The sequence below is a fragment of the Gillisella taibaishanensis genome, from assembly GCF_001938985.1.
In the GTDB taxonomy this organism is placed as follows: Bacteria; Pseudomonadota; Alphaproteobacteria; order Rhizobiales; family Rhizobiaceae; genus Allorhizobium; species Allorhizobium taibaishanense.
Window position 1 is genome coordinate 455,337 of sequence record NZ_MKIN01000027.1, and the last position, 55,173, is coordinate 510,509.

Consider the following 55,173-nt stretch of genomic DNA (forward strand, 5'->3'; position numbering starts at 1 on the left):
ACGCTGGCGACCGCCGAAGCCGATGCCGCCATCATCAAGGCCAAGGGTATTCTGGAAACCGGCCGCGCCCAGGCCGAAAGCGAAGCGCTGCTCAACGACGCCCGCAACAAGCTCAGCGCCGATATCATCGAGTTCGAAATCACCCGCGAACGCATCCGCATCATCCCAGCAGCGCTGGCCGAGGCGGTGAAGCCGATCGAAAAGATCTCCGACATCAAGATCTTCGACACCGGGAGCATGCTCGGCCGCGGCGGCAATGGCGGGGGCAACGGCTCAGCAGGCGGCATCGGCATGGGCGAAGGCCTCGCCGGCCAGCTGCTCGCCTACCAAGCCAACAAACCCATCCTCGACCGCATCCTGAAGGAAGCCGGCTTCGACGGCGACAACGCAGTGTCGGCGCTGCTGGCCGGGCTGGAGGGGAAGGACACGGTGGGGACGCCGCAGGGTGCGAGGCAGGAGGTCGCCAAGCCGATAGTGCCGCCAAAGCCGGATAGCGTGTGAGGAGAATCCCTCGTTGTCGCCAGCAGCGCTTTGACAGGCCGCCCGGGCGACATTGCTCGGGCGCCTTTATCTATAGATTTCAATGCTACTTAGCCGCATATTGCAGGCCAAACGCACGTTGCCGTTTTTCACCCAAAGTGGTTGCCCGATGCATTCGATATCGCCATTGGTCACAGCTAGACCGTCTCCGTCATTGCAAGCAATGATGGGTCTCAGGGTATGTTGGCTATAGCGGAGAAGAGCCGGAAGAAACGCGGCATCGGCATTCAGATGCGGAAAAAACTCGAATGGAACGAGATCAAGCGCGGTCTCGTTCATGCAGTTTTCCGGCGGCTTTCCTTGAAACAAGGCATCCGTGGCGATTGTCGGGGTCAGGATAATTGCACCTGCGCTTGTTCCGATCAGCACGCCGCCGTTTTCAGCCCACGTCCTAAGGCGTGACATTAATCCGCTTTGCTTGAGGCGGCCGAGAAATCCGCCAGTATGCCCACCGGACAAATGAATCGCGTCACAGCCAAACAGCGCAGCTTCGTCGGCTTCGGTGTGAGATTCATCCAGATCGTAAAAGATGGAAGTTCCAGCCCAAGGCGCGCGTAGTAAGCCACTCTCTCTTGAAAAAAGCGGCGGTCAGGCTCCTGCCCTGACGGAATGTAGCCAATCCTCCGTCCGAGCCGGTTTGAGGCCAAGACCGTCAACAACCTCTCATCAACGGCTGCGTTTTCCGGAATAACCTGATCGCTGTAGAATATGAGATTGATCATAACGCGCCTCCAACAGTCACTGCGCTGGTTTCCCACTAACCGAGTCTGCCCCCGGGCGGGCGCGTTCGGCTTCACGCCACTGCTGCCATTGCCGTCTCAGTTTTACCCGGGAGATGCCGATGGTTTCGTCGAGAACCTCAAGCGCGAGGATGCGTTCGGTGCGGAAATGGCGGAAGGCTTGCCGTGATTCACACCAGGCGATCAACAAGGCGCGGGCTTCCGCGTAACCGAGAAGCACGGGCCAGACGACGCGCCGGGTGACTTCGCCATTGCCGGCGCGATAGGCGAGCGTCAGCTTTCGCCCCTCCCGGATTGCCTGCCGCAGGGGGCGGGTGTCGATAGCCTGTCCCTCCCCGCCCTCGTCAGGTTTCAGGCCGACGGCGGGCTGAGCAATGAAGGGAAGGTACTCGCTCGGCATGATCGCGGTAATCTTTGCGACGACGTCTTTGGCGGCATGGTTAAGGGCGGCGTCACCGAGCTTGGCCACCATCTGGGCGCCGAGCAGAACCGCCTCGATCTCCTCGGGCGTCAACATCAGCGGCGGCATGTCATAGCTCGGGTCCAGCACATAGCCGAGCCCGGCTTCGCCGTCGATGGGCACGCGCTGGGCGATCAGATGGGCAATATCGCGGTAGACGGTGCGGCGGGCGACTTCGAGTTCATCGGCCAGCGCGGCCGAGGTCACCGGCCGGCTCGACCGCCGAAGGATCTGGATGATCTGAAAGAGCCGGTCGGCTTTCCGCATAACTGCTCATTCCTGCTGCCACAACGCTGTCAGCAGGACTGTGTCACAAAAGCCGTGAAAGCGAAGCCCAAGACCACAGGAGAACATGATGAAATTTGCATCCACCCGTCTCGTCGCCGCCGACATCGGCCGCATGGTAGCCTTCTACGAGCTGGTGACCGGCTACCAAGCCGAGTGGCTGGCTCCCGTCTTCGCCGAAATCGTCACGCCGGGCGCCACCCTGGCAATCGGCAGTGCCGAAACCGTGGCGCTGTTTCAGGAAGGCAGCGCCGAGCCAGGTGCCAACAGAAGTGCCATTCTCGAGTTCATGGTGGCGGATGTCGATGCCGACTTCACGCGGTTGAAAGACCAGGTCGAGGTGGTGCATGCGCCGAAGGACCTGCCCTGGGGCAATCGCACGGCGCAGTTCTGCGACCCCGAAGGCAGCAGCGTTGCGCTTTACACGCCCGTGACAGAGGCCGCGAAACAGCGGTTTAGCGAGCGGTGACGTCGGGGACGGGCACATCAGGCGGATCAGCATGGGCGGCGGCTTCGTCGGCGAGTTACTCGCCTACCAGGCCAACAAATCCATCCTCGACCGAATCCAGAAGAAAGCCGGCTTCGACGGCGACAACGCAGTTTCAGCACTCTTGGCTGGGCTTGGAGGGGAAGGCGAATGTGGTGGGAAAGACGGATGGAATGTGCGGCTGCAGCGCGACACGCCAATGGACATCGTGGCTCAATCGGCTTAACATCGTATTTTATAGGCGTAAAATGCAACACTGCTCAGCAATAATTGCAGAGTAGCAACAAATAAAATTGAGAACTGCCTCACTCAAATAGCGCTTTTATAAATCCGTTCACCGGAGCGATCTTCTCGTTGTTTTTGGTCGGCAACCAGTCGGATTTAGTTAAAGAAACTGCAAGACTTGATCCTGGGCTCAAGAAATTCCCCACAATCGACACATGAGCTTTTGATTTACCAGCACCTTTTCGAAAGGACTTCAAATATTTTTCGGTTATCGGAACTGTTTTATCGACCTCATATATTAGGGCTTTAACTGCGCTGTCTATCAAGGGAAATCGTTCCGCCGAAAACTCGCAAAGAAGTGTTTCAAGCGTACCAGCCCTTTGATTATCCGGAAGAATGAAAACTCCTACTCGAGGCGCGCCACCTCCAAATTTATCTAGGTCGGTAGGTACTACAAGAGGGAACCCTCTGACGCTTCTTGGATCGACAGATTCATTCATGGCATGCAACAAGTTCTTTACATAGTCGAATCTCGCATTTGAACCAATATCGTCAGCATCAGCAACGATAGCTATAGAATATATTTCAGAAACATTTAATATTTCTAAAGAAGCTTGAAGCTCTTCAATTAAAATCGACACATCGCCAGCAACTTTTATAGCTACGGTTTGCTCCCTTCCCACCGCATTAATGTATATATCCGGATAGCTTACAACGTGCTTTAGCTTACTGCCATCTGGGAAAATTTTAGGAATAAGATCCCGCCAAATATCAGGGACATCAACAATATTATCAATCGCTCGAAAACCATTAGCTATCAGAAGATGACCTAAAAAAGCGGCATCGTGAACGCCTTCAACTACCACTAGAGAGTGCTGCATGGTTTGGTTACCTGATATCAAAGCCGCGATCGCGTACCACTCTCCGCAACATTTCGGAGCCGTATCGCTTCACGTTGGCGTCGTCGGACAACGGACGATCAATGTGAAATGCTGCGACCGGAAGTTTCCGACTCAGCTCGACACTCGTGATTGCTTGAATAGCCTCTAAGCTATGTGTTGTTGCAAAGACCTGTACATTTAACTCCTGAGAAAGATCAATCATCCAGCGAAAAACTTTGTCCAAAACAGAGATATGGAAGGCGGTTTCGACTTCATCAATGAGTAACAACCCATTTCTCGCCGCAGACAAGGCAAGCGCAATTGATAAGGCGCGGCGGAAACCGTCTCCAAGAACACTAATCGGTAGTAGTCCAGCGTCTCTGTGGCGAACTACAACCGTGGGCCTGTCATATGGTGGACTGGTAATGATTTCGAGATTTAATATATTTTCATCAATACCACGCAATAATTCAACTATTTGCCATTTATCCCCTTCAGTGATTGAATTAGAAATAGCTCTCATCTGTAGGGGTTGGTTGCGGTGGGAATACGGCCCCAACATTACGGTTCGGAGCTTTGGATTATTTTTCCCTCTTTGCACAAACCCAGTGGAAGGCCATAAATCTACCGCATAACGATAGCTATTATCGTCATGATCAAAAAGCGATGACTGCTTTGGATGCTCCCAGAGATCTATGCCTACTTCAACGTGCCATCCTATTTCTTCTATATCGCTAGGAATTTTGTTCCTGCGGTCGTCCCGATAACGTGGTTCGGGCGGTATGCCTCTAAACATTGTGCAATAGGCATCCAAGTTCCTGGCAATCCATCCGCCCCGTCCTGAGAGTGCCAACGGCAATTCCTCTCCTGCAGGAAAAAGCCACCGCATTGCATCGACGGCTGTTAAACTGCTCTCACTTGAAATAACAGGACTACGAACTTCACGAAGGCGAGCTATGGTTGCCCACTCCGTGAGATCGAACGGCGACGCGAATACACCAAGAGCTTCCAATATAGAGGTTTTACCACTATTGTTGCCCCCCACGATCAAGTTTACCTGCTCGCAGTCGTACAATTCCACGCGCCGAAGCCCTCGAAACGCCTCGATTTGCAAATCCTTGATGTGCTGCCAATCGGCCATGATTGTCCCAATTCGTAAGCTTTTACGAGCAATTAACATATGGAAAGCGCGTTGGCCACTGGTAGGCAATTAAGCCGTGGCGCGTTGCCAGACTGCACCTACGTGATAATTCAACATGTCAAAGGTGGTAACTCCGGATGGAACCTTTGACGCTTAAATGCTCACGTGTTGAGCGCAGGCGCTTTTGTACCGTCGTAGCTTGTCCTTCTTAAACATGATCTGCTTCGCCCCCTCAATTCACCGGCTGTCCCTTCACCGGCTGCACCTGCGCGGCCTCATTCAGATGCACGAACACCACGCCTCTTGCCTTGAGCGCCTTCAATCCTGCCGCCACGCCTTCGCCGGCGGCGTGGGTGGGTTGGTTGATATGGGCGATCAGCACGTCGCCGTTCTTGGCGCGGGCAAATTGCTGTTCGGTTTCCTTGGCGCCAAGCAGTGAGCCGGAATCGCCGTTGACCGAGAAGCCGGCGACCTCGTAGCCCATAGCCTTGATCTCGGCGATCGCGCTTGGGGAATATTTGGCGGTGGCGTCGCGGTACCAGTGCGGCGGCGCGAAGCCGGCTGCGCGCATGGCGTCGGCGCCGCCGGTCACTTCCTTGGAAACCGCCTCCGGCGAGCCGGCGGCGGGGATGCCGTAGACCGTGGTCGGGTAATCGACAGCGGGAATGTGGTTTTCGCCGTGGTTTTCCACCTCGAACAGGTCAGGCCGCGATTTCAGCACCGCCACCGTTTGCGGATTGGTGCGGATCCAGCGGCCAGTGACGAAAATCGTCGCCTTGATGTTTTCATCGATCAGAGTGGAGAGGATGCGCGGGTCGGTTCGGCCCATGCAGGCATCGAGCGTCACCGCCACCTGCACTGTCCCTTTGGGTGCTGGCTGGATATGCAGTTTCGGCTCGATCAATTTCTGCTCGGCCACCTTCGGCTGGGGGATCGCGGTCTGCGCGGCGAGAACAGGTGCCGCGCTTGCCGTCAGCATCAGGGCCAGCCATGCCGCGCGCGACAGCGCATTTGCAGCAAACGTGTGCAGCGGTTTTGCGCCCGGAAATGCATGAAAACAAAAGGCCACAGCATCGTGGCGACCTCGATTGAGCGCAGGATGTTCCAGGCGCAAACCCGAGCCGATGTTCAAACCATTCCGCATGCGTGTGCCTCGCTATTGTCTACGGCGCGCACATTTTACCAAACGCGCAAACCACGCCGTAGCGCTGTCGATCTACCGCATAATCTTGTCCTTAAATCGGTTCCATCGGGAATTATACGGCAGCGCTCCGCAAAGACGCTTGCCGCATCTTTTCGTCAAGAAGATTTTGGGAGCCGCGTGGTCAAGAGGGCGTGTGTTGTCCCTGACCGCCCTGCCCTTGCCGCTTACGAGCGGCGCAGGTTGAAGGCCAGGGCCTGGGTGTTGGGGTCACGTGGCAGAACCGAGGGCTTGGCACCCGGCGGCACATAGAGGCTCCCTGCCAGTTCGTCATAGGAGACGTCCTGGATGTCGGCACGGCTGGTGGCGATCAGAGCGGCTGCGGCCCCGGCGGATTGGCCGGTTTGCATCAGCGTCATTTCCATGCGGATCGCGCCGAAGGCTTCGTGCGTGGCACTGAGCGCGAAGATCGACATCAGGTTGGTGCATTCGGCGCGACGCGGCACGATGGAGGACAGGGGAATGGCGAAGATCCGGTCGGCGCCGCCGGCCTCGGCTTCAAAATTGCCCTCGTTCCAAACGCTGGGCGCCGAAGAGCCGAGCATGTTGGTGACGTTGCGCACGATGCGCTGGGTGTGGTGGCTGTCGCGCCGATAGGAACCGGTCGAAATCGTGTTGTTGTCGCGCAGTTCCTGATCGTCTGCGGCCGTCACGTCATGGCCGCTCATCTGGTGGTCGGACACCATGCGGCGCGCCTCGCGCACATAGAGCTGATAAGGCCAGTTCGCCTCGTCATTTTCATGCGGATCGAGGTAATGCTGCCCGTCGAGGCCGTAGTCGAGGAAGACCTGGCGCAGGTCGTCAGGCACGCGCGGGTCCTTGTGATGCTGCATCGCGTAGAAGAAGCCGCGTGTCCACCGCTCGTGCGCCTTCCAGATCTTTTCGCGCATACCGTAATCGGCCTGCGGATAACCCCAGGAGCCGCCGATATAGTCGGTGGAAACCGCGCCTCGATTGTTGATGTCATAGACGCCATTGCCGAGATCGCTGTGGAGCAGGAACTGCATCTTCACGGCGTTTTCGGCATCGGCCAACTGGCCGCGATCGCGCAGCGCCCTCACCCAGCGGAACAGCAATTCATAGCGGGCGGGATCAAAGCCCGGCGGCGGGGTCGAAGGCAGCGCCACCCGGCGGGCGGGATCGCGCGTCATGGTCATGCGGAAATTATAGGCCTGCACTGCCCGGTCGCCGGCACCGATTTCCGGCGTTGGGTAATTGCGGATACCCGGCAGGAGGCCGCTGCCCGGCACGCCTTCGGTGACGAAAGGATCGATAGCGACCTGGCCGATCACCCGCTCGAAGCGACGATGCAGCTGGAAATTATGGTTGTCGCCCCAGGCATCGGTGCGGGTGCCGCGAAAGCCGTTCAGCACGTTGTCGCCGTCCTGCGGCTCGCGACCAACCGCCCAGGAGACGCCAGAGGCGGCCATCAGGTCGCCTTCATAGCTCGCATCGATGAAACAGCGACCGTTGAAGACCTGGCCGTCGATAGTCTCCATACCGTCGATGCGCGCACCGGTCTTGGCAACGCGCAAGACGCCACGGCTGCGGAAGACCGGAATATTGTATTCCTGAAGCAGCTTTTCGAACACGGTCTGGGCAAAGCGCGGCTCGAAGGAATAGGTGGTGTCGGCAACGCCGGCCTCGGCATTGATCCGGCTGATGACATAGCGGGCGAGACCGCCAAAAGCGCTACCGGCCTCGATATCGGTGCCGCCGAGACCACCGGCCATCATGCCGCCGGGATGTCGCTCGCGCCAGCCGCCGACAATAGCGACAGTGCGACCCATGGCCTTCGCCTGGATGGCCGCGGTGATCCCACCACTGGTCATGCCGTAAATAACAACGTCATAGGTCGTTTGCTGCGCAAAGCTTAAGCTCGGCACAAATAGACTGGTTGCTCCAGCAACAAACACTCGACGACCCAAATTGAAACGCATTGTTACCTGCTCTAAACGCTATATTTAGCTTCCTAATGTATTTGAATCCCCGCTGAAAAAAACGCATTTTCAGTTGCATTCATTCTTTTCTCTTTCAGTAGACGAGCCTATTTTTTTACACAGTTAAGCCGCTTTTTATTGGGTGCATCTATGTTTTTTTGGAGCAGCGCCGCCGTGCAGGCCGGTGCTTTATGCATCGGATAGTTACAAATTGCTCCGTATTCCACCGGCTGCATGGTTAATGCCGGGCCCTCATGCTAGCGCCCTGAAAAAATGGGGTATTTGGGACTGCGGGTTTATTAAGTTATTCTACAACCCAGGATTTAACCCGCCATGGCTGCGAAACCCTTTCGCTCAAACCTGCGCATGTCTCGTTTTGAGACATCCCTGTCTCGTGGCCGATCAGATGAAAGCGGCAAGGTCATGACCAAATAAAGGCGGAACCGGTGTGCGCTCTACGCGTTAGTACACGTTCGCTTGACAAGTTTTTGGTGACAAAGGACCCGCTGCTGCGCTGCAGAATCAGTCGCCAAGGCGCGGTCAAAATCATAAATTATGTAGTAAATATAACATCTTGCCTCATTTCTCCTCCCGCGGTTCATAGCCCGGCAGGCGGCCCGGCAGGAAAGGCACACATGATGGACGACACAGTAAAGCGCAGGATCCTGCAGCCCGGCGAAACGAGGCAAGACCGGCCGCGCAAGACGGCGCTGGAGCTTGGCCAGGCCTGGGCGGTGATCGGCCTGTTCCTGATCGTCGCGATTGCCGCGCTGCATTATGCCGGCACCATCCTGATGCCGCTGGCGCTGGCCGTCGTCGTCGGGCTGATCCTCGGGCTTGCGGCCGACCGGCTGGAAGCGCTAGGCGTGCCGCCTATGCTGAGCGCCATCGTGCTGACCACGGCGCTGGCCGCGCTTGTAACCATCATCGGCAATACGCTTGCTGGACCGCTGATGGAACTGGCGCAGGACATGCCGGCCATCGGCCAGACCATGGTCGACCGGTTCACGCCGTTCCTGCAGCGCTTTCACTGGCTGCACCTGGACGGGCTCTACAATGCCCGCGGCGTTACCATGGACAAGATGCTGGAAAACGGCGGCGGCATCCTGACGACCGTTGCCGGTCAGGTAACACCCGCCATCGTGCAGACGTTGATTTTCTTTGTCGGGCTGGTGCTGTTTCTGGCCGGGCGGGTGTCGATCCGCAAGACGCTGATCGTGTCTTTCCGCGACCGCGCCCGGCGGCTGGCCGCGATCCGCTGCATCAACGCCATCGAAACCGCGCTCGGCTTCTATTTTGCAACGGCATCGCTGATTTATGCAGGCGTTGGCTGCTGCGCCATGCTGATTGCCTGGGCCGGTGGCCTAACGCTGCCGGTGCTCTGGGGCTTTTTCGCCTTTCTCTCCAGCTTCGTGCCGTTTCTCGGCGTCACCGCCATCACGGTTTCGCTGGCGCTGGCCGGCATTCTCACCCATAGCGGCCTGTTGTTTTCACTGCTTCCGGCCATCGCCTTCTTCACTGTGCATACGCTGGTGGAAAATCTGGTGACACCAGCCGTGATGGGAAGGCGCATGGAAATCAATGCCTTCGCCGTCTTCGTCGCCATCATTTTCTGGACCTGGGTCTGGGGTGCTGCCGGCGCCATGCTGGCAGTGCCGCTGTCGCTGATTGGCAAGGCGATCTTTGCCGAACTCGCTCCGCATGCGGCGACGAAGCCGAAGCTGCCAGGCTAAAGCATTTCAGGGATAGCGGGACCCTGCTCTCGCCCGCGAATGCGTATCGCCAACGGCAGAAAGCACCGGCTCATGCAGCCGGATGATGCACGATCCAGGCCGTCAGCCGCACGACCAGCGGCCGCACCAGCAGCACGCATAAAAAGGCGGTTGGCATGGCAAAGGCATAGGCGCGCAGGGTGCGGGCCGGCAGATCGGCAGTCACGCCGCCGTTTACGGCGGCAATGGCGGTGCACATGATCAGAGCCATGATGCCCGCCATGAAGAAGGCGGAGACGACAGGCGCCGTGCGATGATGCAGCTTGTAGCGCCGCACGCGACGCTGCTGCGCAGTCTCCACGGTCTGATCGGCGTCTGTGATATCCATCTTGGCTATGGCCATATCGGCAACGGCGCAGCCGGCTATAGCGGCTTCAATCATCATTCCATTGTTTATCATCGTCGTGTCCCTCTGTTTGTCTGAGGGCACAATGGCGAATTTTCCGGCCGCCCGGTAGAACAGCAAGATCATCGTCAGTATAAAGGAAAACTTACGAGTGAGATAAAGGCTTCGAAAGCTAATGGACAGCCTGCGCGGCATCGACAGTTTCATCCGGGCCGTGGAAACCGGCAGCATTGCCGCCGCCGCCCGGCAGCTCGGGATAACGCCGGCAGCAGCCAGCCAGAACATTGCCCGGCTGGAGCAGGAGATCGGCACGCGCCTTCTGGTGCGCACCACGCGGCGGCTGGCGCTGACGGAAGCGGGCAAGATCTATTTCGAGCGGGTGCGCCGGGTGGTGAGCGACCTGGACGCGGCCCAGGCGGCGTTGTCGGTGCTGCACGAGCGGCCGCAGGGGCGGCTGCGGGTGGCGGTCTCGGCCGCCTTTGGCCGGCATGTTATCGCCCGGATGCTGCCATCCTTCTCGGCTGCCTGGCCTGACGTCTCGGTGGAACTGATCCTCAACGACGAACGGCTCGACCATATCCGCGACGAAATCGATATCAGCATCCGGTTTTTCCGTCCCACCGGCGCTGGCCTGGTGACACGTCGGCTGGGCTCGGTGCCGATCATCATCTGCGCCTCGCCGGATTATCTGGCCGAGCACGGCGTGCCGCGCGAGCCCGAGGAGCTGAAAAACCATTCCTGCCTGCTGTTTCGCACGCCTTACGATGGTCGCCTGCTGCCCTGGGGCTTCATCCGCAACGGCATCCGTTTCGAGCCGGAACTGCATGTGTCGATCATCTGCAACGATATCGATGCGCTGGCCACCATGACGATGGCCGGCGCCGGGATCTCCCGGCTCGGCGCATTCCTGGCCCGCGATCTCGTCGCCTCAGGCAAGGTCGTCTCGTTGTTTGCCACGGGATCGGCCAGCAGCGGCGCCGAAGCCGACCCGGAGCCGCTGGATTTTCACATCTGCCTGCAGGACCGGCAGGCCATGCTGCCGAAGGTGCGGCTGTTCATCGACCATATCATCGAGGAATGGCGCAAGAACCCGGTGCGCTGACGCTAAAGCGTGTCGCAGTGAGTAGGATTCCCGGCGACACGCTTTAGCTCTTCTTTTGTCGCATGTACGTTATCGTTTAATTGCGGGCAATTAAACGCGACATGCTTTAATGGGGCAAACCTCAATTGTAGAGGTAATATTTGCCCCAGCTTTGTTTGGGCACGGCATCGCCGATCTGGTAGCTGAAATTCTTGACGTCGAGATGCTGGTTGCCGGTCTCGCACTGGTATTTCAGCCGATACCACTGACCCTTGCTGCGAAAGACCGCGCCCGGCGCCTTCAGCCGATTGCCGTCGGCCTTAGTCTGGGCAAAGGTATAGGCGATCACCTTGTCGGGGGAATAGGTCTTGGCTTCCTTGCCGATCCGGTTCATCGCCTCCATGTCGCAGCGCTGCTCCAGCCGTTCGGCCGGCGACAGCGACTTCAGCTGGCGGGTGGCAGATGCATCGAGCGCAAAGGCAGATTGCGCAAAAACCATCGCCAAACCACCGGTCAAAATCATCAGTCGCATATATAATTTCCTACTAGACTCCGATTCGGCGGAATATATTGCCGCGATCCCGGTGAGGCCAGCATTTAAAACGTGCATCCCGGTTTTGTGATCGCGACACGGGCGGCGCAAAATGACCAGAGAGGAATTTGGCTTTCGCGCTCAGGTGCTTTACCCATTTCCGCTTGATCGCGGACCACCTGCCGCCTATCTCTGGAGCCTGGTCCATAACCAAGCGAGTATGCCCTTGTCCTCTTCTTCCAAGCCGCCCTTTGCCGATCTTCCGCCAGCACCCAAGGCTGCGATCAAGCCGTTCAGCGACACCAGGCACGGCGTGACCCGCACAGACGACTATGCCTGGCTGCGCGCCGACAACTGGCAGCAGATGTTCAAGGATACTTCGATCCTCGACCCCGAGATCCGCGCCCATCTGGAGGCTGAGAACGCCTATATGGATGCGGCCATGGCCGATACGGCAGCGCTGCAGAAACAGCTGTTTGCGGAAATGAAAGGCCGGATCAAGGAAGACGACAGTTCCGTGCCCATGAAGGACGGGCCGTTTGCCTATGGCTCGGCTTTCGTCACCGGCGGCGAGCAGCCGCGCTATTTCCGCATTCTCCGCGACGGCGATCCCAAGGACGAGAGCCTGCGCGTGGTGCTGCTCGACGGCGACAAGGAAGCTGCGGATAAGGACTATTTCCGGCTGGCCGGCCTCGACCACAGCAACGATCACAAGCTTGGTCTCTGGGGCTATGACGACAAGGGCTCGGAATATTACACGCTGCGCATCCGCGATCTCGAGAGCGGCCAGGATCTCGCAGACGTGCTCGACAATACCGCCGGCGGCGGGGTCTGGGCGCCTGACGGCAAGAGCTTCTTCTACACATTGCAGGACGAGAACCATCGCCCGTCCAAGGTGTTTCACCACATCCTCGGCACGCCGCAAGCACAAGACCGGCTGGTCTATGAGGAGCAGGACCCTGGCTTCTTCATGGGCGTTGGCGGTTCGCTGCTGGACGACTTCATTTATATCGACATCCACGATCACGAGACCTCGGAATATCGGCTGCTGTCGACCCGCGACCTTACGGCGGAGCCCGTGCTGGTGGCCGAGCGCGAAGAGGGCATCGAATATTCGATGACCGAGGGCGGCGATGTGTTCTTCATCCTGACTAATGCCGACGACGCCAAGGACTTCAAGATCGTCGAAGCACCGGTCACGGCGCCGGGCCGCGAACACTGGAAAGATGTCGTGCCGCATACGCCCGGCCGGCTGATCCTGTCGCATATGGCCTATGCCCGGCATCTCGTCTGGCTGGAGCGCCGCGAGGGCCTGCCAGTCATCATGATCCGCGACCGCGTGAGCGGCGAGGAACACGCCATCGACTTTGCCGAAGAGGCCTATTCGCTCGGCCTGCAGGGTGCTGCTGAATATGACACGGACACCATCCGCTTTTCCTATTCCTCGATGACGACGCCAAGCCAGCTCTATGATTACAACATGGCGACGCGCGAGCGGGTGCTCTTGAAGACCCAGGAAGTACCGTCAGGCCATAACGCCCAGGACTACATCACCCGCCGGGTCTTCGCCCGCTCCCATGACGGCGTTGAAGTGCCGGTGACGCTGCTCTATGGCAAGGATACCGTGCTCGACGGCTCGGCCCCCTGCCTGCTCTACGGCTACGGTGCCTATGGCGTGACCATCCCGGCCGGCTTCAACACCAGTTGCCTGTCGCTGGTCGATCGCGGCTTCGTTTACGCCATCGCCCATATCCGCGGCGGCAAGGACAAGGGCTTTTCCTGGTACGAAGACGGCAAGATGGAAAAGAAGGTCAATACCTTCAAGGACTTCATCGCTGCGGCCGACCATCTCGTCGCCGAGGGCTTTACCGCCTACGACAAGATCATCGCCGAAGGTGGCTCGGCCGGCGGCATGTTGATGGGCGCGGTCGCCAATATGGCACCGGAAAAATTCGCCGGCGTGATCGCCGCCGTGCCCTTCGTCGACGTGCTGAACACCATGCTCGACGACACCCTGCCGCTGACCCCGCCGGAATGGCCGGAATGGGGCAATCCGATCGAATCCGAAGAGGAATACCGCTGGATCGCCGCTTACAGCCCCTATGACAATGTCGGCAAAAAGCGCTATCCGCCGATCCTGGCGCTGTCAGGCCTCACCGACCCGCGTGTGACCTATTGGGAACCGACCAAGTGGATCGCCAAGCTGCGCGAAAAAGCCCCCGACGCCGGCCCCTATCTCCTGAAAACCAACATGGCAGCCGGCCATGGCGGCAAATCCGGGCGGTTCCAGCGGCTGGAAGAGGTGGCGTTTGAATATGCGTTTGCCGTGAAGATGGCGGGGAAGATGTAACGAGGGCCAGCCCCTCTTCCGGCCGCCGCCACCTTCTCCCCACAAGTGGGAGAAGGAAATATGCCGCACCGTTATACGCCGTCACTTACGTTAGTAAGCTGAAGCGCCAGCGTTTGTCTCTCTCCCCCTTGTGGGGAGAGAGGTGCCGAGCGCAGCGGAGGCGGAGTGAGGGGCAAGACGCTGAACCGAAGCCTCCAGCCCGCTTGATCGCCCCCGACACTCCGCTAAAACAAGATATTAAATCCACCTCCAACCACGAGAACCGCCCGTTCATGATCAAAAAGGTCAACCAGCCCGGCCAGATTTCGCGGCTCACCGTGGAGGGCTACAAATCCATCGCGCGCTGCGACATGGAGCTTGGCCGCATCAATATCCTGATCGGCGCCAATGGCGCGGGGAAATCCAATTTCATCGGGTTCTTTGGGTTTCTGCGGAGGATTTTGGACCGGCAACTGCAGATCACGGTCGGTCAGGCGGGCGGGCCGGATGCAATATTACATTTTGGACGGAAGGCGACGGAAGCGCTTTCCTTGAAAGTGGAAATCGGCAAAGACGAATATTATTTGAAAATCGTTCCGACCATGGACAATCGCCTCTTTATCGAAATGGAGAAGGTGAATTGGCCGAGTATTCCCTTCGCGATAGAGTGCAATGGCTCATATGAAAGCGCGTTAGAAACGCATCCAATTTTCCAAATTTCGCCTGAGGACACCGCCAGTTTAATGCGGAAATGGCGCATCTTTCATTTCCACGACACTAGCGCCACCGCGCACGTCAAACAAATTCAAAACCTCAACGACAACGCATTCCTGCGCGAAGACGCACGCAATCTCGCAGCCTTCCTGCTGCGCATCCGCGATCACCATCGCGAGCACTACCTACGGATCGTCAAGACCATCCGGCTGGTCGCGCCCTTCTTCGGCGACTTCTATCTTCGCCCGACAGTCGCCAATCCTGACAAAATCCAGCTGGAATGGGCCGAAGCAGGCCGGGACGAGCCGTTTCTCGCCAGCGCCTTGTCGGACGGCACGCTGCGTTTCATCTGCCTCGCAACGCTGCTTTTGCAGCCGGACGAGTTCATGCCGGCGACCATCCTTATCCACGAGCCGGAACTTGGCCTGCATCCCTATGCCATTAATGTCCTGGCCGGGCTGATGAAATCCTTGTCGGAGACGCACCAGTTGATTGTCTCCACACAATCGGTCGAACTGGTCGATTGTTTCGACGCGGAAGACCTTATCGTCGTTGACAAGCGCGACGGAGCATCGACCTTCAAACGGCCTCATCCGGCCGAACTCGAAACTTGGCTCGAAGATTACAGCCTCGGGGAACTCTGGAAGAAGAACCTGCTCGGCGGGAGACCCGGTCGATGACCCGCATTTATGTGCTTGTCGAAGGGCAGACGGAGGAGACATTCGTCAGCGAGATCTTGGCGCCGCACTATCGACAATCGGGGCGCTATTTAACGCCCATCGTCGTCACGACTAGCCCCGGACACAAGGGCGGTGTCACTCGCTATGGGAAGGTGAAACCGCAGATCGACAGGCTTTGCAAGCAGGATGCCGCCGCCTGGGTCACTACCATGTTCGACCTTTACGCCCTGCCCGCCGATTTCCCAGGAAAGACCGACCCCGCCTACAAACAGTTTTCCAATGGCGCGGACAAAGCCGACTATCTGGAGAACAGGCTTTCTGCCGATATCGGCCGTCCACGTTTTGTGGCCAATCTCATCGTCCATGAATTCGAGGCGCTTCTGTTCAGCGATATCGCACCCTTTGCAACGTGGACGGATGACGACACCGTGCTCAAGCCTCTGCGAGATCTCAGCGCATCGACCCCACCTGAAGAGATTAATGATAGCCCGTCGACAGCCCCGTCCAAGCGCATCCTTGCGGCGGTGCCTGGGTATCAGAAGACCTTTCACGGCCCGGTCATCGCCAGCGATATCGGCCTTCCCACCATCCGGCAAAAATGCCCGCATTTTTCTAGCTGGCTCGATAAGCTGGAAGGGCTGGCGTAGCAACCTACGCTCGTGCCAATCGGTCAAAGCATTCACGGTGAAAGGCGGCAGCAATTGCCGCCTTTTCTTTACCGAGCATTCACGCCCCGGCTTTTGACAGGCCAGCCCTCAAGGCTTGAAGAAGCTCATGCCGTCGCCGAGTTTGCAATTATAGGCGATCACCTCGCCCTTCTGCGTCATCTCGGGCATCGACAGCGTGGTCATGGTGAAACTGACCGTATCGTCGGGCTTCAGCGAATAGCGCAGGAACTGATAGATCGGCTTTTTATCCATCGTCGTGATGGTGAAATGCTCGTCCGAAAAGCTGATTGAATTGTCGGGACGAATAAGGAAGGCCGAGATACGGAGGCCGCCTTTCATCGTTCCCGGCTTTTTCTGATCGTCGGCCGAGGTGCATTTGGTCAAGTCGAGCACGACATTGACGGTTTCGCCCGATGTCAGGGCCGTCTGAACCGCGCCAGCGTTTGGCAGCGCCGTGGCGGCGTGACTGGCGAGCGGCATTAGAAACAAACCCAGCCCAATGGCTGGCGCAATGGAATAGTGCATATCGTATCCACCTGAAATAACATGAAAACCAGCCCACCCAATAGTGATCGCCAGGCCGGTCGCAATCAACGAACGTGGGCGGGAAATACGATGCTAAATCAACTGCCGACACCGGGCTTTTTCCTGCCGCCGCAAAACGGCGACGGGAGCGCTTCCGGCATCGTGCGGAAGCGGTTTCGCGTCTGGAAACGCGTTAAAACAGAGAGCCAGACTATGTAGGCGACGAAATCGTCGCTATTCCCCCTGCCCGCCCCGCGTCAAAATCGCGTGCGCATGGCCGGATTTGACGGCGGCGGTCAGAAGTTCGCGCAGGTCGGGATATTCGGCGGGCGAATAGACCGTCCGATTGCTGATGAAGCTGCGCGTGAGCGTTATCTGCTGGCCCTTCTCCGTCGTCGTGGAGGTCACTTCGCTGTCGAAGCGGCCGGCCTTGTTGGCGATATGGACCGGGGCTGGCAGGTGCTTGACGGTGATCCCCTGCGGCAAAGTCCAGGTGAAATGCCATTGATTGGAGAACGCATTGAACAGCATCGGGGCGACATGGACGTCGTTGCGGATGCGGTGGGCCAGCGCGGTCAGGCGGTTCGGGTCGAAGCCGCTTTCGAGCGGCAGGAAAATATCCTGCTCGGAGAGATCGACATAGTTCTGCGCCGTCCAGCGCGCCTTGAGCGTCAGCGGGTCGCGCCAGGTTTCCGGATCATGCAGGCTCAAGCTGCCGTCGCCCTCCTGATTGTTGTTGGCCAGAAACCGGTGGAGGAAATTATCCTTGCCCTGCTTTTTGATGGAGTTCTCGTAGTCTTCGGCATTTGCCGGCGAGGCCGAAACCTCCGCCTCGCCCGCGATCGACCCATCCGGCGACAGGGTGAGAGTGGACTCGTTGCGATCCCAGAAAGTTGCCGGCGTCGCGGGCGGCAACCGTACCGTCCGACTGTTCTTGGCGATCAGAACGGCCTGCTTGCCGCTCAGACCCTCGTCGATCGCTGCGAAGGGCGCCGTCTGGTCGGTCGGATTGTCGAACACCGCGAAATCCGGCAGGTAGATGATGACGTGGTTGAATTGCCAGGCAATCGGCAACACTGCGGGCGTAAATCGATCGCCCCAGTTGACCACGACGCGCTCGGCGCGGATGCCCCTGGCGGCCAGCAGCGCTCGCATCAGCGCCACCTGGTCCTTGCAATCACCATAGCCGTTGTCGATGATCTTGCCGACAGGATGCTCGACCCAGCCGTCATTGGGATTGAGGTAAACGGCGGCATAGGCGACGTTTTGCTGGATCCAGTCATGGATCGCCGCCGCAGCATCAAGGCCTTTCTTATCGCCGGCAATGCTGTCGGCTAGCGCCTTGACCCTTGCCGCATCCTGCGGCGTTGGTGTGGTCTCTGAAGCAGCGAAGATCCGGTTGCCGTAATCAGTGAGGCTTTGCAACGTTGTAGCCATAAAGCGCGGCCGAAACTCGCTATTGGCAACAGTGTTATAGCCGATATTCATCGTCGGAATGTCTTTGAAATGGGCGGTGATCTCGCGCGAACCGTCCTTGACGGTGTCGGTGGTGATGATGCCGGGATCGGCATGCCATTTGAGCGGCAGCGATGGCGGCAGGGTGATAGTGACGACGAGATCATCCACTCTGTCACGCCCCGGGCCTTCGAACAGGTTGATGCCGAACATTTCCGGTTGTTTGTGACGGAACGTCCACTGCAGATGTGTCTCGGCTCCCGGCCCCACCCGCGGGAAGACGACCGTGATCCGCTGTTTGGAATTGAAGCCCGGTTCGTTGGCTGCCTGCGGTGCCGAGCGGGTAAAAATGTCCTGCGGCCGTACCTCATGGCGGGTGCCGTCAGCATCGGTCACCCAGGCCTCTGTCACCTCAAGGCTTTCGGTATCGGGGGAGAACTCCTCGTAGCTGCTGGTATCGCCAAGAGTATGTCCAGCGTTCAGTGGCTTGCGGTCTACCGTGTAGACTTCATCATAGGTCAGATCAGCATGAATGATGTGCTCATGACGAGCACGATAGGCGTCCTCATCCTCCTCGTCATCGGCAAAGGCCTGGCCGGACCCGGCGACGGACACAAGCACCAGCATCAGTGCCAACCATTTGGCACGCCATGGCAGAAGACTCATCAAGTACCCCCGTTAACTTTATGGCATGATCCTGCCGCCCCGCATCGTATTCAACCAACCACCGTTTGAATGAAAATTTCGTTATGGACGTGGTTGACAGACTGTCGGCGCAACCTGCCTCCTCTGCCTCTTCCCCATCAATTCCGCTGATCGATCCATTCGCCAAGCTGCTGATTCAGTGGACGAAATGGACAAATTTGCCGCAGCTGGCCAGCAGAATAGGCTTTCGGTCCTGCTGCATAATTTTCTCCTTGACGTTGCGGAGGCGAGCTTGTCTGTTTGCGCGCAACACGCATTTCGGAGACTGATCATGGCCGTCGACACCACACCGCGCACCCCCACCTGGACTTATGTCGATGGCACTTGGCACGAAGGTAATCCGCCGCTGATCGGGCCGACCTCGCATGCGATGTGGCTGGGCTCGACGGTGTTCGATGGTGCCCGCTGGTTTGACGGCATTGCGCCCGATCTCGACCTGCATTGCCAGCGCATCAACCGCTCGGCAACCGCCATGCATCTGAAGCCGACCATGAGCGCCGAGGAGATCGAAAGTCTGGCGCGCGAGGGCATCACCAAATTCGACGGCAAGACCGCCATCTATATCAAGCCGATGTACTGGGCCGAACATGGTGCGCCCGGCTCGGTCGTGGCCCCGGATGCGGACTCGACCCGGTTTGCGCTCTGCCTGTTCGAGGCGGCGATGAATACGGCCAAGCCGCATAGCCTGACGGTCTCGCCCTATCGGCGCCCGACGCCGGAATGCGCGATGACCGATGCCAAGGCCGGCAGCCTTTATCCCAATTCCGGCCGGATGATTCTCGAGGCCCGCGCCCGCGGCTTCGACAATGCGCTAGCGCTCGACATGAACGGCAATGTCGCCGAAACCGCATCGTCGAACGTGTTCATGGTCAAGGACGGCGTGGTCTTAACACCGATCCCCAACCGCACCTTCCTTGCCGGCATCACCCGCTCCCGGGTGATCAACCTGCTGCGGCAGGCAGGCTTCGAAGTGCAGGAAGTCACCCTGAGCGTCGCAGATTTTCTGGCCGCCGACGAGGTCTTCACCAGCGGCAATTATTCGAAGATCGCCCCCGTCTCAAGGCTTGATGGCCGCGACTATCAGGAAGGTCCGGTCGCCCGCAAGGCACTCGACCTTTACATGGACTGGGCTCGCTCGAGCGGCGATCTGTAACAGATCATCCAGTACTCGCAGCCACGATCCGGCTGTCAGGTCTGCTTGCCCAGCACGGGCGACAGATCGACGAAATGCCGCGCTGGCTTTTGCGGATCGACCAGAACCTTCAGCTTGCGGCCCTCGAGCTGGGCCGTCGGGTCGACCCAGATTGGCTCGCTCTGGTAGCGCTGCAGCTGGCCGGTCTGCGGGTCGGGGCCTTGGGCGACCACTCTGAAGGGGTGCGCGCCGTTGATCTCTACGCTACGATCGAGATAGACATGCAGGAAATCCGCATCGACTGGCCGGCCAAAGCGTTGCAGCCAGATGCGCTTCCGGTTCCTGGTGATGATGATGACCAGGAACGTGCCGCCGATGATCGCGAACACGAAACCAAGACCTGAAAACAGGCCTGGCAGGAAATAGCGGCCCCAACCATCGTTGATGACAGCCGAGGACGGCGCTTGCGGATCATAGAGCACGTCAACCTTGTCGCCCTTGGAAAAGCGCGGCGGGTTGGCGCTGATCGAATCCGCCATTTCCTGGCTTTGGCCATTGGCATCGGTAAATTGCACGATGGCGGTGAAGGTGGTGCCATCATCATCGTGACCACGCTTGCGGGCGAGATCGGTCACGACGCCTGGCGCATGGATAGCGCGGGCGGCAAACTGGTGGTCGCTGTAAAACAGCCAGCCGCCGGTGACGAGAAAGGCAAGGCCAATCAATGTGAAGACATAGCCAATCCATGTCATGATCTTGCCCATGCTGAAAACTCTCCTGGAAATGACGCAGACTATCTCAGCGGAGATAGGGCGCTTCTCAAGCCAAGCCAGTTGTTTAGCCATGAAATTTCAGCGAATCAATCAACTGATCCCGGTCAGGCGGCCTGGGTTCTCGCGAAGGGAACAAGCATGCCACGGCCCAGGCTTTTGGCGCGGTAAAGCGCGATATCGGCAGCGCGGGTGAGCTGCGCGGTCTGCGTGCCATGGTCCGGAAACAGGCTATAGCCGAGGCTGAGCCCGACAAAAAGCCGTTTTCCCTCGAAGAGAACAGGCCTTTCGGTGCAGGCGATCAGACGCTGGGCAAGCCGCTCTGCGCTTAAGCCCGGCGCCTCGTCGTCGTTGCAGACGAACAGGAATTCGTCGCCGCCAAGCCGTGCGGCGAAGCCATTGTCGCCCAGGACGGCACGAAAGCGACCAGCCAGTTCTCGCAGCACCGCATCGCCAGCAGCATGGCCATGCGTATCGTTGATCTCCTTGAACAGGTCGAGATCGCCGATCAGCAAGGCAAAACGACCTTCGCCTGTCCGTGTCAAAGCAGGTCCACTACGCTCGGCGGCGCCACCGTCCTGCCCAGCACCCTCTTGCGTCTTTGCCGAAGCCTTCGCCGAAATTAGCTGGTCAAGCTGGATTTCGGCGCTGGCACGGTTGGCAAGCCCGGTCAGATTATCGTGGGTGGCGAGATAGGCCAGCTTTCGCGCGGCAGCGATCTGCTCGGTGATATCCTGCTGCACGGACAGGATCATCCGATCCTCGATCAATCGGTCTTCGACTGCGATGATGTGATCGTTGATGTCCAGCTGGAACCGGCAGACGCCACCGTTCTGACGCAAGCGTTCGACCAATGTGCGGAAATGTTCGACGGGATCGGTGTTCCAGGTGGAAAGGATATCGAGCCGGATGAGATCGTCAAAGCCGAGGGCCGCGGACCATTGTGCGGCAGGTCCGTGCAAGGCAAGGAACGGTCGGTTCAAAAACAGCGGCGTACCATCCAGACGCAGCAGCCCGACCGCCACGCCCATGTTTTCCATCGCCAACGCCATCGCCTCGTTATGCCCAATCTCGATGCGTTGCGAAGCGGTCTTCTCGTCCATCGCTTTCCCTCGTTTACGCCTTAAATTTACATCACAGTTGCTAACCTTTGGTTGTTTTTTTCACGCATATTGTTGCGAGTCACCGATCTGCTGCGGCCCGCAGTTATGGGCTCAAGCTCTCGACGAACTCTTGGGAATTCCCCTTGCCGCCCGGATAGGCTAATGATCATGGTCTGCGTCCCGCGCAAGGCGCGAAACGGCCGATGCCGCAGGAGAACAGATGCTGGAAACCTCGCCCCCCGAGATCTTCGACTGCCAGAGCTGCGGTGCCTGTTGCGCCTATCAGGCGGACTGGCCGCGCTTTTCACTGGAAAGCGACGAGCAGCTGGCGGCTATCCCCGAACAATTCGTAGCCGCCGACTTGAGCGGCATGAAATTCGACGTCGATGCTTCAGGCAAAGGGCGCTGCGCGGCGCTGACGGGAACGCTTGGCAAACATGTCGGCTGTGCGGTTTACGCCGTGCGCCCGCAGGTCTGTCGCGACTGCATGCCCGGCGATCCCGAATGTCACATGGCCCGCAAGGCGCTCGGTTTTGCGGTGGAGGATCTGCCGGATCCGGACGTGTATTACGGCTGACACAGGGTTGCTCTATGGCTGGAACATTATACCGTCCAAGGGATTAACCGGAGAAGGAAACTTCACAAGAGCGCGTGAATTTGCCATTCGGCAGGTTGCCTCTTGTCCGCCGCACTCCTATGGTCCGGTATCCTACGATTTCCATACTCGATGCCAAGAGGAGATTTTATCATGGCTTTCGAACTTCCCGCCCTTCCCTATGCCTACGATGCGCTCGGCCCGTTCATGTCAGCCGAAACGCTGGAATTCCACCACGACAAGCATCACCAGGCCTACGTCACCAACGGCAACAATCTGCTGAAGGATTCGGGCCTGGAAGGGCTGTCGCTGGAAGAAGTCGTCAAGCAGTCCTACGGCAAGAATGCCGGCCTGTTCAACAATGCCGGCCAGCACTACAACCACATCCACTTCTGGAACTGGATGAAGAAGGACGGTGGCGGTAAGAAGCTGCCCGGCAAGCTCGAAGCCGCAATCGCTTCCGACCTCGGCGGTTACGACAAGTTCAAGGCTGATTTCGTCGCCGCTGGCACCACCCAGTTCGGCTCCGGCTGGGCCTGGCTCTCCGTCAAGGACGGCAAGCTCGAGATCTCCAAGACCCCGAACGGCGAAAACCCGCTGGTTCATGGCGCTTCGCCGATCCTCGGCGTCGATGTATGGGAACATTCCTACTATATCGACTACCGCAATGCGCGCCCGAAATACCTGGAAGCCTTCGTCGACAGCCTGATCAACTGGGATTATGTGGCTGAAATGTACGAAGCCGCAACCAAGTAAATCGACGATTTATCGTCAGATCGAAGCCCGGCCGCATCGCGCGCCGGGCTTTTTCGTTTTAATGGATGATGTGATCGGAGCCTTAGACAGATGATTGATTTCGCAGCCATGTCCGAGGACGACTATCGCCGCTATCTGAATTATTTCGTTCCGGACTACGCCGCCGAAATCGTGTCGAACTTCGGTTGCAGCGAGCCGGATGCGGTTGAAAGGGCAAAGCACGAGATCTCTGACATGCTGCCGCATGGACCGCAAACGCCCGGCCAGACGCTGCGCTGCATCGTGGACACCACGCTAAATCAGTCGATAGGCTATCTCTGGTATCGGCCGGATGAGGCGGCACAACAGGTTTTCATTCTGGATTTTTATATCTTTCCTGCCCATCGCGGCAAAGGCCAAGGCAAACAAGCGCTTACGGCCCTGCAGGCCCAGCTTGCGACAGCAGGATATCGAGAGATCAGGCTCCGGGTCGCAGCAGATAACGACAGCGCCCGTCACGTCTACGAGACCAGCGGCTTTCGCGTTACGGGCTTCAACATGGCAAAGCAGATCGGTGGTTCGTGATCGCCTATTTTCTGGCCGTCTTGTCAAAGGTGTCGCGCGCGGAAGCAATGGAGGCATAATTGTCAAAGGCCCAGTTGCCGAGCGCCTCGATGGGCTGGCGCAGCGAATGGCCGAGATCGGTCAACTCGTAGTCCACTCTTGGCGGAATCGTCGGAAAGACGGTGCGCTTGACCAGCCCGTCGCGCTCCAGGCCACGCAGGGTCAGCGTGAGCATGCGCTGGGAAATGGTGCCCACCTGGCGCTTCAGCTCGTTGAAGCGCTGCGGGCCGTGGGCCAGCGTCATCACGATCAGCACGCTCCACTTGTCGCCGACGCGGGCGAGCACGCTGTTGACGGCTTCGCAGCTGCTACGCTTATGTCCGCCCGAAATCGCCACATCGGGGGCCGATGTGGGTTCTGATGCGGTTACATCGATGTGCCCGAGTTCCAACAGTGTGCCTCCTTGCGCCGAGATTCCAGTTACCATAAGTGTCTCGGTATCGAATTTATACCACAAGGAAAGGTCGATGACCATGAAACTTCTGCATCTCGATTCCAGCGTGCTCGGTCCCTATTCTGTCAGCCGTGATCTGTCGGCTTCGGTCGTTGCCAAGCTGACCGGCGACACCTCGGGCGTAGAGGTTAGCTACCGCGACCTCGCCGCAAACCCGATCCCGCACCTGTCCGGCCTGACGCTGGCTGCTGCCATGGGCAATTACGATGCCAGCAACGACGAAGCCACCAAGGCCGATCTGGCGCTGGGCGGCGAAGTGATCGAACAGTTCCTGGCTTCCGACATCGTCGTCATCGGCGCCGGCCTCTACAATTTCAGCATTCCGAGCCAGCTCAAGGCCTGGGTTGACCGCATCTGCGTTGCCGGCAAGACCTTCAAGTACGGCGCCAACGGTCCGGAAGGCCTGTGCGGCGGCAAGCGCGTCATCGTCGCGCTCGCACGCGGCGGCGTTTACAGCTCCGGCCCGGCCGCAGCTCTTGAACATGCTGAAACCTATCTGACGGGCCTGTTCAGCTTCCTCGGCGTCACCGACATCACCTTCGTCATTGCCGAAGGTGTCGCCATGGGCGACGAAGCCAAAGCGGCCGCCGTCAAGGGCGCCAAGGACTCGATTTCGGCTCTGAAGGCCGCCTGATCAACTCACGACGGGTTGAATGACATGAAGCGCAGCGGCATCCCGCTGCGCTTTTTTCGTTATGATGAAGCTTTACGGCGCCAGCTTTGCCCAGCGCTCATGATCCCGCCATTCACCGCCGATCTTCAGGTAGCGGCGGGAAAAGCCTTCCTTTTCGAAGCCGCAGCGCTCGACCAGCGCGATAGACCGTCGGTTGCCCGGCTGGATATTGGCCTCGATGCGGTTGAGGCCGATCTCGTTGAAGGCATAGACCGTGACCGCCTCCAGCGCGTCCCGCATCAGCCCGCGCCCGGCAAAGGCAGCCATTCCGTAATAGCCGAGATAGGCGCTTTTGAAGTTGCCGAGCGCGATCTGGCTGATGGTGAACACGCCGACCACGCCGCCGCTCTCCGCCTCGCGGGCCACCAGCCCGACTGTTGCACCCGTCACCGTCTGGGCAAAGTAGGCGTCGAAACCGTCGAGATCGATGAAGGGCGAGACCCAGGGCGCATGGTGGTCGCGGCTTGCCAGATTGGCGGCCACGAGGTCGGGGCCGTCGGCACGGCGGACGGGCAAAAGCGTAATTGATGACATAATGGCTTCCAGGTCGAGAGGTCTGGCTTTAACACTTTGAGAAGGATAACTATAATTTTGATTTACAAATCTTAATTGTCTCTACATCTACTTTACTACTAAGGCATGTTTGAAAAATTTCATCTCGATCATTTTTATCTTCGAGTGGGGCTGAGTAGCTTCTACAAGATCGTGAAACCTCGCGAAATTCTGAACATGCAAATTCCACATCTTCGCCATATGCTTTTCCCGACCGAGCCTCCGAGGTAAAAAGGTCAGAATGCGGGAAACTATGTTTTTGTTGCACATAGACCCCGTCTGCATCCCGCACATACTCTTTTCCGTTGTGCCAACCTCTCGTAGGAGGGGTCTCGGTACAATTTGATAAAGTAAAAGGAATAATCAGTAAGAATGTAGCTGCGAAAAAGCGCATTTCGACCGCCTTCAAGGCGCGAGAGATAAACATCTTTGCTTGACCGTCTCTAAATCTTCTTTTCTTCTGTCTACACCCCTTTTTAGGCACTCCTTAAGAGTTCCTTGAGTTGAGATGCTTGTCGCCGACTTTCGGTCAAATATTCCGGGACATGGGCGCAAGCCGACGGCACTCTCGAACGTGCATGTACTCAATTTCTCCAAAGAGTCGTTCCAATCGCCAGGAAGTAGAACGACCGCAGGTAAGCCAAATAAGAGCATGCGACAACACAGCACTAATCTCTTCAACAAAACATTCCCCCACGCTCGACAATGTCTTCGCCGACTATGCGCATATCTCCGCAGGCTGAGCGAATTCAACGGCTCGAATCCGAAGAGGATCATGTCACTCTTGGATCAGCTTTTCTCAACCCTGGATTTTATCCTTAGCCAAATCAATCGACGAATGATCTTTCAATTTCGTTACTTTGATAGATGGCGAAGGGGCTGGATCTGACGCTGTAGGAACCTGTGATTTGTGATATACAGCCTTCTGACAGATTGACTGGCTTTTATGCCTGGGGACGAGACTCGACAAGCGCCGGCCGTCATGCTGCTGTTACAGCACCGCCCTATCCCCTGCGAGACCGCAACAGCCCGCGATATCCGACCCATGCCCCAGCTTCGACTCGGCCTGATCGCCGATCCGCAATATGCCGATCTGCCGCCCAATCTGGCCGCCAATCGCTACTACGCGAAAAGCCTCGAGAAATTGCGGGCGGCCGTTGAGGTCTTCAATGGTGAGACGCTCGATGCGGTGCTGCTGCTGGGCGATCTGATCGATCGGGACTTCAAGAACTTTGCCCCGGCCCTGCGCGTGCTGGAAGACCTGCGTCATCCGCTGATCGCGCTGCCCGGCAATCACGATTTTGACGTTGCGGATGCGCAAAAATCTGTCGTGCGCGATGCGCTGGCCATGCCCGCACCTTATTATGACCTGGTGATCAACGGCATCAGGCTTGTGATATCAGATGGCTGTGAGGTCTCGACCTTCGCCCACGCCGCAGGCGATCCGGCGCGGGAGGTTGCGGTGCGTCAGCTCGGCGCGCTGAAGGCAGCCGGAGCCGCCAATGCTGAACATTGGAACGCTGGCATGAGCCGCGACCAGATCGACTGGCTGGCGAGCCGGCTGAAGCTGGCGCAGGCAGAGGGGCAAAGGGCCCTTGTGTTCGGCCATTATCCGCTGCATCCCATGACCGATCACGCGCTGTGGAATGCCGAGGACGTGGCGAAGGTGATTGCCGATGCCCCGGCCGCCGTGGCCTATATCAACGGCCATGACCATCGTGGCGGCTATGGCGTGCTTGATGGCACCCATTTTATTACCTTGAAGGGCATGGTCGATGGCGAGACCGATACCGCCTATTCGATCCTATCGCTTGAGGCCGACCGGCTGGCGCTGACGGGCTTTGGTCGCGAGGAAAACAGGCTTTTGCCGCTGGCGTCGGAGGCGGACAGAAGCCTTTCTGATATGACATTTATATCAAATAGATAACTGATAATGGGACTTGCGCTTGTTGCCCGCTTGTGACTTTATTTGAACTTCGACTTCGCTTCACGATGCGTTCATCGCGGCGACAGCATCTTATGGTGCATGATGCCCGAGTTTGTCAGGGAAAACTGCAATACGGTTTTCCTGAAGAAACAGACGACAATACTGGAATCGAGAGCCCTGTCTGGTTCATCAGACGCTGACAGGCGCAAGTTTTGGAAGCGCCGCAAGGTCGGCCGAAAGGGAGAATGATCATGAGATCTATGATTGGGATGAGGAAGCTCGCGACCGTGGCGGCCATCGGCCTCTGTCTTGGCGCCGGCCTCGGCAGCGCTGCCGGTGCCGCCGACGAGCCGCAGGTGGTGCGCGCCGGAATGATGAAGAAAATGGGCGGGGCCATGGGCCAGCTCGCCGCCATCGCAAAGGGCGACAAGCCCTATGACGCCGCCGTGGTCAAGACCTCGCTGACGACGATGGAAGAGGTGGCCAAGGCCTTCCCGGAACAGTTCCCGAAGGGCTCCGAGACCGGCTTCAACACCGAAGCCAGCCCGAAGATCTGGGAAGACATGGCCACGTTCAAGACCAAGGCCAAGGCGCTTGAAACCGCCGCCGCCACCCAGCTCGCCACCCTCCCCGCAGACCAGGCCGGCGTTGGCGCTGCAGTGAAAAGCATTGGCGGCCTCTGCGGCGATTGCCACCAGTCGTTCAGGCTGAAGAAATAATTTTATCCCACGACGATACCCGTCCGGGATGCCGGGCGGGTTTACCGACAAGGGGTTAAAAGCATGGCTCGACGGGCAAAATTCGGTATTGTGGCAGCGGTGATTGCAGGGGCGGCGCTGGTTGGCGCCTATGTCTTTGCGGTCGCTCCGCACCGCCAACCCGCTACGCTGTGGGCGCAGACCACGGCGCCGGACCTTGCCAATGGCAAGCGCATCTTCTTTGCCGGCGGCTGCGCCAGCTGCCATGCCGCACCCGGCGCCAGCGGCGATGCCCGGATGGTTCTGACTGGCGGCGTCGCACTGAAAACCCAGTTCGGCACGTTCCACGCACCCAATATTTCCCCTGATCCGGAGGCCGGCATCGGCAACTGGACGCTTGCCGAGTTTGGCGACGCGCTAACGCGCGGCATCGGCCGCAACGGCGAAAATCTCTATCCGGCCTTTCCCTACACATCCTATGCGCGGATGAAGCCGCAGGACGTGGCCGATCTCTATGGCTACCTGAAAACCCTGCCGGCCAGCGGCAATGTCGCGGCTGCGCACGAGTTGAGCTTTCCCTTCAACCAGCGCATCGCGCTGACGGGCTGGAAATTTCTGTTCTTCAGCGAAACGCCTCGGGTGACCCTGGCGTCGGACGATCCGCAGGTGCAGCGCGGTCAATATCTGGTGGAAGGCCCCGGCCATTGCGGCGAATGCCACACACCACGCAACGCGCTGGGCGGGCTGAAGACCGATCAATGGCTGGCTGGCGGCCCCAATCCCGAAGGTGAAGGCCGCATTCCCAACATCACCCCCGGCTCCGACAGCATCGGCAAATGGTCGGCCGAAGAGATCGCCACCTATCTGGAAACCGGCTTTACCCCCGATTTCGACAGTGTCGGCGGCTCGATGGTCGAGGTGCAGAAGAACATGGCAGAACTGCCGGCCGAAGACCGCGCCGCGATTGCCGCCTATCTGAAGGCCATTCCGGCGCGCTAGACCGCGCTGGATATGCCCCCAAAATTTCCGCCTGATGACGTGAACCAAACGGATTTTCGTTTGTTTGGTCGTTCGGAGGAATGCTGTCGGTCCATTGGAGGGCCCGGCTAAATCGAGGGGGAGACTAATGCAGATCAAAAGAGCGATCGAGACCATTCCGGGCGGCATGATGCTGGTGCCGCTATTTTTAGGCGCGCTCTGCCACACGTTTTCGCCGCAGGCCGGCGCCTATTTCGGCTCTTTCACCAATGGCCTGATCAGCGGCACCGTGCCGATCCTGGCCGTCTGGTTCTTCTGCATGGGCGCCTCGATCCGGCTCGATGCGGCGGCTCTGGTGCTGCGCAAATCAGGAACGCTGGTGCTGACCAAGATCGCCACTGCATGGGTGGTGGCTTTTGTTGCGGCGCAGTTCTTCCCGGACAATGCTGTTGGCACCGGCCTGCTATCGGGGCTGTCGGTGCTGGCCATCGTTGCCGCCATGGATATGACCAATGGCGGGCTCTACGCCTCGATCATGCAGCAATATGGCACCAGCGAAGAGGCCGGCGCTTTCGTGCTGATGTCGGTGGAATCAGGGCCGCTGGTGACGATGATCATCCTGGGAACCTCAGGCCTTGCCTCGTTCCAGCCGCAGGTGTTTGTCGGGGCCGTGCTGCCGATGCTGATCGGCTTTGTACTCGGCAATCTCGACAAGGAACTGCGGGTGTTCTTCACCAGGGCGATCCACACGCTCATTCCGTTTTTCGCTTTTGCGCTCGGCAATACGATCAATCTGGCGGTGATTGTAGATACTGGCTTCACCGGCCTGCTGCTCGGTGTCGGCGTCATCGTGGTGACAGGCCTGCCGCTGATCCTGGCCGACCGGCTGATCGGCGGCGGCGATGGCACGGCGGGCATTGCCGCCTCCTCCACCGCAGGTGCCGCTGTCGCAACGCCGGCGCTGATTGCCGAAATGGCACCGCAGTTTAAGGCCGCAGCCCCGGCGGCCACTGCGCTCGTGGCCGCATCCGTTATCGTCACTTCGGTGCTGGTGCCCGTGATTACTGCGCTTTATGCCCGGGCCATGCGCGGCGCACCCGAGGAGCAAGCGGATCTCGAAACAGACGAAGCGCTGGCAGAACCCGATATCAGTGCTGGATGACCGGATTGCGCGACCATTCCTGCAGCGTGGTCTTGATCAGCACCAGCGCTGCATGACGGGCGGAGTCCCGCTCCTGCGGATCGACAATGCCAGACAGCCGCGTTTCGAATGAGCCGACCGTTTCGCGCACCCAGCGATGCAGGGCGGGATCGGACTGCCGGTCGAGCAGTGCGCGGATGGCGCTTTCCATGCGCCGGTTTTCCGTGGCGATTGAGTGTATTGGGGCCAGTGAGGGGGCCGGATTACGTGCCGAAGCCATTGATGTCGTCGCTTTCACCTTCTTCAAGAAGGTCTAATATAAAAGTCGGGGCTTGCCTCAGGCATGCCCATGAATGGATGTGTGGTGGAGATCAGGAGCCATGCGTCCCGCCGGAGAGATGGAGGCAAAGGGATTTCAGCGAAACTCCGCCGCAAAGCCTTGCATTTCCATCTCGGCCTCTGATGTCCAAGCACCAATCGCCTTCAAGACCTCCACTGTGAAGGTAAAGGGCGAGGTGCCGGGCGCGGTGACAATGCCACCATCGAAGACCGCCTGGGGCTGATCCTTGTAGAGCGCTTCGCCGCTATAGCCGCCATAGGCCTTGTGCGAAGCAAGGTTGTTGCCGGTATGGGCAACCGTGTTGAGAATGCCGGTGCCGGCCAGTGCACTTGCGGCAGCGCAGATGCCGGCGACGGTCTTACCCTGCGCCCGAAAGCCGTGAACGACGCCGGTCAGGTCCGCCGCCCTGCCCTTTTCCCAGCTCATGCCGCCTGGCACAACCAGCGCATCGAAGTCTTCGCCGGCCAGATCGCCATAGGCACAGTCCGGGGTCACTCTCAGGCCGCCCATGGAGGTGACCGGTGCGCCATCCGGCGTGGCGGTTACGATCTCAAGCCCGAGAAAGCTGCGACCAACGGCGGTCAGCAGCGCGATTTCCCAATCGGCGAAGTCTTCGGCCAAGGCGATGGCGATGCGTGTCATGGTCCTCTCTCCCATCCGTCTCGTAACGTTCAGGCCAGCGGCTGCAAGAAGCGCATGCCCGTGACCGGGCGCGGAATGAAATCCAGCTGCTCGTAGAAGCGATGGGCGGCGAAATTGCCTGTGGTGGCGGAGACCGAGAGATAATCGCAGCCCTGGGCGCGGGCGCAATCACGGGCGCGGGCAACGAGATGCTGGCCGATGCCATTGCCACGCTGGCCGTCGCGCACGTAGAGATGATGCAGTTCCATGCCGCGCTGGCCTTCCGTTGCCCTGTAGAGCGGGATCAGGATGGCGTAACCGATCAGCTCTTCACCGGCATCGGCCACCAGGGCGGTGATCCAGGGCATGGGGCCGAACAGATCGCGCTTCAGCGTCTCCAGCGTCATGGCAGATGCATCGCCATGATGGGCGGCGAGCGCTGCGATCATTTCGGTGAGTTCCGCCAGGTCGCTTGGACGCGCATGGCGAATGCTGACCAGCGATGGTCGTGGCAAGGTTATGGTGCTGTCTTCGGTCATTTGTCTCTTCCCCTTTAAAATTCCGCCGTCAGGGAAGCTCGTTCAAACAACAAGGCCGCCTGACGGCGGCCTGTTGACATAGTGATCTGTCAGGCCGCCGGTTACCGGTAGGCCCAAAAATACGTGCAGGAAATGGCGGTGCGCGTGTCGATCATGGTGGAATGAATGCGCCCGGCTGAGGCAATTGTCAAGCGGGCGCATTGATCTGCCCTCAAGCCTCGCAGGACCGCACCTCCCGGCGCCGGTCGAGCGCGCCGCTCCACAGCGTCAGGCCGGCAGCGCCAGCAACCAGGATGGCGCCGACCAGCGGTGTGGTGCCAAGGCCAAGCGGCGAGGCCACGATCTCGCCACCAACCGAGGCGCCGACGGCAATGCCGAGGTTGAAGGCAGCAATGTTGAGGGCGGAGGCGGTGTCGACGCCATCGGGCCGAAAGCGCTTGGCGAGTTCGACCACATAGAGCTGCAGGCCCGGCACATTGGCGAAGGACAGGAAGCCCATGGCGGCAAGGGTCAGGAGGGCGGGAATGGTGGCTTGGGCGGTGAAGAAGAACAGGATCAGCGCCAGCGTCTGGGCGGCAAACAGCCAGGCGAGCGCCTTGACCGGATCGGTATTGGCCAGTCGGCCACCGGCTAGATTGCCCGCCGCAATCGCTACGCCGTAGAGAACCAGCACCAGGCTGACGCTGCCGGCGGCAAAGCCGGTGATCTCCTGCAGAATGGCAGCGAGGAAGGTGAAGGCCACGAAGGTGCCGCCATAGCCGAGCGCCGTCATGGCGAAAGCGAGCAGCAACCGGCCGGAGCCGAGCACCCGCAGCTGATCGATCAGCCGGCTCGGCTCGCCCCGGGGCAGCGTCGCGGGCAAGAGGGCGGCGATGCCCAGCAAGGCGACGAGACCAAGGCCGCTGACAGCGAGGAAAGTGGCGCGCCAGCCAAACGTCTGGCCGATCAGCGTGCCGAGCGGGACGCCGGTGACGATGGCGACCGTCAGGCCCATGAACATCAGGGCAATGGCCGAGGCGCGACGGTTTTCCGGCACCAGCCCGGCAGCTATGGTGGCGCCAACCGAGAAGAACACGCCATGGGCAAAGGCGGTCAGCACGCGCCCGACCAGCAGCAGAGCAAAGCTGGAGCTGAAGGCCGCCAGCAGATTGCCGGCGATGAACAGCAGCATCAGCGACAACAGCAGCATCTTGCGCGGAAAACGGCTCGTCAACGCCGTCAACACAGGCGCGCCGAAGGTGACGCCGAGCGCGTAGATCGAGACGATCATGCCGGCGCTTGGCAGGGTAATGCGGAAATCCGCGGCGATGGTCGGCAGCAGGCCGACGCTGACGAATTCGGTGGTGCCGATCGCGTAAGCGGCGATGGTCAGGGCAAACAGGGCGAGTGGCATGGGTGTCATCCTTATCAAGCCAAGGAAATCTCTCCGCCTTCATATCGGCCGATCGGGCTTGCTTGATAAGCTGCTATAATGGACAATCACCTTGGAATTGAATTCATAGGTGAAGACATGAACAACCGCTCTGGAGAAATGCAGGTCTTCGTGCTCTCGGCCGAGCTGAAGAGCTTTTCGGCTGCCGGGCGCAAGCTGGGGCTGACGCCTTCAGCGGTGAGCAAGCTGGTCAGCCGGATCGAGGATCGGTTGGGGGTGCGACTGCTTTTGCGCAGCACGCGCACGCTTGAACTGACGCCGGAGGGCGAGCTTTATCTCGCCCGCGCCCGCGTCATTCTTGAAGAGATCGAGGCGGCGGAACAGCTGGTGGCCTCCGGCACCGATGAGCCACGCGGGGTGCTGCGGGTCAACGCGTCCGTCGGGTTCGGGGAAAACTGCGTGCTGCCGCTGATCGGCGACTTCCTGGCGCTCTACCCGAAAGTGGAGCTGGAACTGACACTGACGGATGGGGTGATCGACCTCGTCGGCGAGCGTGCCGATGTGGCCATCCGGGTCGGGCCGATGAAGGATTCGACGCTGATGGCGCGCAAGCTGATGCAGGGGAGCCGGGTGATTGTCGCCTCCCCCGCCTATCTCGCCCGCCATGGCCAGCCGCATCATCCTGACGATCTCGACACCCAGAATTGCCTGGGCTTCACCTTCCGCCGTTTCGAGGAGGGCTGGCCCTTCCGGGATCCCTTGAGCGGCGACCGATTTCTCAAAGCCGTCAGCGGCAATATCCGTGTCTCCAACGGCGCCATCATGCGCCGCCTCTGCCTCGACGGCGTCGGCATCGCCCGGATCGGCCGCTTTCACGTGGAGGAAGCGGTCAAGGCGGGCTTGCTGACCGTCCTGCTGGAGGACTGGCATGTCGGCGATATCGAGGAAGTCCACGCCGTCTATGTCGGCCACGACCACCTCGCCTCGCGCATCCGCGCCTTTATCGGCTTTTTAACGCAAAGGCTGGAGAACAGGTCCTATCTTTGATGTGGCGGCTGGTTTGAGCCGAGGCATGAGACCGCAACAGGTGGAGCCTGATCGCGATGACGGATTTGCAAGGTGCGGTGCTTTTCACGGCAATGTTTGCCGTTTTCCAGCTGGCCATCCACTTTTTGCCCAATACGGGACGGGCACTCCGAAAGCGCGCCTGCTTCTATACGAACGATGGGAACATCGCCTTTTATGTCGATCAATTTTCTACGCGTCAGGGCAAAGTGGACTATGCGTTTGCCGGTATGTTCGGATCCATATTTTCATGTCGGGTCGACTCTCAGCACATGAACATTCTGCTCGACCAACTCAGGACACTCCGCGACGACATAGATACCGGCGCCTATTGTGTTGGCAATCCCGATCAGACGCCGTGGGAGAAGCCGAAGGGCTCACCGCTTTTTGGGCGCAAGTACACTGTGCTCAAGCGATATTGGTTCATCAACGACATCAGTGCCGAAAATCGGCAGAAATATCATAATCATCTATTCGACATCTCCATCTGCAACGACGCAGCGGGACATTTCGCCCTGTTCGAACTTCCACCAGAACCGGAGAATGTCCGGCGGACCCGGATTTCACTCGAGGACATCAAGAAGGGCTGCGACGAAGTGCTGGGCGCATTTGCAGAAGATTTCGCCGAAGCTTGAGTGAACCCGCTCGACTGGCTCCTTCGCTTGCCGCTCACTTCACCGCCGAGATCGCATACCTGTGCTGTGTTGCCCGTTCCAAACCTTTCAACAGGCCGAAATTAACCCTCTGCGCCCTGTTAATGGCGCTGAGGTCGGTGTCGACGGTGATGTTGGAGAAGCCGGCCTGTTTCAGGAGATCCACTACGGCTTCCGCCCGCGCCCCTTGCGAAAAATAGACCTGCGATAGAATGGCCTTATGGGTGGCGGCAAGGTCGGCGCTGGTTGGGCCGTGATGGGCCGTGGGCTTGGCAAGGCCGAGGCGGGCTGCGAGTTTAGCGATGAGGCTGGTGATCTTGGCGAGCGGGCTTGGATTGACGAAATCGCCATCGACGATCAGCACGCGGCCGCCGGGTTTCAGCACGCGGTGCCATTCGCGGAAGGCACCGAGGGGGTCGACCAGCGTCCAGACCAGATGCCGGTTGGTGATCGCATCATAGGTGGCATCCGGCTCCATCGTGCTTTCGGCATCGCCGATCAGGAAACGAATGCTGCGGCCCCGCGTCTTGGCCTTGGCGCGGGCGCGCTCCAGCATTGGCTCGGCCCAGTCCATGCCGGTCACTGAAAATCCGAGATCATCAAGCAGGTGCGAGACGACGCCGGTGCCAGAGGCGAGGTCCAGCACCTTGCGCCCTTCCCCCACACCCAGATGCTTCAAGATCAGCGCGTGCCAGGCGGCGCGTTCGGCTTCGGAGAAGATTTCATGCCCCGGTTGGCTGTCGAAAGTCTCGGCTCGCGCTGACCAATAGGCCTTGATCTCATCTTTCAGATGATAATTCTGCTGCATCGCCGTCTGCGTCATGAACCGGTCCCAACCCCGTAAACTGGACTTCGTCAGGTTCAGACCGAACCTGAAAGTCCCTCGCTTTTCTTGTTTTCGTTGTCTGTTCGGGAAAACCGGTAACTGCATTTCCCTGACAAACTCTAGCTGGAATCCTTCTAAAAGATAATTCTTGACTGGCAAAGTCATAAAATCATAAATCCACGGCGAGTGCAGCGCAGGGGCTGAACCGGAGCCCGGTGGGGACGCCGTTTCGCGCTTTCGCCCGTGCTGCAGGACAAACGACATTTTGGAGGCAAACGTGTTCAACGTTCATGGGGTGGCTTGCGCCGCCGCGCTTTCGCTCGCGCTTTTTTCAGGCGCGGCAGAAGCCGGCGAATTGGTAAAGGTCAAGGATATTACCGGCCGTGAGGTCGAGGTCAGCGTGCCCGTCGAGCGGGTCATTCTCGGCGAAGGCCGGCAGATCTATTTCACCGCAGCGCTCGATACCGATACGCCGTTCAAGCGCATCGTCGGCTGGCGCGACGATTTCCAGAAGGCCGATCTCGACGGCTATAATGCCTATCTCGAAAAATTCCCGGAAATGGGCAAGATCCCCACCTTCGGCGGCATGAAGGACGGCACGTTCGACATCGAGCAGGCGGTGACGCTGAAGCCCGACGTGATCATCATGAATATCGACGCCAAGTCGGCGACCGAGGAAAGCGGCTATATCGAAAAGCTGTCCAAGGTCGGCATTCCCCTCGTCTATGTCGACTTCCGCGAGAAGGCGATGGAAAACACCGATCCGTCGATGCGGTTGATCGGCAAGCTGTTCGGCAAGGAAAAGCGCGCCGAGGAATTTGTCGAGTTCCACGACACGCAGATCAAGCGGGTGACCGACGTTCTCGCCAAGGCGAAAGACCTGAAGAAGCCGCTGGTGTTCATGGAACGGGCCGGCGGCTATAGCGACGATTGCTGCATGTCCTTCGGCAACGAGAATTTCGGCAAGATGGTCGAACTGGCCGGCGGCACCAATATGGCCGGCAAGATCATTCCCGGCACGTTCGGCACGGTCAATCCCGAGCAGATCATCGCCTCCAACCCGGACCAGGTTATCGTGACCGGTGCCAATTGGGAGCTTTACGTGCCCGGCGGCAAATGGGTCGGCGTTGGCCCCGGCGCCGACAAGGCGCTGGCCACCAAGAAGCTCGCCGCGCTGATGCAGCGCCCGGCCTTCACCGACATCAAGGCGGTCAAGGACGGCAATGTCCATGCCATCTGGCACCAGTTCTACAACAATCCCTACCAGTTCGTTGCCGTGCAGCAGATCGCCAAATGGCTGCATCCTGAACTCTTCAAGGATCTCGACCCGGAAGTCACCTTCAAGGAATTGCACGAGCGCTTCCTGCCGGTTGCCTATCGCTCGGGCTATTTCGTCTCGCTGAATACGGGGTTGTGAGGCATCGGTGGCTGGCGGGCGGAGGCGGTGACACCACCTCTGGCTTGCCAGCCGATCTCCCCCACAAGGGGGAGAGGACTCGCGATGCCGTCGCGCCTCGAAATGGGCGAGAACAGTGCGGCAACTCTAGCCCCTCCCCCTTGTGGGGAGGGGCTGGGGAGGGGTCTAGCTCCGATGAAAAAGTCAGAGGGATGAACGGCATTTCCGGTCGCCTTCCGACATGTGCATAAAGAGGTTTGTTAATGCATATCAAATGGATCGCCAGGGCGCTTGTCGCTCTTTTGCCGTTTCTGGCGCCCGCCGCTTTCGCAGCCGAGATCACCGATGTCGCAGGCCGTACGGTGACGCTTGAGCTGCCGGCAAAGCGGGTTCTGGTCGGCGAGGCCCGGCAGATCCATACCATTGCGGCGCTGGCCGGGGATAAGACCTTCGACCACATTGTCGGCTGGCGCGACGACATGGTGAAGAAAGACCCGGACAGTTACGCCGCCTATCTGGAGCGCTTCCCAGAGATCGCCAAGCTGCCGCAATTCGGCTATCTGCCCCAGGGCGGCTTTAGCCTGGAAGCGGCAATTGCGCTGCATCCTGATGTGCTGACGCTCAATCTGGAAGTGCTGCCGGCGGCGCGTGAAAGCGGGCTGGAGGAAAAGGCTGCAGCAGCCGGTATTCAGGTCGTCTATGTCGATTTCCGCCTCGATCCCGACAAGAATACCGAAAAATCCATCGCAATTCTCGGCCAGATTTTTGGTGCCGACGACAAGGCCAAGGAACTGATCGCTTATCGTCGCCAGCAGATCGCCATCGTGACCGACCGGCTGGCGGCAGTGAAGGACCTGAAACGGCCAAACGTGTTCATGGAGCGTGCGCCGGGCAATGATGCCGAAGGCGGCTGCTGCCGCACCTTCGGTCCCGTCAATTTCGGCCAGATGGTCGAGATTGCTGGCGGCCACAACATTGCCTCCGACATCATCTCCACCACCTTCGGCGAGATCAGCATCGAACAGCTGATCGCCTCAGATCCCGACCAGATCGTTGTGACCGGCTCCAACTGGCTGGCGGAATCCAAGACCAACCGCTTCGTGCATGTCGGACGCGGCGCCGATCCGACCAAGGCCCGCGCCAAGCTCAAGACGCTGATCGAGCGCACCGGCTTCGACGGCATAAAGGCGGTGCGCAACCGGCAGGTCCATGCCGCCTGGCACCAGTTCTACGGCGTGCCTTATGAGTTCGTGCCGATCCAGCAATTTGCCAAATGGTTCCACCCTGACCTGTTTGCCGATCTCGACCCGGACCGGACTTTCCGGGAGTTTCATCAGAAATTCCTGCCGGTCGCCTACAAGCCCGGCTATTTCGTCTCCCTCGACCCTGCCCAGGACGCCCCAACATCTGAGAAAGGCTCGAATTGATGGCCCTATCCATAGACCTCGCCGCCAAGCCTGAGGGCCGCAGCCAATACCGGGCGCTCACCGCTCGGCGTGTTACCATTCTCCTCTGCCTGCTTGGCGCGCTTGCGCTAAGCGTTGCCACCGACATGGCGCTGGGGCCGGCACGCTATACGCTGTCGCAGGTTCTCTCGGCGATCTTTTCACCCAGCAGCGTCAGCAACCAGATCCGGGTGGTGATCTGGGATATCCGCATGCCGATCGCGCTGATGGCAGTCACCGTCGGCGCCTGTCTGTCGCTGGCAGGCGCGCAGATGCAGACCATTCTCGCCAATCCGCTGGCAAGTCCGTTTACGCTCGGCATTTCCGCCGCCGCCGGCTTTGGCGCGGCGCTGGCGCTGGTCGGCGGCATCGCCGTCTTCCCGGCGGCCATCGAATTCATGGTGCCGATCAATGCCTTCCTGATGGCCATGCTCGCATCGCTGTTCATCTACGGCGTCTCGACCATGCGCGGCGTGACGGTCGAAACCATCGTGCTGCTCGGCATCGCGCTGGTCTTTACCTTCAACGCGCTTCTGTCGCTGCTGGAATATCTGGCCTCCGAACAGGCGCTGGCCGCAGTGGTGTTCTGGACCATGGGCAGCCTCACCAAGGCAACCTGGATGAAGGTCGGCGTGACCTTTGCCGTGCTCGTTATCTCCGTGCCGCTGTTTGCGCGCCGCGCCTGGGCGCTGACGGCGCTGCGGCTCGGCGACGACAAGGCCGCAAGCCTTGGTGTCAATGTGCGGGCGCTGAGGCTCGAAACCATGATGCTGGTCAGCCTGCTGGCCGCCATTCCGGTCTCCTTCGTCGGCACCATCGGCTTTGTCGGCCTGGTCGGGCCGCATATCGCCCGCATGCTGGTCGGTGAGGATCAGCGCTTCTTCCTGCCGGGTTCTGTCATCTGCGGCGCACTGCTGCTGTCGGTGACCTCTGTCGTGTCGAAAATGCTGATCCCCGGCGCCATTCTACCGATCGGGGTCATCACCGCCTTGGTCGGCGTTCCCTTCTTCTTCTCGCTGATTTTCACCAACAGGAGGCGCGCATGGTAAGCCTGAAACTTCAGGATGTCGGCGCCCGCTATGGCCGCGCTCAGGTCTTCCAGGATATCAGCACCGACTGGCTGACCGGCGGCGAAATGACCGCGCTGATCGGCCCGAATGCCGCCGGCAAATCCACCCTGTTCAAGCGCATTGCCGGGCTGATTTCCGGCCCGGGCGTGGTCACCGTCGAAGACGTGCGCGACGGCCACCGGCCGATCTGTTACATGCCGCAGGACACCGGCGCCAATGCGGTTCTGACCGTCTATGAAAGCGTGCTGCTCGCTGCAAAGCAAGGCGGTGGCTGGCGGGTGGCCGATGGCGAATTGCAGGATATAGACCGGATTCTGGCAGCGCTGCGCATTTCCGATCTCGCCTTTCGCGATCTCGGCGCGCTCTCCGGCGGCCAGCGGCAATTGGTGGCGATTGCCCAGGCGCTGGTGCGCAAGCCGGAAGTGCTTCTGATGGACGAGCCAACCTCGGCGCTCGACCTGTTCCGCCAGATCGAAGTGCTGGAATTCATGCGCAAGATCGCCAGGCGCGAAGGCATTGCCGTGCTGATCGCGCTCCACGACCTCAACCACGCCCTGCGCTATTGCAGCCGCACACTCGTCATCGGCGGCGGCAAACTGATCGCGTCAGGCCCGACCGAAGAGGTCATCACCCCCACCCTGTTGCGCGACGTCTACCGCGTCGACGCCCGCATCGAAGCGTGCAGCCAGGGGCGGTTGCAGGTGATTGTCGATGGGGCGTTGGTGTGAGATGCTGATACATACACGCTTAACTTAAGCTATTGACGACAGACACACTATGCGCGAACTATGCGCCTATAGTGTGTGGGGACGTTATGAGCACAATCGAAGAAAGTTTAAGGGCGATTTCTGAAAGAGTGAAATCGCATTCAAGCAGTATGGCGACCGAAGAAGCAGTGAAGACGGCAGTCGTTCTGCCGTTTTTGCGAGCTCTTGGCTATGATGTCTTCGACCCTAGCGAGGTCGTGCCAGAATTCACGGCCGATGCAGTGGGGAAAAAAGGCGAGAAGGTCGATTACGCGATCAAGATCGACAATGAAATCCGCATATTGATCGAATGCAAACCAATCTCGACACTTCTGGAGAAAAAACACCTCGATCAATTGTATCGCTACTTCAGTGTTACAAACGCTAAATTTGCAATTTTGACTAATGGGCGTACGTTCAATTTTTACACAGATCTTGACGCACCAAATAAGTTGGACACTCGACCTTTTCTTGTGTTCGATATTGCCGATTTCAATTCCAGCATCATCGCGGAACTGAAGAAATTCGAGAAAGCCTCTTTCGATGTAACAGCCATTCTCGCAACGGCAGAGAGGCTGAAATACACGTCGGGCATCAAGCAGGTTATCGCAAAGCTAATCGAAGATCCCAGCGAGGATTTTGTTCGGATTGTCTCGAGCGGCGTCTACGAAGGGCGGATAACGTCCCAAGTCCGCGAGATGCTAACTGGAGTTGTTCGGTCTGCCTTCCGCGAAGTCATTATGGATACGGTTAAAAACAGGTTGTCGAGTGCCCTTGCGGAAACTGAGCAAGTGATTGAGACCATTGATCAACCCGTTGAAGAGGCCCAGGACGTCATCACCACGGATGAAGAACGAGAGGGCTACATGATCGTGAAGGCGATTGCCCGGGAAGTTATCAGTCCCGCAAGAGTGGTTATGCGTGATCAAAAGACCTATTGCGGCATCTTAATCGACAACAATAATCGAAAGCCTCTGGCCCGGCTTTGGTTCAACCGATCCGTCAAGTATATAGGTCTTTTTGACGGAGAGCAGGAAGAACGGGTTATCATCAATTCGCTGGACGGGATTTACGAATACAGTGAGCGACTGCGTGCAACGGCGAAGCGTTACTGTGAAGCCTGAGGTCTAACTATTCTGCGCATGCTCAACAGAGAGACGGTCAAGCCTCTGGTGGGTTGCGAGAACCGAGCCGCATCGTTGACAAGTTCGCGTAAATTACGTATTTTACGTAAATATTGCAGGAGATCAACGATGGCGCATCAAGTTCCAGCCAGTGCATTTTCTCGGCAGTTCGGCAAGATCCGCGAGGACGTCTACGAAGCCGGTGTGATCGAGGTCACCGCGCATGACCGCGTGGTCGGCGCTTATATCAGCCCGAAGGAATTGGAGCGCTTCAACAGGTTGAAAAAGATGGAGCGGGACGTCGTCACCTTCAGCGACTTTGACGACGATATGCTGGCGGAGCTTCGCGACACTCAGTGGGGCGTCATCTCTAAGTGAATTATCCAGACCCCGTTCCCGGTCTCGTCATTCGCTACAACTACCTCTGGCGAAAAGACGAGTTGGAAGGCTTTGCGCTAGGTGAAAAGGACCGCCCCTGTGCCATCATCCTCGCATCGCGAAAGACCGGACTGGTCACGGTCATTCCGATTACACATTCGCCTCCCGAACCTGGCGAGGAGCATCTTTCCATAGAAATTCCTCTCGACATCTGCAGGCAATGCGGCCTGGATAGCGGTGGGAATTATATTCGGCTTGGCGAGACCAACCGATTTCTCTGGCCTGGAATCCATTTACGACCGCTTCTCTCTGATCCGTCCAGGATCGATTACGGAGTGCTTCCGAAACCGTTTTTCGAATCCGTCATGGCCCGCGTCATCGAGATGGTCGAAAAGCAGATGGTCAGCCTGACCAAGCGAAGTTAAGCCTTCGTGCCACGCAGTTTCCGGCACCCCTCACCCCCCCAAACAGCCGCTCGTCTATCGCCCGCAGCGCATGGTCCACGTGCCCCTCCTGCACGAGATCGGCTTCGTCTCCGACCAGGCTGATGGAAGGCATGCCATCCAGCCGCACTTGCAGGGAGGGGCTGAGGCCCTCTTCGATACCCTGGGCCAGCAGGTCGTAGTAGCGGGTGCCGGGGCCGGTGATGATGACAGGCAAGGTCTCGTGCAGGCTGAAGACCCGCGACAGGCCCTGGCCGAGCGCCAACCCCGCCTGCCGGAAGGCATATTGGGCGGTGCGGTTGCCCTGGCGGGCGGAGAGCGCGATCTTGTCCATCTCGGTGATCGGCACGAATTTGGCCGGGATGGTGTCGGGGCGCACTTCAAAGGCCATGCGCAGGATGCCGTAGAAGCCAGCGGCGGCCTCGATGCAGCCGCGCGCGCCGCAGCGGCAGAGCTTGGTATCGGCGGTGTTGAGCATATGGCCGAAATTCGGGGCGGTGACCGCGACCGTTCCATCCGGCATCGGCCGAGCAATGCCAAGGCCGATGCTGTGGCCGAGTGACAGCGCAAGCAGGCCACGGAAAGCCCCGTCCTGGCTGTCCAGGCGCCGGGCTAGGCCGTGGGCAACCAGTAGGGTTTCATTGCTCACAAGCGTCAGCGCCCGCTCGAAACCGGCAAGACCGGCGGCGAAATCGAGCGGCTGGCGGCCAAAGACCGGCGACCAGATCAGCCGCGCCCCCGCCGGATCGACAATGCCTTTGGAGCTAACCGACAATGCCGCCACCGTCTCCGGCGCCAGCTTGGAGCGGTCGGCAAGCCGTCCAAGGCTGCGGGCGAGCCCCTCGACAAAGGCCTCGACGGAGACATCAATCTGGCGCGGCTCCTCGATGCGGTCCATCAGCGTGCCGCGATAGTCCGACAGGGAAAAATGCAGCCGGTCGGAGGTGATGCGCACCGCCATGACATGGGCGAAACCCCGACGGCGCGACAGCAGAACGCGCGGCCGGCCACGCGCGCCAGCCACTTGCTGCTCGTGCCGCTCGATGACGCCGGCCTGTTCCAGCTCGCCGGTGATCGCGGTTACCGTCGCAGAGGCAAGCCCGGTCACGGCGGCGATGTCCGTATGGGCCATGGCCGGAGCGGCCCTGAGCGCGCTCAGCACCAAGGCCGAGTTCTGCCGGCGGATCTGCTCGCTGCTGGATTTCATCAGCATCGATCGGCCGACCCTTTCCTATTCTTCGTCTTGACTGGCGAAAGCACATGCCCCTCCCAAAGCATCTGTTTCAGTCTGCGTTCACGCTCTGCCTTTTCTCCCTAAAGGTTTCGCTTAACCACCCTTCAACCATATTGACAGGCTGAAAATCTTCTGCCAGTTATTTTCTCGACTGTCGAGAAAAACAATCATCGGCCCGCAAACGGGCATGGGGTTGGGGAACGGAGACAGTTTTCCGGCAGTGCGGCGGCGGACGAGGAGGTCTGCCCGCGCTGCCTTCACCTGGGGAGGTTTACAATGAAATCCGTTTTGAAACTGATGGCAGTTGCTGCCGTCTTGACGACCGCGCATGTGCCTGTCTATGCCAAGGACCTGGTGATCGGGGTCTCCTGGTCCAACTTCCAGGAAGAGCGTTGGAAGACCGACGAGGCCGCCATCAAGGAAGCGCTGAAGGCCTCCGGCGCCAAGTATATTTCCGCCGATGCCCAGACATCCGCCGCCAAGCAGCTTACCGATATCGAAAGCCTGATTTCGCAGGGCGCCAATGCCCTTATCGTGCTGGCGCAGGACTCAAGCGCCATCGGCCCGGCCATCGAAAAGGCCGCTGCTGAAGGCATTCCAGTCATCGGCTATGACCGCCTGATCGAAAATCCGAGCACCTATTACATCACCTTCGACAACAAGGAAGTCGGCCGGCTGCAGGCCAAGGAAGTGATGAAGGTCAAGCCATCGGGCAATTACGTGTTCATCAAGGGCGGCTCCACCGATCCGAACGCCGATTTCGTGTTCTCCGGGCAGATGGAAGTGCTGAAGGATGCGATGTCCGCCGGCAAGATCAAGAATGTCGGCGAAGCCTATACCGATGGCTGGAAGCCGGAAATCGCCCAGAAGAACATGGAGCAGTTCCTGACCGCCAACAACAACAAGGTCGATGCGGTCGTCTCGTCGAACGACGGCATGGCCGGCGGCGTTGTCGCAGCGCTGGAAGCCCAGGGCATGGCCGGTTCCGTACCGGTTTCCGGCCAGGACGGCGACAAGGCAGCTCTCAACCGCGTTGCGCTCGGCACCCAGACCGTATCGGTCTGGAAGGATAGCCGCATGCTCGGCAAGAAGGCCGGCGAAATTGCGGTGGCTCTGGCCGGCGGCAAGAAGATGAGCGAAATCCCTGGCACGATCCAGTTCAAGGGCGGCTCCAAGGGCGTGGACATGAGCTCGCAGTTCCTGATGCCGCAGGCGATCACCAAGGACAATCTGAAGGTCGTTCTCGACGCCAAGTGGATCGACAAGAAGACGCTGTGCCAGGGTGTGAAGGCCGGCGCGGTCGAGGTCTGCAAGTAAGATCGGTGATATGGGCCGCGGCGCAAACGCTTGCGCTGCGGCCTATATGATCGAACCGGTTCCAGTTCGCAGCGCAAATAGTCGTGGCTTCGCCCCCCTCATCCCCCTGCCGGGACCTTCTCCCCGCTGGGGAGAAGAGACCAAAGCCATAGCCCTCGGCCTTATTCTGATGTTGAAAAAGGGCTCTGTTCGCTTCTTACAGCAACAGAGAAAGCGCAGACGGCGCTGCAAATCTCTTCTCCCCAGCGGGGAGAAGGTGGCGGCAGCCGGATGAGGGGGCGGCGAAGCCGAACAATGCGCCTATCCGCAGGCGAGAGATGGCTTTCAAAGCGAGGCGTGACTGGAAGTCCTTCAACATCCCATGCCGCCGCACCCCAAGTGTGCGTCGATGCGCCTGCCGTAAGTTCATAGAGGAGCAACAGGTCCATGGTGGATCACACAATCGGCACTGCTGCCAATAGCGCCCGCCCAACCAAGGGCAATGTCTTGCAGAGGTTTTTCAAGGCCACCGAAATCGACACCCGGCTCATGGGCATGGTGCTGGCGCTGCTGATCATCTGGTTCGGCTTCAACATCCTCTCGGACGGGCTGTTTCTGACCTCGCGCAACCTGTGGAACCTGTCGGTGCAGGCCGCCTCCGTCTCCGTGATGGCGACGGGCATGGTACTTGTCATCGTCACCCGCAATATCGACCTGTCCGTCGGCTCCATTCTGGGCTTCGTCGGCATGATGATGGCGGTCACGCAGACGAAATTCCTGCCGCCGCTGCTCGGCTACGATCACCCCGCCATGTGGGTGCTGGCGCTGGCCTTCGGCATCGCGATCGGGGCAGCCATCGGCGCCTTCCAGGGCGTGATCATCGCCTTCATGAACGTGCCTTCGTTCATCGTCACGCTCGGCGGCCTGCTGGTCTGGCGCGGATGCGCATGGATGGTCACGAGCGGCGCCACCGTTGCGCCGATGGATACCCGCTTCCGTCTGATGGGCGGCGGGGCAGACGGCTCGATCGGCGCCACCGCCAGCTGGGTGGTCGGCATTATCGCCTGCGTCTTCATCGTGCTGTCGATCCTGCATTCGCGCAAGCAGCGCAAGCGTTTCGGCTTTCCGCTGAAGCCCGTCTGGGCCGAATATTTCATGGGCCTGCTCGGCTGCGGCGTGGTGCTTGGCGCCGTCAACGTGCTCAACAGTTATTACATGCCGGTCAATCTGGCCCGCAAATACGCCGAGGCCAATAACATTCCCTGGCCGGATGGCGGGCTCGACATATCCCTAGGCATTGCCGTGCCCGTGCTGATCGCGCTTGGCATTGCCGTTGTCATGACCTTCCTCACCAACCGCACCCGGTTCGGCCGCTATGTGTTTGCCATCGGTGGCAATCCGGAAGCAGCCGTCTTGGCGGGCATCAAGACCCGCTGGGTCACGGTCAGGATCTTTGCGCTGATGGGTGCGCTTTGCGCCATCGCCGCTGCGATTTCGACCGCCCGCCTCAACGCCGCCACCAATGCGCAGGGCACACTGGACGAGCTCTATACCATTGCAGCAGCCGTTATCGGCGGCACGTCGCTGGCCGGCGGGGCCGGCACCATTGCCGGTGCGGTGCTTGGCGCCATCGTCATGCAATCGCTCAATTCGGGCATGGTGCTGCTTGGCATGGATACGCCGCTGCAAAGCATCGTCATCGGCATCGTGCTGGTCATCGCGGTCTGGCTGGATACGGTTTACCGCGCCCGCACACGCTAAATCTATAGGGCACCTTGAGCGCAAAGGCGGGGTCCGCTTTTGCCGCCGGTACCGGAAAGGGAGTTATCTCTATGACTCAGACTGCAAGCCCCCTCACCGCCAGCCCGCTGGTGGAAATGAAGAACATTTCCATTTCCTTCGGCGGCATTCATGCGGTGGACGATGCCTCGGTCAATCTCAATGCCGGCGAAGTCGTCGCGCTGCTTGGCCATAACGGCGCCGGTAAATCGACGCTGATCAAGATCCTGTCCGGCGCCTACAAGCGCGATACCGGCGAGATCCTGATCAATGGCGAGCCGGCCGAGATCAACAATCCGCGCGATGCCAAGCGTTACGGTATCGAGACGATCTACCAGACGCTGGCCGTTGCCGACAATGTCGATGCCGCCGCCAACCTCTATCTCGGGCGCGAGCTGCGCACCCCCTGGGGCACGCTTGATGATGTGGCGATGGAGGCGAAGGCCCGCGAGGTGATGGGCCGGCTCAACCCGAATTTCCAGCGCTTCAAGGAGCCGGTCAAAGCGCTCTCCGGCGGCCAGCGGCAATCGGTGGCAATTGCCCGCGCCATCCTGTTCGACGCCCGCATCCTGATCATGGACGAACCGACGGCAGCGCTCGGCCCTCAGGAAACCGCGCAGGTCGGCGAGCTGATCTCGCAGCTGAAGCGCGAGGGCATCGGCATCTTCCTGATCAGCCACGACATCCACGACGTCTTCGACCTTGCCGACCGCGTGTTCGTGATGAAGAACGGCAAAGTCGTCGGCCATGCCCGCACCCAGGATGTCACCAAGGACGAAGTACTCGGCATGATCATCCTCGGCAAGGTCCCCCCGGGCGCCGTGCCGGGACCGGGGGCGATGCAGGTAGCGTGAGCGTGCCTTACGACGCCATGCCGGACGCAGCCGCTGCGATCAGCACCACGCCGAGAATGATGCGGTAGATCACGAAGGGCCAGGTGGAGAAGCGTTCGAGGAAGCGCATCAGGCCCCAGATGGCGATGAGCGAGGAAATGCCGCCGGCGACAAGGCCGACGGCGAGCAGCGCCCAGCCGTGACCGTCGAGCGCCAGCTTGTGCAGTTCCCAGACTTCCTTGAGGCCGGCGAGCAAAATGGCCGGCAGGCCGAGCAGGAAGGAAAAGCGCGCAGCTTCCTCGCGCTTGAAGCCGAGCGCCAGCGCCGCCGTCATCGTGGCGCCGGAGCGCGATACGCCGGGGATCAGCGCGCCGACCTGGGCAAGGCCGACCAAGAGGATATCGAGCGGGCGGATGCTTGGCAGGTCGCGCCGGTGTTTTGCCAGAAGCTCGGTTGCCGCCAGAAGCCCGCCCATGACGATACACGCAAGCCCGACCGCCCAGAGGCTGCGCAGCGGTGAGCCGCAGCTGTTGAGCGTATGCGACAGCGCCAGGCCTGCGACGATGATCGGCAGCGTGCCGATCAGGATCCACAGAACCAGCTGGAAATCAAAATTCTCGAAATCGCGCCGCCGCGCCGCCTGGATCGAACCGGCAGCGAGACCCCTGATGTCGCGCCAGAAATAGCTGATGACGCCCACCAGCGCGGCCATCTGCATGGCCGCGGAAAAGGCTGCACCCGGATCAGGCCAGCCGAGCAGCGCCGGCACCACCCGCATATGGGCAGACGACGAGACCGGAACCAGTTCCGTCACCCCCTGCACCACGCCCAGAAACGCCGTCTGGACAAAACTCAAATCGACAAACCCGGTTGCCGAGCCCACCACGCATGCATCCGCCATCATTCACCCTTCCGTCCAAGCCCAAACCGTCCTGGGAAACGCGCCCGCGTGCCCGCTGCCGACAGCACCGACCCGCCTCGATCAGCGGTGATGCCTTTTGCCGTGCCAACCTGACCATTGGCTTAAACCGATTCCGGTTCAAGGCCCACGCCTTCGGTCAGCGTCATGACGGGCTGCATGGACCATGTCCCCGCGCAGCATTTCCCTTAGCCGCACCCTCTTCGGCCGCACCCTGTTTGCGTTATGAAACCGTGATCATGGCGGAAGGAAGACCAAAGCAGCGTAACAGGCGTGTGACGCCCGCCCTTGCATCAAGGGGAGCCACCGGCGCGCTACAACTTGAAGTCGTTGCCATGGCCGCATCAAAAACCCACCTAATTTAGTGGGAAATACATATGCTCAATTAGCGATTCTTAAACCCGTTAGAACATATGTTGTGTGTTGATACAGTTGAGGCGCGTTTCCTTGTGTGCCTGCTCGTTTATTATTTGAACCGGAGTTCCAGATGCGCCTGTCCCTTGGTACCCTGCTGATCTCGCTGTTCAGCGCCATCCTGCTCGTTGTCATCGTTCAAGGCTATTTTGCCACCAATTCGATGAGGATGATTGCGGCCGGTAGCCGACAGATTATCGAGACGCGGGTTCCCTCCTTCATCTTGATGGGGCAGATCAACGCCAATTCCTCCGATATCCGCATTGCCCAGGCCGCCTATCTCGCGGCCAAGGAACCGGCGATGAAGGAGCAGTTCATCAAGGACATGAAAGACGCTCAAGCCAGCTTCGCTGAGCACCGTAAAACCTACGAGCCGTTGATCGTCGACAAGGAAGACCGTGAGCTTTACGACACATTTTCCAAGGACTGGGCGACCTATGAGGCGATTTGGAGCAAGGTAAAGGCCAGCGCCGATGCGGGACGCACGGACGAAGCCTTGGCGATGTTCCTCAGCGATGCGTTTTTGATCTACAACAAGGCGGGCGACGACATCCAGAAGGCGGTCGACGACCTCGCCGGCAATGTCAACGACGAGGGCAAGGCCAACATTGCCAATATCGACGAAGCGAGCTCGGTGCTGCTTGTGGCGCTTGGCGTGGCAATCGTCGTTGCCGCTGCCGCTGCCGTGATCAGCAATCGCCGCATCATCAAGCCGATCCGCACCATGACCGACAATATGCGTGATCTCGCTGGTGGCGATACGACATTCACCGTGCCCTATCAGGATCGCAAGGACGAGATCGGCGGCATGTCCGCAGCGCTTCAGGTGTTCAAGGACAGTGCCGTGCGCAGCCGGCAGCTGGAAGCCGAAGCCGCCGCCGCCCGCGAAAAGGCCGAAAGCGAAAAGGCACGGTTGCAGCAGGAGGCAGAAGCCGCCGCCGCCCTCAAGCTGCAGCAGGCCACGGCTGGTCTTGCCGCCGGCCTGAAGCGTCTGGCCGCCGGCGATCTCGGCTTTGAACTGACCGAGCCCTTTTCCCAAGAATTCGAGCCGCTGCGCCATGACCTAAATACCGCCGTGATGCAGCTTGGCGACACCATCGGCACCGTTGCACAATCGGCCGTGGCCATCGGCGCCGGCTCGCGCGAAGTCAGCCATAGCGCCGACGATCTTTCCAAGCGCACCGAACAGCAGGCGGCTTCGCTGGAAGAAACCGCAGCGGCACTGGACGAAATCACCGTCAACGTCAGCAATTCCGCCAAGCGCGTGCAGGAGGCCCGCAGCGTTGCCCGCGAGGCAAACGGCAGCGCCGTGCAATCTGGCAAGGTGGTGGCCGAAGCGATCGAGGCGATGCAGCGCATCGAGCAATCCTCAAACCAGATCTCCAACATCATCGGCGTGATCGACGAAATCGCCTTCCAGACCAACCTGCTGGCGCTGAACGCCGGCGTCGAGGCGGCGCGTGCGGGTGAAGCAGGACGCGGCTTTGCAGTCGTTGCGACAGAAGTGCGCGAACTTGCCCAGCGCTCGGCCAAGGCCGCCCGCGAGATCAAGGGCCTGATCACCAATTCCGCCGAAGAAGTCGGCAACGGCGTCACCCATGTGCGCGAAACCGGCAATGTGCTGAAGGATATCGAACAGCATATCATGACAATCAACGGCCTGATGGACGCCATTGCCACCTCAGCCCAGGAACAATCCGTCGGCCTCTCCGAAGTCAACACTGCCGTCAACCAGATGGACCAGGTGACCCAGCAAAATGCCGCCATGGTGGAAGAAACCAGCGCAGCCAGCGCCAACCTCGCCTCCGAAAGCGCGAGATTGCAGCAACTGGTGTCCGGGTTTACGCTGCGGGGTAACGGGGGAAGTGTCGCGCGTCGGGCGGCTTGATTGGACCGTCTCGACGGCTCCAGGCTTCCCTTAGAGCCAGTCCGACGTTGAGAAATAGCGGGATGGGCACAAATACGCCGCCCATCCCTCTCTATTCCTCACACCCCGTAGTCCATCTCCCTGAGATCATCGAGCAGGCTTGGTCCCTTGGGCACCCAGCCTAGCTTTTCCTGCGTCAGCGCGCTCGACGCTCTGAGGTCCATGGCGGCGAAGAGGCCGAACCAACCGAAATGAGTGGCGGCTTCGGCTTTTGAGAGCGAGACGGCGGGCAGTTTGAGGCCTGTCGCCACGGCTTCGGCAATCGCGCGGGCGCTGACCCCTTCTTCCGCAACTGCGTGATAGCGGCCGCCCGGTTCGGCGCGCTCCAGCGCCAGGACATAGACCTTCGCTACGTCGTCCACATGTCCGGCCGACCAGCGGTTTTCACCCTCTTCGACATAGGCGACAACGCCCTTTTCGCGGGCCGTCGCGATATACGGGGTAATCAGTCCCTGTTTGACGGTGTCATGCACCTGCGGCAGCCTGACGACGCCGAGATTGACGCCGGCCTGAAGCTGTTCTGCGCCTTCCAGTTCCGAGGCGATGCGAGGGTTGCGATGGTGGAGATTGAACACGTCCTCGCGCGCCGGGGCGCCCGCGCCGGGATCACCCATGCCGACGCCCGAGGTGATCAACAGCGGTCGGCTCGATCCCTTCAGCACGGCACCGAGGGCGGCGATTACCCTCCGGTCCTTCTCGCAATTGGCGGCAAAATTCGAAAAATCGTGGTCGAAGGCAGTGTGAATAACCGCATCGGCCTGTTCCGCCCCCTTTGCCAGGCCCTCGGGATCTTCGAGCATTGCCAGATGGGCGGATGCGCCGGCCAGGGCCAGCCGTCGTGCACCCGCATCGGAGCGGGTGAGGCCGATTACCTCATGACCGGCGGCCACGAGTTGGTCGAGAATTCGCGCGCCGATAAAACCGGTGGCGCCTGTTAGAAATACACGCATCTGAAACCTCCTTCATTGACGGAGGCGGTGATCTCATGAATAATTTTCCTGTTAAAGTAGTGGTGTTTTCCTAGTATAATGACCAACAGGATAGGATGAGCGGCATGGACAAGGCTCTAAGCACCTTCCTGCGCGACCGGCGGATGCGGCTCGACCCTGTGGCCTTCGGCTTTCCGGTCGAGCGGCGGCGCACGCCGGGCCTGCGCCGCGAAGAGGTGGCACAGCGCGCCAATATCAGCCCCACCTGGTATACCTGGCTGGAACAGGGGCGCGGCGGGCTACCCTCCGCCGATGTGCTCGATCGCATCGCCAAAGGGCTGATGCTGACCGAGTTCGAACGGGATCACCTGCATATCCTCGCCTTCGGCCACCCGCCGGAAAAGCGCTATCGGCCGCCGGACGGCATAACGCCGCGCCTGCAGCATGTGCTGGATGCCATACCGTTTAGCCCGGCGATGATCCGCACCGCGACCTGGGACGTCATCGCCTGGAACAATGCCGCGACCGTGATCCTCACCGATTACGGGAAGCTACCGCCACAAGAGCGAAACATCCTGCGGCTGATCTTCGCTAACGAGGGGGTGCGCGCCGCCCAGGACGACTGGCGCAACGTCGCGCGCTACGTGGTCGGTGCCTTCCGCGCCGACGCCGCCCGCGCCGGTGCCGGGGTGGAAATCAAGCAGCTTGTCGACGAGCTCTCCGCCAAAAGCCTTGAGTTCAAGACCATGTGGAACGACAACGAGATCACCAGCATGGGCGAAGGCGTGAAACGCCTGCACCACCCCCTGCTCGGCCCGATCAAGCTGGAATTCTCAAGCTTCGCCGTGGAAGGGCGCTCCGACCTCACCATGATGGTCTACAATCCGACCGATCCTGATGGAATGGAGCAGTTTCGGGCGCTGATTTCGGGCGGAGGGTGATGGGTCGTCTAAGGCGCTCCGGGCTTAATCCCTGCGTCGTCGGCAGGCTCTACCTTTCATCCAAATGGGAAGGGACACATGCTGATCATTTTTGGAGGCTTGCCGGGGGTCGGGAAAAGCACGGTAGCCAAGGCTTTGGCAACCCGGATCGGCGCTTGCTATCTCAGGGTCGACACCGTCGAACAGGCCATTCGTGACTCCGCGATTCTGGCCCACGGGCAATCGGTCGGGGCGGCCGGCTATCTGGCACTTTATCGGTTGGCGGCGGACAATCTGCGGCTGGGCAATACCGTTGTCGCAGACACCGTTAACTCCATTTCCATCACCCGCAATGCTTTTCGAGAGGTCGCAGCAGAAACGCAGCGGCGTTGCCTTGAAGTGGAGATCGTCTGTTCGGACAGCGAAACCCACCGCCGTCGTGCCGAAGCTCGCTTGTCCACATCAGAAGGAAAGCACTCGCCGACCTGGACGGAAATCCAGGGCCGGAGCTTCGAGCCCTGGCAAGCCGATCTGCGCCTGGACACGTCTGTGATGTCCATCGAAGATTGCGTGGCGGAGATAATCAAACGGATTTGATTGTCTTCAAGTCTTTGGAATCGACACCCTCATAACGGCGTCACCATGTGCACGAAACCGGCAACGTGCTGAAGGATATCGAACAGCATATCATGACCATCAACGGCTTGATGGACGCGATTGCCACGTCCGCCTAGGAACAATCCGTCGGCCTCTCTGAAGTCAACACTGCCGTCAACCAGATGGACCAGGTGACCCAGCAAAACGCCGCCATGGTCGAAGAAACCAGCGCCGCCAGCGCCAAATGCGAGGCTCCGCTTGGAGCCCAAAGTGGCCGCTCACGCCGTCGACCACTTCGCCATCGCATATTAAACTCCAGATTGCATCAGGGCATTGACTTTCAATGCTGCAGGCTGTTGAAGAATATGCCTGAGCGGGAGGAGTCGGCGGTGAAAAGCAATCTCTCTTACAGCCGAAACATTCTGGCGATGGAGGACAAGGAACTTGAGGTTTTTGTCCATCGCTGCGTAGCCCGTCAGATCAAGAAATATCCGGACCACCATATCTTCGGGAATGCAAATGACCTAGGCCGCGATGCCGTAGGGTTTCGCACGCTGAACCGGCATGACAGCGATTGGGATAACTACCAGTGCAAGATGCTCAGTCAGCGCGTCAATGACGCCATGATACATGAGGAAATCGCCAAGATCCTGTTCCACGCCTCCGAAGGAGCGTTCACACCGCCAGCGGCCTATTTCTTTGTCGCTCCGAAGGGCTTCAATCGGAAAGCTGAAAAACTACTCTTCAGCCCGAGCTCGTTCAAGCAGCAGATGATCGGCGAATGGGATGCACGGTGCGCCAAACGCATCAGAAGAGGTCCGCCGGTCGTCCTCACAGATAAGCTAAGGGCAGTCATCGAAGCCTATGAATTTCAGAACATCGCCGGCATTGATCTGCCGAAGATCCTCACAATGGACGATATCAACCTTGTTCTTGCCGACGCGTTTGGAGATGATCCGGGTGAGGCACCTTCCGGTGTCGTTCCGACTGATATTTCGGCCAACGAGACCTACGTGCAACAGCTCATAGGTATATATTCCGATAGCGAGGGCCAACCCTTCGCAAATGCGGCCGAAGTCCTTCGCCACGCAAGTCATGGCCCTGACCTGACCATGCAACGTCGGCGGTACTTCGAAGCGGATGCCTTCCGTCGCCACTTCCGCGACAACATTGATGTGCAGCACATTGAAAAGTTCACCGACGAGGTGCTCTACGGTGTGTTCGACGTGCACTCCCAGGCGACAGGCCTCGGACAGGTGCGGAATGTAATGAGTGCGGCGGGCTCGCTTCCGGTCTCAGGCATTTTCGGCAGGCACAATCGGGCCAGCATCCTAGTTAAGCAGGGTACGTGCCACCATCTCGCAAATGACGGGGTAATGCCGTGGAAACGCTGAGGCCCATCCCAACGCCGGTCTTCAACGGGTCGGTCGAGACCGGTCTTCGTTCGCTCGTCCTGCTAGAAGCGTTCTATCCGGAAAAGCTCGATCTCGAGACGCTCGCGCTACTCGACTATTTCGTTGTCCACACCGCCGATCTGGGCGGCCCCGACAGTCTTCACCCGGCACTGCCAGAGCGCGTCGGTGAGTATCGAGTTCGCCGCACACTGATACAGGAAGCTTTACGCATGCTCTTGCGGGTGAGCCTGATCGAGGTTGTTGAGGCTACTGACGGCATCAGCTTCGTGTCGGGCGATGATACACCAGCCTTTGTGAAGCTCCTAAACTCGGACTACAATCGAGACCTTGCGGACCGCGCGGGCTGGCTCGCTAGCCGCGTCCGTGAGGAAGGCGCAGCCGCCTTTACCTCAATGAGGCAACTGATCGACCGGTGGAGCCTCGAGTTCCAGTCTGAAGTGGGGCTGCCAAATGGCTGATCGATCGCCATTGATTCAGCTCGAGCACCTCACCTACACCGGGGCTGGCCTCGCGACAGCAGGAATAACTTTCAACGATGACCTGACGATCCTGTTAGGTGGCTCCAATACAGGCAAGACCTACACTGTTGCCACTCTGAACTTCATGTTCGGCGGGGAAACGCCTGAGACGCCACCCGAAGGAGATAAGTACGAGTCGGCCTTGCTGGGGATCTCGTTTGCAGACGGCACAAGTGTTACACTCAGACGTGCGTTGCGGGGCGGCGACATCGAAGTCTTCGACGGCCTCGCCCCGGATGGCATTCTCGAAGGCCGGGAGAGCCGAGTCCTCGATCCGATTCATGG

Annotated in this window: 58 protein-coding genes and 1 pseudogene (2 of these 59 running past the window's edge); 36 read left to right on the forward strand and 23 right to left on the reverse strand. The window is 59.5% G+C overall.

Going from position 1 to position 55,173, the window contains the following annotated elements; translation table 11 throughout:
- Positions 1-501 carry the end of a flotillin family protein gene (locus tag BJF91_RS23645; protein ID WP_234801705.1) on the forward strand. It extends 1,233 nt beyond the left edge of the window, so 501 of the gene's 1,734 nt are visible here — the last part of the coding sequence; its start codon lies off the left edge, out of view; it ends in the stop codon at positions 499-501.
- Positions 502-567: 66 nt separating this feature from the next.
- Here the strand turns inward: BJF91_RS23645 and BJF91_RS23650 are convergent, their stop codons facing one another.
- The 3 genes from BJF91_RS23650 to BJF91_RS23655 are packed head-to-tail and all read right to left on the reverse strand — an operon-like array spanning position 568 to position 2,007.
- A complete protein-coding gene (locus BJF91_RS23650; protein ID WP_162843917.1) occupies positions 568-999 on the reverse strand; it encodes a Type 1 glutamine amidotransferase-like domain-containing protein in 432 nt (143 codons plus the stop codon).
- Entirely contained in the window at positions 945-1,262 is a 318-nt protein-coding gene (locus BJF91_RS25145; protein WP_162843918.1) for a hypothetical protein, read from the reverse strand. The genes BJF91_RS23650 and BJF91_RS25145 overlap by 55 nt, the downstream gene beginning before the upstream one ends.
- A gap of 16 nt (positions 1,263-1,278) precedes the next feature.
- Positions 1,279-2,007: a helix-turn-helix transcriptional regulator gene (locus BJF91_RS23655; RefSeq protein ID WP_075616941.1), complete on the reverse strand. Its 729-nt coding sequence runs from the start codon at positions 2,005-2,007 to the stop codon at positions 1,279-1,281.
- 88 nt (positions 2,008-2,095) lie between these two features.
- Between BJF91_RS23655 and BJF91_RS23660 the strand changes: the two genes are divergently transcribed.
- Together BJF91_RS23660 and BJF91_RS23665 are read left to right on the forward strand one after the other, a co-directional pair.
- Positions 2,096-2,494, forward strand: a complete 399-nt coding sequence (locus BJF91_RS23660; RefSeq protein ID WP_075616942.1) for a VOC family protein — start codon at positions 2,096-2,098, stop codon at positions 2,492-2,494.
- Positions 2,495-2,525: 31 nt separating this feature from the next.
- On the forward strand, positions 2,526-2,738 hold the full coding sequence (locus tag BJF91_RS23665; protein WP_075616943.1) for a hypothetical protein: 213 nt from the start codon (positions 2,526-2,528) through the stop codon (positions 2,736-2,738).
- 79 nt (positions 2,739-2,817) lie between these two features.
- On the opposite strand, the gene BJF91_RS23670 is transcribed toward BJF91_RS23665, so the two are convergent.
- From BJF91_RS23670 to BJF91_RS23685, 4 genes are all read right to left on the reverse strand, one after another.
- Positions 2,818-3,618, reverse strand: a complete 801-nt coding sequence (locus tag BJF91_RS23670) for a DUF3226 domain-containing protein (protein WP_075616944.1) — start codon at positions 3,616-3,618, stop codon at positions 2,818-2,820.
- A gap of 7 nt (positions 3,619-3,625) precedes the next feature.
- Positions 3,626-4,759, reverse strand: coding sequence for an AAA family ATPase (locus tag BJF91_RS23675; protein ID WP_075616945.1), 1,134 nt, complete (start codon positions 4,757-4,759; stop codon positions 3,626-3,628).
- A 232-nt stretch (positions 4,760-4,991) separates the two neighbouring features.
- Positions 4,992-5,738 (reverse strand): polysaccharide deacetylase family protein, encoded by a 747-nt coding sequence (locus tag BJF91_RS23680; RefSeq protein ID WP_075617060.1) that lies wholly within the window; start codon positions 5,736-5,738, stop codon positions 4,992-4,994.
- 389 nt (positions 5,739-6,127) lie between these two features.
- Positions 6,128-7,900: an FAD-dependent oxidoreductase gene (locus BJF91_RS23685; RefSeq protein WP_083943457.1), complete on the reverse strand. Its 1,773-nt coding sequence runs from the start codon at positions 7,898-7,900 to the stop codon at positions 6,128-6,130.
- 635 nt (positions 7,901-8,535) lie between these two features.
- Here BJF91_RS23685 and BJF91_RS23690 point away from each other — a divergent pair.
- Complete coding sequence (locus tag BJF91_RS23690; protein ID WP_075616947.1) at positions 8,536-9,633, forward strand: AI-2E family transporter; 1,098 nt, start codon at positions 8,536-8,538, stop codon at positions 9,631-9,633.
- 70 nt (positions 9,634-9,703) lie between these two features.
- On the opposite strand, the gene BJF91_RS23695 is transcribed toward BJF91_RS23690, so the two are convergent.
- Positions 9,704-10,072 carry a DUF2798 domain-containing protein gene (locus BJF91_RS23695; RefSeq protein WP_234801706.1) on the reverse strand — a complete coding sequence of 123 codons (369 nt, stop codon included), beginning with the start codon at positions 10,070-10,072 and terminating at the stop codon, positions 9,704-9,706.
- A gap of 121 nt (positions 10,073-10,193) precedes the next feature.
- On the opposite strand from BJF91_RS23695, the gene BJF91_RS23700 reads away from it, so the two are divergent.
- On the forward strand, positions 10,194-11,120 hold the full coding sequence (locus tag BJF91_RS23700) for a LysR family transcriptional regulator (RefSeq protein ID WP_075616948.1): 927 nt from the start codon (positions 10,194-10,196) through the stop codon (positions 11,118-11,120).
- 121 nt (positions 11,121-11,241) lie between these two features.
- Here the strand turns inward: BJF91_RS23700 and BJF91_RS23705 are convergent, their stop codons facing one another.
- Positions 11,242-11,631, reverse strand: a complete 390-nt coding sequence (locus BJF91_RS23705) for a DUF930 domain-containing protein (protein WP_075616949.1) — start codon at positions 11,629-11,631, stop codon at positions 11,242-11,244.
- Positions 11,632-11,851: 220 nt separating this feature from the next.
- On the opposite strand from BJF91_RS23705, the gene BJF91_RS23710 reads away from it, so the two are divergent.
- The 3 genes from BJF91_RS23710 to BJF91_RS23720 all read left to right on the forward strand — a co-directional run bounded on the left by BJF91_RS23710 (position 11,852) and on the right by BJF91_RS23720 (position 16,001).
- Entirely contained in the window at positions 11,852-13,981 is a 2,130-nt protein-coding gene (locus BJF91_RS23710) for a S9 family peptidase (protein WP_075617062.1), read from the forward strand.
- Positions 13,982-14,184: 203 nt separating this feature from the next.
- Positions 14,185-15,354: an AAA family ATPase gene (locus BJF91_RS23715; RefSeq protein WP_234801707.1), complete on the forward strand. Its 1,170-nt coding sequence runs from the start codon at positions 14,185-14,187 to the stop codon at positions 15,352-15,354.
- Positions 15,351-16,001 (forward strand): DUF4276 family protein, encoded by a 651-nt coding sequence (locus tag BJF91_RS23720; RefSeq protein ID WP_075616951.1) that lies wholly within the window; start codon positions 15,351-15,353, stop codon positions 15,999-16,001. Before BJF91_RS23715 ends, BJF91_RS23720 begins: the two co-directional genes overlap by 4 nt.
- Before the next feature lie 108 nt (positions 16,002-16,109).
- Here the strand turns inward: BJF91_RS23720 and BJF91_RS23725 are convergent, their stop codons facing one another.
- Entirely contained in the window at positions 16,110-16,547 is a 438-nt protein-coding gene (locus tag BJF91_RS23725) for a VirK family protein (protein ID WP_075616952.1), read from the reverse strand.
- A gap of 234 nt (positions 16,548-16,781) precedes the next feature.
- Positions 16,782-18,668 (reverse strand): DUF3857 domain-containing protein, encoded by a 1,887-nt coding sequence (locus tag BJF91_RS23730; RefSeq protein ID WP_075616953.1) that lies wholly within the window; start codon positions 18,666-18,668, stop codon positions 16,782-16,784.
- A 310-nt stretch (positions 18,669-18,978) separates the two neighbouring features.
- Between BJF91_RS23730 and BJF91_RS23735 the strand changes: the two genes are divergently transcribed.
- Positions 18,979-19,860, forward strand: coding sequence for a branched-chain amino acid aminotransferase (locus BJF91_RS23735; RefSeq protein ID WP_075617063.1), 882 nt, complete (start codon positions 18,979-18,981; stop codon positions 19,858-19,860).
- A gap of 35 nt (positions 19,861-19,895) precedes the next feature.
- On the opposite strand, the gene BJF91_RS23740 is transcribed toward BJF91_RS23735, so the two are convergent.
- Positions 19,896-20,603, reverse strand: coding sequence for a DUF3592 domain-containing protein (locus BJF91_RS23740; protein WP_075616954.1), 708 nt, complete (start codon positions 20,601-20,603; stop codon positions 19,896-19,898).
- Positions 20,604-20,716: 113 nt separating this feature from the next.
- Positions 20,717-21,712 (reverse strand): GGDEF domain-containing protein, encoded by a 996-nt coding sequence (locus BJF91_RS23745; RefSeq protein WP_075616955.1) that lies wholly within the window; start codon positions 21,710-21,712, stop codon positions 20,717-20,719.
- Positions 21,713-21,932: 220 nt separating this feature from the next.
- Between BJF91_RS23745 and BJF91_RS23750 the strand changes: the two genes are divergently transcribed.
- From BJF91_RS23750 to BJF91_RS23760, 3 genes are all read left to right on the forward strand, one after another.
- Positions 21,933-22,289 (forward strand): YkgJ family cysteine cluster protein, encoded by a 357-nt coding sequence (locus tag BJF91_RS23750; RefSeq protein WP_075616956.1) that lies wholly within the window; start codon positions 21,933-21,935, stop codon positions 22,287-22,289.
- 171 nt (positions 22,290-22,460) lie between these two features.
- Positions 22,461-23,063, forward strand: a complete 603-nt coding sequence (locus tag BJF91_RS23755; protein ID WP_075616957.1) for a superoxide dismutase — start codon at positions 22,461-22,463, stop codon at positions 23,061-23,063.
- A 90-nt stretch (positions 23,064-23,153) separates the two neighbouring features.
- Positions 23,154-23,627 carry a GNAT family N-acetyltransferase gene (locus tag BJF91_RS23760; RefSeq protein WP_075616958.1) on the forward strand — a complete coding sequence of 158 codons (474 nt, stop codon included), beginning with the start codon at positions 23,154-23,156 and terminating at the stop codon, positions 23,625-23,627.
- A gap of 4 nt (positions 23,628-23,631) precedes the next feature.
- Here the strand turns inward: BJF91_RS23760 and BJF91_RS23765 are convergent, their stop codons facing one another.
- Entirely contained in the window at positions 23,632-24,093 is a 462-nt protein-coding gene (locus BJF91_RS23765) for a winged helix-turn-helix transcriptional regulator (RefSeq protein ID WP_139310842.1), read from the reverse strand.
- 46 nt (positions 24,094-24,139) lie between these two features.
- Between BJF91_RS23765 and BJF91_RS23770 the strand changes: the two genes are divergently transcribed.
- Entirely contained in the window at positions 24,140-24,754 is a 615-nt protein-coding gene (locus BJF91_RS23770) for an FMN-dependent NADH-azoreductase (protein ID WP_075616959.1), read from the forward strand.
- A gap of 72 nt (positions 24,755-24,826) precedes the next feature.
- On the opposite strand, the gene BJF91_RS23775 is transcribed toward BJF91_RS23770, so the two are convergent.
- Positions 24,827-25,327, reverse strand: a complete 501-nt coding sequence (locus BJF91_RS23775; RefSeq protein ID WP_075616960.1) for a GNAT family N-acetyltransferase — start codon at positions 25,325-25,327, stop codon at positions 24,827-24,829.
- A 1,063-nt stretch (positions 25,328-26,390) separates the two neighbouring features.
- Here BJF91_RS23775 and BJF91_RS23785 point away from each other — a divergent pair.
- The 4 genes from BJF91_RS23785 (at position 26,391) to kdgT (ending at position 30,110) form a co-directional block, all read left to right on the forward strand.
- Positions 26,391-27,272, forward strand: coding sequence for a metallophosphoesterase (locus BJF91_RS23785; protein WP_075616962.1), 882 nt, complete (start codon positions 26,391-26,393; stop codon positions 27,270-27,272).
- 260 nt (positions 27,273-27,532) lie between these two features.
- On the forward strand, positions 27,533-27,991 hold the full coding sequence (locus BJF91_RS23790; protein ID WP_162843920.1) for a c-type cytochrome: 459 nt from the start codon (positions 27,533-27,535) through the stop codon (positions 27,989-27,991).
- A gap of 63 nt (positions 27,992-28,054) precedes the next feature.
- Entirely contained in the window at positions 28,055-28,969 is a 915-nt protein-coding gene (locus BJF91_RS23795) for a cytochrome c (protein WP_075616963.1), read from the forward strand.
- 127 nt (positions 28,970-29,096) lie between these two features.
- Positions 29,097-30,110 carry a 2-keto-3-deoxygluconate transporter gene (gene kdgT, locus BJF91_RS23800; RefSeq protein ID WP_075616964.1) on the forward strand — a complete coding sequence of 338 codons (1,014 nt, stop codon included), beginning with the start codon at positions 29,097-29,099 and terminating at the stop codon, positions 30,108-30,110.
- Here the strand turns inward: kdgT and BJF91_RS23805 are convergent.
- From BJF91_RS23805 to BJF91_RS23820, 4 genes are all read right to left on the reverse strand, one after another.
- Entirely contained in the window at positions 30,097-30,300 is a 204-nt protein-coding gene (locus BJF91_RS23805; RefSeq protein ID WP_075616965.1) for a hypothetical protein, read from the reverse strand. The genes kdgT and BJF91_RS23805 overlap by 14 nt on opposite strands.
- A gap of 204 nt (positions 30,301-30,504) precedes the next feature.
- Entirely contained in the window at positions 30,505-31,071 is a 567-nt protein-coding gene (locus tag BJF91_RS23810; RefSeq protein WP_075616966.1) for a type 1 glutamine amidotransferase family protein, read from the reverse strand.
- Positions 31,072-31,100: 29 nt separating this feature from the next.
- Positions 31,101-31,589, reverse strand: a complete 489-nt coding sequence (locus BJF91_RS23815) for a GNAT family N-acetyltransferase (protein WP_075616967.1) — start codon at positions 31,587-31,589, stop codon at positions 31,101-31,103.
- A gap of 211 nt (positions 31,590-31,800) precedes the next feature.
- Positions 31,801-32,982 carry an MFS transporter gene (locus BJF91_RS23820; protein WP_075616968.1) on the reverse strand — a complete coding sequence of 394 codons (1,182 nt, stop codon included), beginning with the start codon at positions 32,980-32,982 and terminating at the stop codon, positions 31,801-31,803.
- 117 nt (positions 32,983-33,099) lie between these two features.
- Here BJF91_RS23820 and BJF91_RS23825 point away from each other — a divergent pair, with 117 nt between their 5' ends.
- A complete protein-coding gene (locus BJF91_RS23825; RefSeq protein ID WP_075617066.1) occupies positions 33,100-34,008 on the forward strand; it encodes a LysR family transcriptional regulator in 909 nt (302 codons plus the stop codon).
- A gap of 56 nt (positions 34,009-34,064) precedes the next feature.
- Complete coding sequence (locus tag BJF91_RS23830; protein WP_075616969.1) at positions 34,065-34,661, forward strand: hypothetical protein; 597 nt, start codon at positions 34,065-34,067, stop codon at positions 34,659-34,661.
- A gap of 34 nt (positions 34,662-34,695) precedes the next feature.
- Here the strand turns inward: BJF91_RS23830 and BJF91_RS23835 are convergent, their stop codons facing one another.
- Positions 34,696-35,502 carry a class I SAM-dependent methyltransferase gene (locus tag BJF91_RS23835; RefSeq protein WP_075616970.1) on the reverse strand — a complete coding sequence of 269 codons (807 nt, stop codon included), beginning with the start codon at positions 35,500-35,502 and terminating at the stop codon, positions 34,696-34,698.
- Between the two features lie 280 nt (positions 35,503-35,782).
- Here BJF91_RS23835 and BJF91_RS23840 point away from each other — a divergent pair, with 280 nt between their 5' ends.
- The 7 genes from BJF91_RS23840 to BJF91_RS23870 all read left to right on the forward strand — a co-directional run bounded on the left by BJF91_RS23840 (position 35,783) and on the right by BJF91_RS23870 (position 42,089).
- The gene (locus BJF91_RS23840; RefSeq protein WP_075617067.1) at positions 35,783-36,922 is read left to right on the forward strand and encodes an ABC transporter substrate-binding protein; all 1,140 of its coding nucleotides are present in this window, start codon (positions 35,783-35,785) and stop codon (positions 36,920-36,922) included.
- Positions 36,923-37,164: 242 nt separating this feature from the next.
- Positions 37,165-38,328, forward strand: a complete 1,164-nt coding sequence (locus tag BJF91_RS23845) for an ABC transporter substrate-binding protein (RefSeq protein WP_075616971.1) — start codon at positions 37,165-37,167, stop codon at positions 38,326-38,328.
- Entirely contained in the window at positions 38,328-39,395 is a 1,068-nt protein-coding gene (locus tag BJF91_RS23850; RefSeq protein WP_075616972.1) for a FecCD family ABC transporter permease, read from the forward strand. Before BJF91_RS23845 ends, BJF91_RS23850 begins: the two co-directional genes overlap by 1 nt.
- Positions 39,389-40,144: an ABC transporter ATP-binding protein gene (locus BJF91_RS23855; protein ID WP_075616973.1), complete on the forward strand. Its 756-nt coding sequence runs from the start codon at positions 39,389-39,391 to the stop codon at positions 40,142-40,144. The genes BJF91_RS23850 and BJF91_RS23855 overlap by 7 nt, the downstream gene beginning before the upstream one ends.
- A gap of 86 nt (positions 40,145-40,230) precedes the next feature.
- Positions 40,231-41,286: a type I restriction endonuclease gene (locus tag BJF91_RS23860; RefSeq protein ID WP_075616974.1), complete on the forward strand. Its 1,056-nt coding sequence runs from the start codon at positions 40,231-40,233 to the stop codon at positions 41,284-41,286.
- Between the two features lie 129 nt (positions 41,287-41,415).
- Entirely contained in the window at positions 41,416-41,664 is a 249-nt protein-coding gene (locus tag BJF91_RS23865; protein WP_075616975.1) for a hypothetical protein, read from the forward strand.
- A complete protein-coding gene (locus BJF91_RS23870; protein WP_075616976.1) occupies positions 41,661-42,089 on the forward strand; it encodes a hypothetical protein in 429 nt (142 codons plus the stop codon). Before BJF91_RS23865 ends, BJF91_RS23870 begins: the two co-directional genes overlap by 4 nt.
- Here the strand turns inward: BJF91_RS23870 and BJF91_RS23875 are convergent.
- A complete protein-coding gene (locus BJF91_RS23875; protein ID WP_075616977.1) occupies positions 42,067-43,320 on the reverse strand; it encodes an ROK family transcriptional regulator in 1,254 nt (417 codons plus the stop codon). The genes BJF91_RS23870 and BJF91_RS23875 overlap by 23 nt on opposite strands.
- Before the next feature lie 297 nt (positions 43,321-43,617).
- Between BJF91_RS23875 and xylF the strand changes: the two genes are divergently transcribed.
- From xylF to BJF91_RS23890, 3 genes are all read left to right on the forward strand, one after another.
- Complete coding sequence (gene xylF, locus BJF91_RS23880; RefSeq protein ID WP_075616978.1) at positions 43,618-44,658, forward strand: D-xylose ABC transporter substrate-binding protein; 1,041 nt, start codon at positions 43,618-43,620, stop codon at positions 44,656-44,658.
- Positions 44,659-45,084: 426 nt separating this feature from the next.
- On the forward strand, positions 45,085-46,398 hold the full coding sequence (locus BJF91_RS23885) for a sugar ABC transporter permease (RefSeq protein WP_075616979.1): 1,314 nt from the start codon (positions 45,085-45,087) through the stop codon (positions 46,396-46,398).
- 71 nt (positions 46,399-46,469) lie between these two features.
- Positions 46,470-47,270 (forward strand): ATP-binding cassette domain-containing protein, encoded by an 801-nt coding sequence (locus BJF91_RS23890; protein ID WP_075616980.1) that lies wholly within the window; start codon positions 46,470-46,472, stop codon positions 47,268-47,270.
- Positions 47,271-47,277: 7 nt separating this feature from the next.
- On the opposite strand, the gene BJF91_RS23895 is transcribed toward BJF91_RS23890, so the two are convergent.
- Positions 47,278-48,150, reverse strand: a complete 873-nt coding sequence (locus BJF91_RS23895; protein WP_075617068.1) for an undecaprenyl-diphosphate phosphatase — start codon at positions 48,148-48,150, stop codon at positions 47,278-47,280.
- Between the two features lie 505 nt (positions 48,151-48,655).
- On the opposite strand from BJF91_RS23895, the gene BJF91_RS23900 reads away from it, so the two are divergent.
- Positions 48,656-50,470, forward strand: a complete 1,815-nt coding sequence (locus BJF91_RS23900) for a HAMP domain-containing methyl-accepting chemotaxis protein (RefSeq protein WP_075616981.1) — start codon at positions 48,656-48,658, stop codon at positions 50,468-50,470.
- Positions 50,471-50,568: 98 nt separating this feature from the next.
- Here BJF91_RS23900 and BJF91_RS23905 read toward each other — a convergent pair whose 3' ends face one another.
- Positions 50,569-51,459, reverse strand: a complete 891-nt coding sequence (locus BJF91_RS23905; RefSeq protein ID WP_075616982.1) for an SDR family oxidoreductase — start codon at positions 51,457-51,459, stop codon at positions 50,569-50,571.
- 95 nt (positions 51,460-51,554) lie between these two features.
- Between BJF91_RS23905 and BJF91_RS23910 the strand changes: the two genes are divergently transcribed.
- From BJF91_RS23910 to BJF91_RS23935, 6 genes and pseudogenes are all read left to right on the forward strand, one after another.
- Positions 51,555-52,379: a helix-turn-helix transcriptional regulator gene (locus BJF91_RS23910; RefSeq protein ID WP_075616983.1), complete on the forward strand. Its 825-nt coding sequence runs from the start codon at positions 51,555-51,557 to the stop codon at positions 52,377-52,379.
- A gap of 78 nt (positions 52,380-52,457) precedes the next feature.
- Positions 52,458-52,955, forward strand: coding sequence for an AAA family ATPase (locus BJF91_RS23915; protein ID WP_075616984.1), 498 nt, complete (start codon positions 52,458-52,460; stop codon positions 52,953-52,955).
- Positions 52,956-53,002: 47 nt separating this feature from the next.
- Positions 53,003-53,218: pseudogene (locus BJF91_RS25600) on the forward strand (methyl-accepting chemotaxis protein); the annotation flags it as partial.
- Positions 53,219-53,866: 648 nt separating this feature from the next.
- Positions 53,867-54,349, forward strand: a complete 483-nt coding sequence (locus BJF91_RS25520) for an ABC-three component system protein (protein WP_324615730.1) — start codon at positions 53,867-53,869, stop codon at positions 54,347-54,349.
- Positions 54,337-54,828, forward strand: coding sequence for an ABC-three component system middle component 2 (locus BJF91_RS23930; RefSeq protein WP_083943462.1), 492 nt, complete (start codon positions 54,337-54,339; stop codon positions 54,826-54,828). The genes BJF91_RS25520 and BJF91_RS23930 overlap by 13 nt, the downstream gene beginning before the upstream one ends.
- Positions 54,821-55,173: the 5' end (the start) of a coiled-coil domain-containing protein gene (locus BJF91_RS23935; protein ID WP_075616987.1), read on the forward strand. 1,516 nt of this gene lie beyond the right edge of the window; 353 of the gene's 1,869 nt are visible here — the first part of the coding sequence; its start codon is at positions 54,821-54,823; its stop codon lies off the right edge, out of view. Before BJF91_RS23930 ends, BJF91_RS23935 begins: the two co-directional genes overlap by 8 nt.

Excerpts from the sequence above, each read along its gene's own strand:
- BJF91_RS23670 (WP_075616944.1), bottom strand. The coding sequence starts at position 3,618 with ATGCAGCACTCTCTAGTGGTAGTTGAAGGCGTTCACGATGCCGCTTTT.
- BJF91_RS23790 (WP_162843920.1), top strand. The coding sequence starts at position 27,533 with ATGATTGGGATGAGGAAGCTCGCGACCGTGGCGGCCATCGGCCTCTGT.
- BJF91_RS23825 (WP_075617066.1), top strand. The coding sequence starts at position 33,100 with ATGAACAACCGCTCTGGAGAAATGCAGGTCTTCGTGCTCTCGGCCGAG.
- BJF91_RS23830 (WP_075616969.1), top strand. The coding sequence starts at position 34,065 with ATGACGGATTTGCAAGGTGCGGTGCTTTTCACGGCAATGTTTGCCGTT.
- BJF91_RS23750 (WP_075616956.1), top strand. The coding sequence starts at position 21,933 with ATGCTGGAAACCTCGCCCCCCGAGATCTTCGACTGCCAGAGCTGCGGT.
- BJF91_RS23685 (WP_083943457.1), bottom strand. The coding sequence starts at position 7,900 with ATGCGTTTCAATTTGGGTCGTCGAGTGTTTGTTGCTGGAGCAACCAGT.
- BJF91_RS23810 (WP_075616966.1), bottom strand. The coding sequence starts at position 31,071 with ATGACACGCATCGCCATCGCCTTGGCCGAAGACTTCGCCGATTGGGAA.
- BJF91_RS23885 (WP_075616979.1), top strand. The coding sequence starts at position 45,085 with ATGGTGGATCACACAATCGGCACTGCTGCCAATAGCGCCCGCCCAACC.
- BJF91_RS23680 (WP_075617060.1), bottom strand. The coding sequence starts at position 5,738 with ATGCTGACGGCAAGCGCGGCACCTGTTCTCGCCGCGCAGACCGCGATC.
- BJF91_RS23655 (WP_075616941.1), bottom strand. The coding sequence starts at position 2,007 with ATGCGGAAAGCCGACCGGCTCTTTCAGATCATCCAGATCCTTCGGCGG.
- BJF91_RS23710 (WP_075617062.1), top strand. The coding sequence starts at position 11,852 with ATGCCCTTGTCCTCTTCTTCCAAGCCGCCCTTTGCCGATCTTCCGCCA.
- BJF91_RS23875 (WP_075616977.1), bottom strand. The coding sequence starts at position 43,320 with ATGCTGATGAAATCCAGCAGCGAGCAGATCCGCCGGCAGAACTCGGCC.
- BJF91_RS23660 (WP_075616942.1), top strand. The coding sequence starts at position 2,096 with ATGAAATTTGCATCCACCCGTCTCGTCGCCGCCGACATCGGCCGCATG.
- BJF91_RS23805 (WP_075616965.1), bottom strand. The coding sequence starts at position 30,300 with ATGGAAAGCGCCATCCGCGCACTGCTCGACCGGCAGTCCGATCCCGCC.
- xylF (WP_075616978.1), top strand. The coding sequence starts at position 43,618 with ATGAAATCCGTTTTGAAACTGATGGCAGTTGCTGCCGTCTTGACGACC.
- BJF91_RS23690 (WP_075616947.1), top strand. The coding sequence starts at position 8,536 with ATGATGGACGACACAGTAAAGCGCAGGATCCTGCAGCCCGGCGAAACG.
- BJF91_RS25520 (WP_324615730.1), top strand. The coding sequence starts at position 53,867 with ATGGACGATATCAACCTTGTTCTTGCCGACGCGTTTGGAGATGATCCG.
- BJF91_RS23835 (WP_075616970.1), bottom strand. The coding sequence starts at position 35,502 with ATGACGCAGACGGCGATGCAGCAGAATTATCATCTGAAAGATGAGATC.
- BJF91_RS23765 (WP_139310842.1), bottom strand. The coding sequence starts at position 24,093 with ATGGTAACTGGAATCTCGGCGCAAGGAGGCACACTGTTGGAACTCGGG.
- BJF91_RS23705 (WP_075616949.1), bottom strand. The coding sequence starts at position 11,631 with ATGCGACTGATGATTTTGACCGGTGGTTTGGCGATGGTTTTTGCGCAA.
- BJF91_RS23770 (WP_075616959.1), top strand. The coding sequence starts at position 24,140 with ATGAAACTTCTGCATCTCGATTCCAGCGTGCTCGGTCCCTATTCTGTC.
- BJF91_RS23735 (WP_075617063.1), top strand. The coding sequence starts at position 18,979 with ATGGCCGTCGACACCACACCGCGCACCCCCACCTGGACTTATGTCGAT.
- BJF91_RS23820 (WP_075616968.1), bottom strand. The coding sequence starts at position 32,982 with ATGCCACTCGCCCTGTTTGCCCTGACCATCGCCGCTTACGCGATCGGC.
- BJF91_RS23895 (WP_075617068.1), bottom strand. The coding sequence starts at position 48,150 with ATGGCGGATGCATGCGTGGTGGGCTCGGCAACCGGGTTTGTCGATTTG.
- BJF91_RS23740 (WP_075616954.1), bottom strand. The coding sequence starts at position 20,603 with ATGGGCAAGATCATGACATGGATTGGCTATGTCTTCACATTGATTGGC.
- BJF91_RS25145 (WP_162843918.1), bottom strand. The coding sequence starts at position 1,262 with ATGATCAATCTCATATTCTACAGCGATCAGGTTATTCCGGAAAACGCA.
- BJF91_RS23865 (WP_075616975.1), top strand. The coding sequence starts at position 41,416 with ATGGCGCATCAAGTTCCAGCCAGTGCATTTTCTCGGCAGTTCGGCAAG.
- BJF91_RS23700 (WP_075616948.1), top strand. The coding sequence starts at position 10,194 with ATGGACAGCCTGCGCGGCATCGACAGTTTCATCCGGGCCGTGGAAACC.
- BJF91_RS23915 (WP_075616984.1), top strand. The coding sequence starts at position 52,458 with ATGCTGATCATTTTTGGAGGCTTGCCGGGGGTCGGGAAAAGCACGGTA.
- BJF91_RS23795 (WP_075616963.1), top strand. The coding sequence starts at position 28,055 with ATGGCTCGACGGGCAAAATTCGGTATTGTGGCAGCGGTGATTGCAGGG.
- BJF91_RS23665 (WP_075616943.1), top strand. The coding sequence starts at position 2,526 with ATGGGCGGCGGCTTCGTCGGCGAGTTACTCGCCTACCAGGCCAACAAA.
- BJF91_RS23760 (WP_075616958.1), top strand. The coding sequence starts at position 23,154 with ATGATTGATTTCGCAGCCATGTCCGAGGACGACTATCGCCGCTATCTG.
- BJF91_RS23860 (WP_075616974.1), top strand. The coding sequence starts at position 40,231 with ATGAGCACAATCGAAGAAAGTTTAAGGGCGATTTCTGAAAGAGTGAAA.
- BJF91_RS23755 (WP_075616957.1), top strand. The coding sequence starts at position 22,461 with ATGGCTTTCGAACTTCCCGCCCTTCCCTATGCCTACGATGCGCTCGGC.
- BJF91_RS23905 (WP_075616982.1), bottom strand. The coding sequence starts at position 51,459 with ATGCGTGTATTTCTAACAGGCGCCACCGGTTTTATCGGCGCGCGAATT.
- BJF91_RS23720 (WP_075616951.1), top strand. The coding sequence starts at position 15,351 with ATGACCCGCATTTATGTGCTTGTCGAAGGGCAGACGGAGGAGACATTC.
- kdgT (WP_075616964.1), top strand. The coding sequence starts at position 29,097 with ATGCAGATCAAAAGAGCGATCGAGACCATTCCGGGCGGCATGATGCTG.
- BJF91_RS23855 (WP_075616973.1), top strand. The coding sequence starts at position 39,389 with ATGGTAAGCCTGAAACTTCAGGATGTCGGCGCCCGCTATGGCCGCGCT.
- BJF91_RS23695 (WP_234801706.1), bottom strand. The coding sequence starts at position 10,072 with ATGATAAACAATGGAATGATGATTGAAGCCGCTATAGCCGGCTGCGCC.
- BJF91_RS23725 (WP_075616952.1), bottom strand. The coding sequence starts at position 16,547 with ATGCACTATTCCATTGCGCCAGCCATTGGGCTGGGTTTGTTTCTAATG.
- BJF91_RS23910 (WP_075616983.1), top strand. The coding sequence starts at position 51,555 with ATGAGCGGCATGGACAAGGCTCTAAGCACCTTCCTGCGCGACCGGCGG.
- BJF91_RS23745 (WP_075616955.1), bottom strand. The coding sequence starts at position 21,712 with ATGGACGAGAAGACCGCTTCGCAACGCATCGAGATTGGGCATAACGAG.
- BJF91_RS23730 (WP_075616953.1), bottom strand. The coding sequence starts at position 18,668 with ATGAGTCTTCTGCCATGGCGTGCCAAATGGTTGGCACTGATGCTGGTG.
- BJF91_RS23845 (WP_075616971.1), top strand. The coding sequence starts at position 37,165 with ATGCATATCAAATGGATCGCCAGGGCGCTTGTCGCTCTTTTGCCGTTT.
- BJF91_RS23900 (WP_075616981.1), top strand. The coding sequence starts at position 48,656 with ATGCGCCTGTCCCTTGGTACCCTGCTGATCTCGCTGTTCAGCGCCATC.
- BJF91_RS23785 (WP_075616962.1), top strand. The coding sequence starts at position 26,391 with ATGCCCCAGCTTCGACTCGGCCTGATCGCCGATCCGCAATATGCCGAT.
- BJF91_RS23850 (WP_075616972.1), top strand. The coding sequence starts at position 38,328 with ATGGCCCTATCCATAGACCTCGCCGCCAAGCCTGAGGGCCGCAGCCAA.
- BJF91_RS23815 (WP_075616967.1), bottom strand. The coding sequence starts at position 31,589 with ATGACCGAAGACAGCACCATAACCTTGCCACGACCATCGCTGGTCAGC.
- BJF91_RS23675 (WP_075616945.1), bottom strand. The coding sequence starts at position 4,759 with ATGGCCGATTGGCAGCACATCAAGGATTTGCAAATCGAGGCGTTTCGA.
- BJF91_RS23775 (WP_075616960.1), bottom strand. The coding sequence starts at position 25,327 with ATGTCATCAATTACGCTTTTGCCCGTCCGCCGTGCCGACGGCCCCGAC.
- BJF91_RS23890 (WP_075616980.1), top strand. The coding sequence starts at position 46,470 with ATGACTCAGACTGCAAGCCCCCTCACCGCCAGCCCGCTGGTGGAAATG.